The following is a 57,213-nucleotide window of genomic DNA, read 5'->3' as shown; positions in this document are numbered from 1 at the left end:
ACCTATTGCACGTCCAGAAGATAGTATCATCACGCGCTGTGTCCACCCTTCTGGCAAGTATGCGCACACTAGCTATCGAGTCGTTCAGCGTCTAGGGCCAGTCACTTTGGTGGATGTTAGCCTACACACAGGACGCACCCACCAAATTCGTGTGCACTTTTCCCATCTAGGCTTTCCGCTTTTAGGCGATGACCTTTATGGGGGACGAATGGACCTTGGCATCACACGCCAGGCCCTTCATTGTCATCATTTGGACTTTTTTGAGCCCTTTGAGAAACGTTTGTTAACTTGCGACCAGGAAATTCCTCAGGATTTCCAAGCCGTTTTATAACAATTTCACTCATGAAAGGATAATTTATGTCAATTATCGATACACTTGCCCAACAACTGAATGGGACCCAATTAAAAATTGTTTTTCCTGAATCTGAAGATGATCGTATTTTAGAAGCGACTTTGCGTTTGGTTAAAGAACGCCTTGTTCATCCGGTCTTGATCGGAGATGTCAGTCAAGTGACGGCCTACTTCAATGGCAATGGCATCATTGAAGGCTTTACTGTCATTGATCCAAGCACTAGTGACTTGCGTGAGCCATTAAAAGAAGCACTTTTGGACCGTCGCAAGGGGAAAGTCACTGCTGAAGAAGCAGACGATTTGCTCCTACAGCCCAACTATTTTGGGGTGCTCTTGGTATATGCGGGCTATGCTGATGGGATGGTATCCGGAGCTGTCTACACAACGGCCGATACGGTACGTCCTGCCTTACAGCTCATCAAGACGAAACCTGGCATCACGCGCACCTCAGGTGCCTTTCTCATGGAAAAAGCAGAACACCGCATGATTTTTAGTGATTGCGCGGTCAATATCGATCCAGATAGTGAGGCCTTAGCTGGTATCGCAACAGGGGCAGCCGATTTGGCGAAAATGTTCCATATCGACCCTAAAGTGGCGCTCTTAAGCTACTCTAGCAAGGGAAGTGGTTCGGGCCCTGCAGTTGATAAAGTTGCTAAAGCAGCTAGTCTGGCACAGGAAGCTCGTCCAGATTTACTGTTAGATGGGGAATTACAGGTAGACGCCGCTGTTAATCAAGTGGTTGCCATGAAAAAAGTGCCTCAAAGTCCTCTAAAAGGGCAAGCAAACGTGCTCATTTTCCCTAATATTGAAGCTGGAAATATTGGCTATAAATTGGTGCAACGCTTGGGTGGTTATGACGCCATTGGCCCTATCCTAGTAGGTCTCAATAAACCAGTATCTGACTTGTCTCGCGGTTGTAACGCAGACGATGTCTATAAACTGACCGTTATTACAGCTTCACAAGCCCTGGCTGACAAGGCCTGATGAAGTAAACAAGACACAAAAACCCGTCCACTAGTGGACGGGTTTTTTAACTATCCAATTTGATTTAACAGCCCATCGGCGGTCGTATTAGGTAAAATGCGGACGCGTTTGAGGGACATGAGCCCATCACTTGCTGTAGCGACACCTTCATCTGTGGTGACGGCTAGTTTATAGTACTGGCTAGCGATAGAAGTGACAGTATCGTTGTAGCGCCCGGATGGGTAAGCAAGGGCAATGGTGTCTTGGTTGAGTTGGCTGTTTAAGAACTCTTTTGATTGGCTAAATTCGGTTGCCAATTGGCTCGTTTCCGTGGCACTAAGGTCTGGGTGGTTGGCCGTGTGGCTTTGGAAACTCATGCCATTTTCTTTCATCTCAAGCATCTGAGCAACTGTGATATTGGCGGCATTCCCGTTTTCGACATAGTTGGTAATGACATTATTAGTTGCTTTGGCCTGGTAATTTTTCAAAATGGGATAGGCAACCGTGTAAAAATCTAAGTTCCCATCATCGAAGGTTAACCAAACAATCTTTGCGTTATTGTTTGGCAGGACATTTTCCGTGAGCACCTTATAGGCTTCTTCTGGGGAGAGGAAGTAGTAGCCTGCATCTTTGAGCGCTTTGATATGGCTGTCAAAAGTGGTTGGGTCGACAATTAAGTTGGCATTTGCAGCTTCTTCAGCCGCCATGACATGGACCGCATGATACATGAGAATAGGCAGCTTAACTTCGCTATCTTGTTTGACCCAGTTGACCTGTTCGGTTTTGGCAGAGTTGTTTTGGGAGGCACTACTGGAAGAATTAGTCGAGCTAGCTGTCTGTTGGCGTGTGGCTTGTCCCAATCCAGCAACTAGCCAATACCCAAGACCCACAAGGGCAAGAATAAGAAGGAAGAGGGCAGTTTTGCCACGTTTATTGAGACGACGTTTATGGCGATGTTTTCTAGCCTGCATAAATTAGTTTTCTCCTTTTGCGACTGATTTGGTTTGTTTTTGATAAGAGACCCCTAGGGTTTCCATGGCGAATAAGAAAATAGGGATACCGATGATAAGACCCCACACTCCCAGATAGTGTTCTCCTAGGAGTAAAATCAAGAAGACATAAAAAGTGGGTAGCTCTGTCTTATCTGAGTAGAGTTTTGGATTGATGATGTAGGTTTCAAAAGCGTGGACAATGGCTAGCATAATAATGACATAAAAAATGTAATTCATTCCGCCGACGCTATAGGCCACAAAAGCGAGCGGCACAGCGGAAATAATGACACCTGCCACAGGGATGAGACTCAAGATAAAAATCATCAAGGCAAGGGCCATCAGTTGGTGAATCCCCATCAGATACAGACAGAGTGTGGTCAGAATGGTGTTACAAAAGGCGACGACGATCTGTGTTTCCAGGACGACACCAAAAGAGTCGGTAAAAATTTTCCCATAATGCTGAATATCCTTGAATAGCCAGGCATTGGGACCTTTTAAAAACTGTTTAGAAAAAGTCACTAAGTGCTGACGGCTAAAGCTAAAAAGAAAGGACAAAAAGAAAGCTAAAAGGAAGGTTTTCCCTATGTTGGTAGCCGTTGTTAGCGAGGCTAGTAAAATGGAGGCCCCATTCTTTAGTTGGGTTTCCATATTATCCTGGCTAATATAGCGTTTGAGGTAAGACCATACGATTTCAAGGTCTTTAGGGGGGTGGTTGATGTAGGCTAAGAGTTTGTCAATCAAGGAAATGGATTCATTGATAAGAACCGGAAGATAACGGGTAATCCCCAGATACATGAGACCCAGAATGACTGCATAAGTTGCTAAAACAATGATTTTTGAAGGTATCTTAAACCTTTTGTGAATCATTTGCTCCAAACGGTAAACGGCATAAGCGAAGACGAAGATGAGCAAGAAAAGACTGACAAAACTGCGTAAGGCGTAGATAGCTAACAATAGTGCCACCAAGACAACCAAGCGCCGTAAGCGTTGATTCGCCAGAAACTTCTCCCATAACTGTGAGGACATGAGGGCTCCTTTCCGAAAAAATAAAAAAGAATACCTTAATTGTATCATAAAGGATGTGGGTTTAACTGTCCTTGAAAGGATTTTTTTGGTACAATATGAGAAAACACATAAGCTAAGGAGATAGCATGACGATTAAAATTGGATTATTCGGTTTTGGTACAGTTGCCAGCGGCATTCCCTTTTTGTTAACAGAGAACCAAGAAAAGATTACCGCTGCATCTGGTAGCCAGCTGGAAATTGCTAAAGTATTGGTCAAGGATGAAGAGGAAAAAGCACGTCTTTTAGCAGCGGGAAATGACTATAACTTTGTTACCAACGTCGAAGACATTTTAGCAGATGACAGTATTTCTATCGTTGTGGAACTGATGGGACGCATTGAACCGGCTCGCACCTTTATTCGTAAGGCTTTAGAATCTGGTAAAAATGTGGTCACAGCCAACAAGGACTTGATTGCCACCCATGGGGCAGAGTTGATTGATTTGGCGGCTGAAAAGGGCCTTGCGCTCTATTATGAAGCAGCGGTTGCTGGTGGTATTCCGATTTTACGTACGCTGGCTAATTCATTGACTTCTGACAAGATTACCCGTATTTTGGGTGTTTTGAATGGGACATCAAACTTTATGTTAACCAAAATGGTTGAAGAAGGCTGGTCCTATGAGGAAGCTCTTAAGACTGCTCAAGAACTTGGCTATGCGGAAAGTGACCCAACCAACGATGTTGAGGGGATTGATGCTGCCTATAAAGCCGTCATCCTTAGTCAATTTGGTTTTGGTATGACCATTACTTTAGATGATGTGACCCACCAAGGCATTTCTACCATTACGGCAGAAGATGTTGCGCTTGCCCAACAGTTGGGTTATGTCATTAAACTCGTGGGAGATATCCGTGAGACGCCTTCAGGGATTGCTGCCCAAGTTTCACCAACTTTCTTGCCTAAGTCTCACCCACTCGCCAATGTCAATGACGTCATGAATGCGGTCTTTGTCGAGTCTATCGGTGTGGGAGAATCCATGTATTATGGTCCAGGGGCTGGTCAAAAACCAACCGCAGCATCGGTTACAGCTGACATTATCCGTATTGCGCGTCGCATTAAGGAAGGCAATGTTGGCAAAGGTTTCAATGAATTCCATCGTCCAACCCAATTGGCTCGTCCAGAAGATGTGATCAGTCCATATTACTTTGCCTTGGAAACACCTGATCAACAAGGGAAGTTGATTGAGTTAGCTGAAATTTTCAACGCCCAATCTGTCTCCCTGGCACAAGTCATTCAACAGCAATCGGTTGAAGGGAAGGCACGTCTTGTCATTGTGACCCATGCCCTCAACCAAGAGCAATTGCAACATGTCGTATCAGATTTGAACCAAAAAGCTGATGTCCAACTATTGAACTACTTCAAAGTTCTTGAGGGGTAAACTATGAAAATTACGGTACCAGCAACCAGTGCCAACATTGGTCCTGGCTTTGACTCAGTAGGGATTGCTGTTTCCAAATATTTGACCATCACAATCGCTGAAGAAAGTCCTGAATGGTTGGTTGAACACCAATTGGGAGAAGACGTTCCTAGCGATGCGCGTAACCTGCTGATTGCGACAGCCTTAGAAGTGGCACCAGAATTGCAACCTCATCGGATTATCATGACGTCAGATATCCCTCTGGCTCGTGGATTGGGTTCTTCGAGTTCTGTCATCGTGGCCGGCATCGAACTGGCTAATCAATTGGCGCAGCTTCAGCTGTCAGCAAAGGAAAAATTAGCCATTGCAACACGTATCGAGGGGCATCCTGACAATGTTGCACCAGCTATTTATGGCAATTTGGTCGTTGCAGCAAGTCTGGATGACCAAGTCTCTGCTTTGGTAACCCCCGTGGCAGAAGTTGCTTTTCATGCCTTTATTCCAAATTATGAGCTTAAGACCTCTGATAGCCGTAAGGTCTTGCCACAGGAACTGCCCTACAAGGAAGCCGTTACAGCTTCAGCGATTGCCAATCTGGCCGTTGCTGGCATGATTGCAGGTGACTGGGAACTAGCAGGGCAAGCCATTGCCAGAGACCGGTTCCATGAGAAATACCGTCAACCTTTGGTTAAAGAATTTGAGCCGGTTCGTCAAACAGCTAAAGAAATGGGAGCTTATGCGACCTATCTTTCTGGTGCGGGGCCAACCATTATGACCATCATCTCAAAAGATCAGGTCTCAGCTTTTAAGAAGGCGGTCGAAGCCTTGCAACTTGATGGGAGTTGTCATATTTTATCGGTGGATACCAAAGGTATTCGCGTCGAATAAGGAAATATTGTTAGGCAATGAAAACTAGCCGAAATTTTTCGTCGCTAGTTTTTTGCTAGAACAAGGAGATAGCGGTGACGAATAGTTTGACATACGACCAGTCTTTGGACTGGATTCATGCCCAGCTCAAGTTTGGTATCAAACCTGGGATTAAGCGGATGGCTTGGCTTTTAGAACAACTAGGACATCCTGAAAAAAAGGTGACTGGCATCCACATCGTCGGTACAAATGGTAAAGGGTCTACGGTTTCCTACTTGCAGCACATCTATAGACAGGCTGGATACAGTGTCGGTACCTTCACTTCGCCTTTTATCATTGATTTTCGTGAGCGCATCAGTTACAACGGACAGATGATTGCAAAAGAAACACTTGTCCAGCTGGTTGAGCGACTCAAACCCTTGGCAGAACGCCTCCCCAAGGAAACCCAACTGGGTACAGCCACTGAATTTGAGTTGATAACAGCCATGATGTTCTTGTATTTTGGGGAAATGCAGGCTGTCGATATTGTCCTTGTTGAAGCTGGTCTGGGAGGACGCTATGATTCGACCAATGTCTTTTCCCCTCTAGCCTTGCTGTGCCCATCTATCGGCTTAGATCACCAAGATATTCTTGGAGCAACTTATGCTGAAATCGCAGATCAAAAGGTAGGGGCGCTTCATGATAGAGAACCTTTCTTGTATGTTGCTGACCGCCAAGATGTCATCACCGTGTTTGAAGAAACCGCTCAAAAAAAACAGAGCAAAAGTCAACAATTTGGGCGTGATTTTCAGATGAGTAAAGCTTCAGATGGGACTTATACGTTTAAACAGGGGAAAACTGTTCTGACAGGGCTGACACCTGGTATGCCCGGCCAACATCAGGTGAGAAATAGTGCCTTGGCGCTTGCGGCTATTCATCAATTGATGGAAGGCTTTCCTGTGTCTGATGAGGCCATTCGCCGGGGACTTGCTCAAACGCACTGGCAAGGGCGAACCGAGTTTTTGCGTCCCAATCTGATGGTTGATGGGGCTCATAATCGCGAAAGCGTGGCAGCCTTAATAGACGTCCTAAAGACAGAAAATGAGCGCCCCCTTTCCCTTTTATTTGCGGCTATTAATACCAAACCAGTTAGTGATATGCTGAGTGCCTTAAGCGAAATAGGACCGGTAACCGTAACGACTTTCGAGTACCCTAAGGCCTATGCTCTAGCGGATTACCCTGAACTTTACGCGCAGGAAAACAACTGGAAAGCTTGGGTAGATAAGGCTTTAGGAGATACCGGGGAAACACTTTACGTGATTACAGGTTCGTTGTATTTTATCTCACAAGTGCGAGCCTATATTTTAGAAAAGGAAGAAAATAAGGAATCATGAATCTTGAAAAAATGCAAGAAGCGATTTATCTCTTGCTAGAAGCTATGGGAGAAGACCCACAACGCGAGGGACTTTTGGAGACGCCTAAACGGGTGGCTAAGATGTATGCTGAGATGTTTGATGGGCTTCACAAGGACCCTAAAGACGAGTTTACCGCTGTTTTTTCTGAGGGCTACGGTGAGGCTGTTCTAGTCAAGGATATTCCTTTCTATTCCATGTGTGAACACCACCTGGTTCCCTTTTATGGGAAGGCCCATGTGGCCTATGTGCCAAATCAAGGCCGTGTGACGGGATTGAGCAAGTTAGCTCGAGCAGTGGAAGTGGCTAGCAGCCGCCCACAGGTTCAGGAGCGCTTGACCCAACAGGTGGCCCAAGCTGTCGATGAAGCCCTGTCCCCACGAGCGGTCTTTGTCATGGTCGAAGCAGAACATATGTGTATGTCTATGCGGGGAATCAAAAAACCTGGGTCAAAAACCATTACGACAGTTGCTCTGGGTGATTACAAGACTTCTCCAGAAGCGCGTGCTGAGATTTTAAGCCTGATAGAAAAGGACTAAGATGAAGATTGGACCTTACACATTGTCTGGGAACAGCGCCATTATGGGTGTGCTCAATGTTACACCAGACTCTTTTTCGGATGGTGGCAATTATGATAGTGTTGAAACAGCTTTAGCGCAAGTTGAGCAACTCTTAGCAGAAGGGGCAAGTATTATTGATGTCGGCGGAGAGTCTACACGACCAGGTGCTGAGTTTGTCGATGGAGCCACTGAAATTTCTCGGATTGTCCCTGTTATCAAGGCGATTAAGGAGCGCTTTGATTGTCTGGTTTCTATTGATACCTATAAGACAGCGACAGCTCGTGCTGCCTTGGATGCAGGTGCCGATATTTTAAATGATGTTTGGGCAGGGCTCTATGACGGCCAGATGCTGGCTTTAGCTGCTGAGAGGCAAGTGCCCATTATCTTGATGCATAATCAAACTGATGATCGCTATCAAGATGTCACTCAAGAGGTTTGCGACTTTTTAGCAGAAAGGGCCCAAGCTGCTCGTGAAGCCGGTGTTCCAGCAGACTATATCTGGTTGGATCCTGGTTTTGGCTTTGCCAAAAATGTTGAACAAAACAAGGCTCTCTTAAAAGGGTTAGACAAGGTTTGCCAACTGGGCTACCCTGTTTTGTTTGGTATTTCGCGAAAACGGATTGTCGATGCCCTCTTAGGGGGGGATACGAAACCTCTTGAGCGTGATCAGGCAACAGCAGCCTTATCTGCCTGGGCCTTGCAGAAGGGCTGTCGGATTGTTCGTGTGCATAATGTTGCTTGCAACAAAGATGTGGTGACTGTGATTGGAGGCTTGTTGGATTGATGGATGTGATCTTCTTAGAAAAGTGCCGATTTTACGGCTATCATGGTGTTTTACCTGAGGAAACAGTTATTGGGCAAATCTTTGAAGTGACTTGTCGCTTAGAAGTTGACCTGACGGCGGCTAGCCAGTCGGATGACTTGCTGCAGACGGTAAATTATGCGGAAGTTTTTAACCTGCTTAAGACCTACTGTGAAACAAAGCGTTACCAACTGTTAGAAGCCTTGGCAGGGGATATCATTCAAGCGATTTTAGAGGCTTTTCCCACAGTCTCAAGTGTCTGGTTGCGTGTCGGCAAACAGAATCCACCTATTGCAGGTCATTATGACCAAGTCGGAATAGAAATGAGTCGGCGACGTCATGGCTAGAGTGTATTTAGGTTTAGGGTCAAATATGGGAAATCGTTTGGCTACCCTAGAGGGAGCTTACGAAAAATTGGCTAACTTACCACAAACCCAACTGCTGGGGCAATCCTCTTATTATGAAACCAAGGCTTGGGGGATGACTGACCAGGCAGATTTTATTAACGCTGTCTGCTTGTTGGAGACACAACTGACACCTGAACAACTTTTGGAAGCTTGTCAGACCATTGAGGCGGATTTTGGTCGCAAACGCTTGGTCCACTGGGGGCCGAGGACCTTAGATATTGATATCCTTCTTTACGATGACTTAATTCTAGACAAGGAAAGGTTACGCTTGCCTCACCCCTATATTAAGGTGCGTCCTTTTGTTTTAGTTCCTTTGTTGGAACTGGCTCCGGAGCTTATAGACCCACAGACAAGGCTTGCCTATGCCGAGGCCTTGAAAAGCCTTGGGAATGACGATATAAAGCGCTTATAAAAAATATCTTTTTCCGTGGCCTGCCTGTCGTTTTTAGGGTGAAAATTTGTTATAATGGAATCGGCTTTGAGCCGATTTTTTTTAGTAAAGAAAGATAAAAGATGAAACAAGAAATGCAAGCGACGCTCAAAGGGATTGATATCCGTTTTGATGAGCCCTTAAAACAGTATACCTATACACGGGTGGGTGGACCAGCTGATTATTTGGCTTTCCCCCGTAACCGCTATGAATTAAAATACCTCATCAGTTTCGCCAAGGCCCATGATATTCCTTGGATGATTTTGGGCAATGCCTCCAATATTATTGTGCGCGATGGTGGTATCCGTGGCATGGTCATTATGTTTGACCGCCTAAATAGTGTCTCTGTCGACGGCTATGTCATTGAAGCCGAGGCAGGGGCCAATCTGATTGAAACCACAAAAGTAGCGCAATACCACAGTCTCACAGGCTTTGAATTTGCCTGTGGTATTCCTGGTAGCATTGGTGGTGCTGTCTTTATGAATGCAGGTGCCTACGGGGGAGAGATTGCCCATGTGTTAATCTCAGCAACCGTTTTAACCGCCGATGGTGAGATTGTCACCATTGAAAATCGAGATATGGCCTTTGGTTACCGTCATTCTGTCTTACAAGACAATGGGGCTATTGTTATCTCAGCCAAGTTTGGTCTTCAACCAGGTGACTATACGCAAATCACTCAAGAAATGGCGCGTCTGACCCACTTACGCCAACTCAAACAGCCTCTAGAATACCCCTCATGTGGCTCTGTCTTTAAGCGACCTGTTGGACACTTCGCAGGGCAATTGATTACCGAAGCGAACTTAAAAGGACACCGTATTGGTGGGGTTGAAGTCAGTCAGAAACATGCCGGTTTTATGATTAATATTGCCGATGGTTCTGCGGCTGATTATGAGCAACTCATTGCTCACGTCATTGAAGAAGTTAAAGCCATGTCAGGTATTGTCTTAGAACCTGAGGTTCGCCTGATTGGCGAATACCAAACGTCAAAAGACTAGAAGGGGGTCCTCGTGAGCCAACCCATTATTGCCTTTGAACAGGTGTCAAAGGTTTTTGAAGACAACGGTACCGTTGTCCTAAAGGATGTCAGCTTCGAGCTCGAAGAAGGAAAATTTTTATACCCTGCTGGGCGCTTCTGGTAGTGGAAAGTCAACCATTCTCAATCTGATTGCTGGCCTGTTGCAACCTACGAGTGGGCAAATTAAACTCGATGGGAAGGTCATCAATAACCTTCCCATCAACAAACGCGATGTCCATACCGTCTTTCAAAACTACGCGCTTTTTCCTCATATGACGGTTTATGAGAACGTGGCTTTTTCCTTGACCTTGCAAAAACGCCCACGCAAAGAAATCAAAGAACGTGTTCTTGAAGCCTTACGCATGGTAAGGCTTGAGGGGTATGAAAATCGCCCCATTCAAAAACTCTCTGGTGGTCAACGCCAGCGGGTGGCCATTGCTCGGGCTATTATCAATCAGCCACGTGTGATTTTGCTAGATGAGCCTCTATCAGCCCTAGATCTCAAATTGCGAACGGAAATGCAGTATGAACTTCGGGAATTGCAACAACGTTTGGGGATTACCTTTATCTTTGTGACCCATGACCAAGAGGAAGCTCTGGCCATGAGTGACTGGATTTTTGTCATGAACAACGGGGAAATCGTTCAGTCTGGAACGCCTGTAGATATCTACGATGAACCCATTAACCACTTTGTTGCCAATTTCATCGGCGAGTCCAATATCATCCCAGGACGGATGCTTAAAGATTACCTAGTCGCCTTTAATGGCAAGACCTTTGAGGCTGTAGATGGGGGAATGCGTCCGAATGAGGCTGTCGAGGTGGTCATTCGGCCAGAGGACTTAGAATTGACCCTACCAGACGAAGGTAAGCTACAGGTGACCGTTGATACCCAACTCTTTCGTGGCGTACATTATGAGATTATTGCTTATGATGAACTGGGAAATGAGTGGCTCATTCATTCCCGTCACAAAGCTATCGAGGGCGAAGTGGTTGGTCTAAACTTTGCCCCAGAAGACATTCATATCATGCGTCTCAACGAAACCGAAGAAGAATTCGACGCCCGTATCGAAGAATATGTGGACGTGGAAGCACCAGAAGAAGGGCTAATCAATGCCATCGAGGAGGAGCGCCATGACGACATCGGCTAAGCGATTTTTGTTAGTGCCTTACTGGTTGTGGATTTTCTTTTTGTTTTAGCTCCCATGGGGCTTTTGGCGGTCCAGTCTTTCTTTGATACTGCAGGCCATTTTAGTTTGACGAATTACCAGACTTTCTTTCAGTCTGGAACCTATCTGCGTATGGGCTTTAACTCCGTCTTTTATGCCGCAATCGTCACTCTAGTGACCTTGCTTATCAGTTACCCAGCCGCCTATTTGTTAACCCGATTAAAACACAAACAGCTTTGGCTGATGTTGGTGATTTTACCGACTTGGGTTAATCTCTTGTTAAAAGCTTACGCTTTTATGGGGATTTTAGGGCGACATGGGTCCATCAACGCCTTTTTAGGTTTCTTTGGTTTGGCACCCCAGCAGTTGCTTTTTACAGATGCCGCCTTTATTTTTGTGGCTGCATATATCGAACTTCCCTTTATGATGCTCCCCATTTTCAACGTGCTTGATGACATGGACCAAAACCTTATTCATGCCAGTCAGGACTTAGGTGCCAATACTTGGCAGACCTTTCGGCGGGTCATTTTCCCCTTGTCTTTAAATGGTGTTCGCAGTGGCATCCAGTCTGTTTTTATTCCCAGTCTGAGCCTCTTTATGCTGACCCGTCTGATTGGGGGGAACCGTGTCATTACACTAGGAACTGCCATCGAGCAACATTTCTTGGTCACCCAGAATTGGGGAATGGGGGCAACAATCGGTGTTATTCTCATTCTCGCCATGGTGGCGACCACTTGGTTGACAAAGGAGCGCTAAGACATGCAAAAGACATTATCAAGACTTTATCTTGGGCTCGTTTTTATCTTGCTCTATAGTCCGATTGCTTATTTGATCGCTTACTCCTTTAATAGTGGCGATACAATGACGGGCTTTAAGGGGGTTAACCTATCGCATTATCAGGAGTTGTTTTCAGACCAGCGGTTGTTGGTGATTTTGCTCCAGACCTTCTTTCTAGCCTTCTTGAGTAGTCTTTTGGCTACAATCATTGGGGGAATTGCGACCATCAGTATCTACTATGCCAAACGGCGCTATCGGGACGCCCTATTAGCTATCAATAACGTGCTTTTGGTATCACCAGACGTGATGATTGGGGCCAGTTTTCTGATTCTCTTTACCTATTTAGGTTTTCAGCTGGGTTGGCTATCTGTCATCATGAGCCATGTGGCCTTTTCCATACCGATTGTTGTCCTGATGGTTCTTCCTCGTTTACAAGAAATGGAGGACGACATGATTCATGCGGCTTATGACCTGGGGGCCAGCTCTTGGCAGGTCTTGCGTCGCGTCCTCTTGCCATTTTTAACCCCTGCCTTAATTTCAGGTTATTTCATGGCTTTTACCTATTCACTCGATGATTTTGCCGTGACCTTTTTTGTGACGGGAAATGGGTTTTCAACCTTGTCTGTGGAGATTTATTCCAGAGCACGTCAAGGCATTTCCTTGGAGATTAATGCGCTGTCAACCCTAGTCTTTCTCTTTTCCATCCTCTTGGTCATCGGCTACTACCTGATTTCCGGCCGAAAGGAGGAGCACCATGCATAAGTTATCAGCCTTTTTTGGCGGTATTCTAGCCATCTGCGTCCTCCTATTTTGGGGACTATGGTTCATGCAAAACAAGAGTCAAAAACAAAGCGGAGACCAGACCCTGGTGATTTATAATTGGGGGAATTATATCGACCCTAGTTTGCTTAAAAAGTTCACCAAGGAAACCGGCATTGCCGTGGATTATCAGACCTTTGACTCCAACGAAGCCATGTACACCAAAATCAATCAAGGGGGGACTACTTATGACCTCGCGGTTCCAAGTGACTATATGATTGATAAGATGAAGCGGGAAAATCTCTTGCTCAAGCTGGACAAGTCACAAATCAAAGGCTTCGATGCCATTTCTGACACCTTTAAAAATTTATCTTTTGATCCCAACAATGATTATTCTATTCCTTATTTTTGGGGAACATTGGGAATTGTCTACAATGACCAACTGGTCAGAGAAGTCCCCAAAGAATGGTCTGATCTCTGGAAACCGACTTATCGCGACAATATTCTTCTTTATGATGGCGCCCGTGAGGTTCTAGGGCTGTCGCTCAACAGTTTAGGTTATAACGTCAACAGTAAAAATATGGCCCAACTTAAAGAAGCTACTCAGCATCTGGAGGCTTTAACGCCTAATATCAAGGCCATTGTTGGTGACGAAATGAAAAACTATATGATCAATGGTGAAGCCGCAGTCGGGGTAACCTTCTCAGGTGAAGCCAGTGAGATGTTGGATAATAACAGTCATTTGCATTATGTTGTGCCAAGCCAGGGAAGCAACCTCTGGTTTGATAACTTGGTCATCCCTAAAACAGCCAAGCATATCAAGGAAGCTTACCGTTTTATCAACTTCATGCTCGAGCCAGAAAATGCTGCACAAAATGCCAGCTATATCGGCTATGCGACACCTAATGCCAAGGCCAAAGCCCTCTTGCCTGATGCTGTAAAAAATGACCCGGCTTTTTACCCTAATCAAGCCACCATGTCACGCTTACAGGTCTACCAAAATCTAGGTCTCAAGTGGCTTGGCATCTATAACGACCTTTATCTACAATTTAAAATGTACCGAAAATAGGAGACAACCATGAAAATAGAACGGGTTTATAACAATAATGTTGTCTCTGCCTTCCATGATGGAAAAGAATATGTCTACATGGGTAAGGGACTTGGCTTTCAAAAGAAAGCTGGAGACAACTTGGATGAGACAGCGATTGAAAAGCGTTTTGTACTAGATGATGTCAATGGGTCGTCAGAGCTCTCTCGCATCCACGTGACAATAGATAGTGCGACCTTGTCTAGTGTTCTAAAAATTATTGAGATGGCTGAAGAAGAGCTTGGACGTCCCTTTGAAGCCAATTTCTATATAGCGCTAGCTGACCATTTGCAGTTTGCTATCGAGCGTAGCCAAGAAGGTCTTATTATTGAAAACCCGCTAACTTGGGAAGTCCGAAAATTCTACCCGCGAGAGTTCCAATTAGCTCAAAAAGCAGTTGATTTACTCAATCAGGATTTCGGCATTTTGCTCCCCAAGGAAGAAGTGGCCAATATCGCTCTTCATTTTCTCAATGGTCAAAAAGATTTGGGTTTAAATGGCCAAGGGCGAACCCTGCAACGCATTGTGGTTGAGATTATGGATATTGTGCGCTTAGACTTGGGTTTGCCCCTATCTAGCGATGAGGAGAGCTTGGTTTACGATCGCTTTCGCACCCACCTCCATTATTTTGCCCAGCGCGTGATAAAAGGTGGAAATCCTCAGGAGGGAGATAGCTTCCTCTATGAACAAATCGCTCTCAACTACCCGCAAGCTTTTGCGACCACGCAGAAAATTGTTCAATACGTGGACACAAACTTTGCCCAAAAAGTCAGCCGAGACGAGCAAGTCTACCTGACCATCCATATCAACAAACTGCAAGAAAGCATAAAAGAGAAAAAAGGCTAGGGCAAAAACCTAGCCTTTTGTATATCCCAAAGTATATATTTTATCGGAGAAAATTACTTTGATAATGATGGATTGGTGAGGGGCAGTTCCTTTAGGGTAGAAAATTCGGATACCCAAGAAAGTGGTTGGCGTGGGGAAACAGGAGACTTATGATACAGAAAGCGGTCAGGCTAAAGAATAACTGCAGAGACCAGGTGGACCTTATTTTTTGATAGTTAATTTCTGGTGCTATTAACAAAAGAAAAAGGCTAAAAACCTTAATTTTAAGCCTTTATAAGTTTATTAACACTATTCCCATTCGACAGTAGCAGGTGGTTTGCTGGTGATATCGTAGACGATGCGGTTGACGTGGTCAACTTCATTAACGATGCGAACAGAAATTTTTTGGAGGACATCCCATGGTAGACGTGCAAAATCTGCGGTCATGCCATCAATAGAAGTAATGGCACGAATGGCAATGGTGTAGTCATAGGTGCGTCCATCTCCCATAACACCGACGGAGCGAACACCTGTATTAACAGTGAAGTATTGCCAAACATCACGCTCAAGACCTGCTTTGGCGATTTCTTCCCGCAAGATAGCATCGGATTCGCGAACCGTTTCGAGTTTTTCTGGGGTAATCTCACCCATAATACGAATAGCAAGTCCAGGTCCTGGGAAAGGTTGGCGCCAAACGACTTCATCAGGCATGCCAAGTGCAGTTCCTAAGGCACGAACCTCGTCCTTAAAGAGGGTATTGAGAGGCTCGATAAGTTCAAACTGCATGTCCTCAGGCAGACCACCGACATTGTGGTGTGATTTGATAGTTTGTGCTGTCTCTGTTCCTGATTCAATCACGTCGGTATAAAGGGTGCCTTGCGCTAGGAAGTCCACCCCTTTGAGCTTGCTGGCTTCATCATCAAAGACGTAAACAAATTCATTACCGATAATTTTTCGTTTCTTTTCAGGGTCATCAACGCCAGCTAGAAGGTCTAAAAAGCGTTTAGACGCATCCACACGGATGATATTAAGGCCAAACTTGCCTCCCAACATGTTCATGACTTGGTCGCCTTCACCCTTGCGCAAGAGACCATGGTCAACAAAGATACAGGTCAACTGATCGCCAATAGCCTTTTGCAAGAGGACACCAACGACAGAAGAGTCAACACCCCCTGATAGGCCTAGCAAGACCTTACGGTCACCGACTTTTTCACGGATTTCAGCGATTTGCATGTCGATGAAGTTGTCCATAGACCAGTCAGCCTTTGCGCCACAGATAGTGAGGGCAAAGTTCTTAAGAATGTCATTTCCGTAAACAGAGTGACGTACCTCAGGGTGAAATTGGATTCCGTAAATCTGGCGCTCAGCATTTTCGATAGCCGCATAAGGGCAGTCCTCAGAGTCCCCAACTAGTTTGAAGCCAGCTGGAATCTCTGTCACCGCATCCCCGTGGCTCATGAGAACAGTTTGTTCTTCAGGCGTCCCGTCAAAAAGAGCGGACCTTGCTTGCAAACGCAGAGTAGATTGACCGTATTCGCTGTTTCCAGTCTCGCCAGCAGGAACAACCTTACCACCAAGTTTATCGGTAAGAAGTTGCATCCCGTAACAGATACCAAGTATTGGAATACCAAGTTCGAAAATTTCGGGGTCAATGCCAAAAGCGTCTTCTGCATAGACCGAGTTAGGGCCTCCAGAGAGGACGATACCGATGGGGTTGATGGCACGGACTTCGTCGGCCGTGATTTTGTGACTTTTTAGTTCAGAAAAAACTCCAAATTCGCGGATACGGCGAGCAATCAATTGGTTGTATTGGCTACCATAGTCCAGAACGATGATTTTTTCAACAGCTGCAAGCTGAGGGGCATTAGCAGTCATGGCTTTCCTTTCAATTCAAAGAGATACTCTTATTTTAGCATAAAGTTTGCGCTTTTGCCTCACTTTAGCCAAAAAACGCTTCTTGCTTTTCCTAGGGGATAATTTTTGGTAGTATGAAGGGTAGGACAAGGAGGGGTCACATGTTACCAGCCTATATACAGATTCACGACCGCTTGCGTGATGAGATTGATAAGGGGGAGTGGCGTATCGGCTCTCGCCTACCGAGTGAACGAGACTTGGCGGATGATTTTGGGGTTAGTCGGATGACTATGCGCCAAGCAATCGGTCTTTTGGTCGATGAGGGCCTACTAGAGCGCCGTAGGGGGTCTGGGACTTATGTCGTGGGCTCACAGGTTCGTGAGACCATGCGGGTGACAACGTCATTTACGGAGATTGTCAAATCACAGGGGCGGACGCCCTCCAGTCGCCTTATTTCCTACGAGCGGGTCCACCCCAACGAGCAGGAAGTCAAGAACCTAGGCATTACGGCGCATTCTTATATTATTCGGATGGAACGGGTGCGCTATGCCGATCAAATGCCTGTCGTTTTTGAAGTGGCTGCCATCCCCGAAAAATTTATCAAGAATATGGATAAGGAATCGATTACGAGCCACTTTTTTCAGACGCTTGGCGATAATGGCTACCAGATTGGAAAGTCGCAGCAAACCATTTATGCCCAATTAGCTTCCCAACAAGTGGCGGAATACCTTGAGATCCAGCAAGGAGACGCTATTTTAGGCCTTAGGCAAATGACTTATTTCACAGATGGGCAAGCCTTTGAATTTGTAAAAAGTCAATATGTGGCCGACCGGTTTGAGTTTTATTTAGAAAATAATTAACCAACATATATTTATATACGTCACCACGCTTCCGATAACGATCAATTTTTAGAAAAGCCAGTATTGCAATAGTGTTTGCTGGCTTTTTTTGCTATAATATGCCTTATGGAAATTGAAAAAACAAACCGAATGAACGCTCTTTTTGAGTTTTATGCGGCCCTTTTGACGGATAAGCAGATGAATTACATTGAGCTTTACTATGCGGATGATTACAGCTTAGCGGAAATTGCGGAAGAGTTTGGCGTCAGTCGTCAGGCGGTTTACGATAATATCAAACGTACCGAAAAAATTCTTGAAGACTATGAGCGCAAGCTCCATATGTATTCGGATTATATTGTACGGAGTGAGATTTTCGATCAGTTAGCCTTACGCTATCCAGAAGATTCTTTTCTTCAGGAGCAACTGCAAGTATTAAACAGTATTGATAATAAAGATTAGGAGAATAAGATGGCATTTGAAAGTTTAACAGAACGCTTACAAGGTGTTTTCAAAAATATTCGTGGTAAGAAAAAATTATCTGAAAAAGATGTTCAAGAAGTCACTAAGGAAATTCGTCTGGCCTTGCTGGAAGCAGACGTTGCACTTCCAGTCGTAAAGACTTTTATCAAACGGGTTCGTGAACGAGCAGTCGGTCATGAAATTATTGACACCTTGGACCCGACGCAACAAATCGTTAAAATCGTTAATGAAGAATTAACGGAAATCTTGGGTTCTGAGACGGCTGTGATTGAAAAATCACCAAAAATTCCGACCATTATCATGATGGTTGGTTTGCAAGGGGCCGGTAAAACAACCTTTGCAGGGAAGTTAGCCAACAAACTCATCAAGGAAGAAAATGCCCGCCCGCTCATGATTGCAGCTGATATCTATCGGCCAGCAGCCATTGATCAGCTCAAAACACTGGGCCAACAAATCAACGTTCCTGTCTTTGATTTGGGGACTGAGCAACCGGCGACAGAGATTGTCCGCCAGGGTCTCGCTCTTGCAAAAGAACAACACAATGACTATGTCATCATCGATACAGCAGGTCGTTTGCAAATTGATGAAAAACTCATGCAGGAACTGCAAGATGTCAAAGAACTCGCTCAACCAAATGAAATTCTCTTAGTTGTCGATGCCATGATTGGTCAAGAAGCGGCCAATGTGGCTCGCGAATTCAATGCCCAGTTAGAAGTCACAGGTGTTATCTTAACCAAGATTGATGGGGATACCCGTGGTGGGGCGGCCCTATCTGTCCGTGAAATCACTGGAAAACCCATTAAGTTTACCGGTACTGGTGAAAAAATCACCGACATCGAGACCTTCCATCCTGACCGGATGGCCAGTCGTATCCTGGGGATGGGTGACCTCTTAACGCTCATCGAAAAAGCTAGTCAAGAGTACGATGAAAAGCGGTCTGCCGAATTGGCAGAGAAGATGCGGGAAAACACCTTCGATTTCAATGATTTTATTGAGCAATTGGAACAAATGCAGAATATGGGTCCTATGGAAGATATTCTCAAGATGCTACCAGGCATGGCGAGCAATCCAGCGCTTAAAAATCTGAAAATCGACGAAAAAGATATCGCCCGTCGCAAGGCTATTGTCTACTCGATGACCCCAGCTGAAAGGGAAAATCCTGACTTGCTCAATCCTAGCCGTCGCCGTCGGATTGCAGCTGGTTCAGGAAACTCCTTTGTCGAAGTCAATAAGTTTATCAAAGATTTCAATCAAGCCAAGAGCATGATGCAAGGTGTTATGTCTGGTGATATGACTAAAGCCATGCGTCAGATGGGCATTGACCCTAATAATCTTCCGAAAGATATGCCTGGTCTAGACGGCATGGACATGTCCGCTCTTCAAGGTATGGGTGGCAATGGGATGCCTGACCTTTCGGCGCTTGGCGGAGATATGGACTTTAGTCAAATGCTGGGCGGTGGTCTTAAAGGGAAGGTTGGTTCTTTTGCGATGAAGCAAGCCATGAAACGGCAAGCCAACAAAATTAAAAAAGCCAAGAAAAACGTAAAAAATAAGGTAAAAACTGGAGTCATCCAGTTTTTTTGAGTTTAAACTTGGCTGTGACCTTTTCCGTGCTAAGTAACCCATTAAAAGCAGAGTTTCCCTAAGCCTTCTTTAATTTTTTGTGTTAGGCTGATAGAAAATGCTAGGGAGGGCTTGCTGATGACTGTGCAAAAAATTCATCCACTTGACTTCATAGGGACAACCCTCCTCTCTTTTATGCTGTCTTTTTGGGCCTTTAAAACCTTTGTCATCCCCTACATGCGGCATATCAATCACTATGGGCTGGTTTTTACCATGGGACTGCATAGTATCATCGTCTTGATCTTGACCTATACCTTTTATTGTTTTTTCACATTTTGTAGGCGCCGTCAGATAAGTAGTAAGACCGTAGTCAGTCTGTATACCATTTACTTTTTAGGTTTGATTTACGTCTTGTTTTTTAAAAATATTGGTAAACAAGGCTTAAGTTTGGATTTTTTCTCTTTTGTTAGTGATTTTCAGTATAGTGGGCGTTTTGTTCCTGTGATGAATGCCATCATGTTTATCCCATTGGGAGCGATACTGCCCAAGCGTTTATCAACCCTTCCTTTGGCCATAGTGGGAATACTTCTGGTGGAAGGCTGTCAGTATGTTTTCCATTTAGGCGTCTTTGATTTGGGAGACCTTACGCTGAATAGTCTTAGTATCCTGATAGGGATGGGACTTGCCTTGACACCTCTGGCCCAAAAAGTAAAATCTATCATCCGGTAAAAAGCCAGACTTTTCTGGCTTTTTTCGTTTGAAAATTTGCTATAATGAAAGCACTATGTCTAAGAAAGAGGACCTTATGACCAAAGATTTTATTACCGTCATCGGAGCTGGTCTCGCTGGAAGCGAAGCGGCTTATCAGATTGCCAAAAGAGGGATTCCGGTCAAACTCTATGAGATGCGTGGTGTCAAGCCAACCCCTCAACATAAGACCGATAAATTTGCGGAATTGGTTTGCTCAAATTCCCTTCGAGGTGATAGTTTGACAAATGCTGTCGGTTTGCTCAAAGAGGAGATGCGCCGACTGGACTCTGTTATCATGCGGGCAGCAGAAGCCACGCGCGTACCAGCAGGCGGTGCTCTAGCAGTAGACCGTGACGGCTTTTCTGACACAGTGACCCAAGAAGTAAGCCATCACCCGCTCATTGAAGTCATCCGTGCAGAAGTGACAGATATTCCCTTGGATGGTATTGTCGTGATTGCCTCAGGTCCTTTGACTTCAGATGCCTTGGCAGAGAAAATCCATGCCCTAAATGGTGGTGACGGCTTTTACTTTTACGATGCTGCAGCCCCGATTATTGACAAAGCCTCTATCGATATGGATAAGGTTTATCTCAAATCGCGCTATGATAAGGGAGAAGCAGCCTATCTCAACTGCCCCATGACCAAGCAAGAATTTATGGCTTTTCATGAAGCATTAACAACCGCCGAAGAAGCGCCACTTAACAGCTTTGAGAAAGAAAAATATTTTGAAGGCTGTATGCCCATTGAAGTCATGGCTAAACGTGGTATAAAAACCATGCTCTATGGCCCGATGAAGCCCGTCGGTCTCGAATACCCAGAAGATTATAAAGGTCCGCGCGATGGAGACTTCAAAACGCCTTACGCAGTGGTCCAACTCCGTCAGGACAATGCTGCTGGCAGTCTTTACAATATCGTCGGTTTTCAAACCCATCTCAAATGGGGGGAACAAAAGCGAGTCTTCTCTATGATTCCTGGCCTGGAAAAGGCTGAGTTTGTTCGTTATGGGGTGATGCACCGCAATTCTTATATGGATTCGCCTAATCTCTTGCAGCCAACCTTTGCGACCAAAAAGAATCCCCAACTCTTTTTTGCAGGCCAAATGACTGGTGTGGAGGGCTATGTTGAATCAGCAGCCTCAGGGTTAGTGGCTGGTATCAATGCTGCAAACCTTTTTAAAGGAGAAAAAGCGCTTGTCTTTCCTGAGACGACGGCTATTGGGGCTCTTCCTCACTATATCACCCACACAGAAAGCAAACATTTCCAACCGATGAATGTCAATTTTGGGATTATTAAGGAGTTGGAAGGGCCAAGAATTCGTGATAAAAAAGAGCGTTATGAAAAAATCGCCCAGCGGGCCTTGTCGGATTTGACGGCATTTCAGCAACAAAATGCACAATCCTTCGAATGAAAGCGTTAAACAGACTAAAAAAGTTAGGGAATCCCTAACTTTTTTGCTTATCTTATGATAAAATAGTTTTAAAATAGAGAGGAAAGCGAACGGATGAACACATCTTATTTTTATTTGGAGATGAAGACGCATGAGCTTGAGGTGCCTTACACAGGGCAACCTCGTCGTGTCCGTGTTCTCCTTCCCAAAAACTACAACCGGGATACGGACAGGCATTATCCTGTGGTGTATTTCCACGATGGTCAAAATGTCCTGTATAGTAAAGAAGCTTTTTCTGGGCATTCTTGGAAAGTGATTCCGACGATTAAGCGTAATCCCGATATTGACCGCATGATTGTGGTGGTTATCGATAACGATGGCTTTGCAAGGATGAATGAGTACTCAGCTTGGAAGTACAAGGAGACAGCCATCCCAGGTGCAGAGCTAGGAGGCAAGGGGATCGAATATGCGGAATTTGTCATGGATGTGGTTAAACCCTTTATTGATGAAACCTATCGGACCTTGTCAGATAAAGCCCACACGGCTATGATTGGGTCTTCGCTCGGTGGTAATATCACCCAGTTTATGGGGTTAGCTTATCAGGAGCAGATTGGTTGTCTTGGTGTTTTCTCAACAGCAACCTGGTTACATCAGCAAGCTTTCGACCGCTACATTGCCCGTCAGGACTTGGATCCTGAGCAAAGGGTCTTTATCTATGTCGGAACTGAAGAAGCTGATGACACCGATAAGACCTTGATGGCTGGTAATATCAAACAGGCTTACATTGATTCGAGCCTGACTTATTACCGACAATTGTTGGCAGGTGGCATTCCCTTGGAAAATACCAAGATTGAGATTATCTCTGGAGCTATTCACAACGAGATGGCTTGGGCAGAATATCTGCCAGAATGTTTTAGATTTTTTAGTGAGAAATGGTAGGAATTTATAATGCACGTTGAATTTTTAAGCCACTGGTCAGGTAATCTTGGCCGTGAAATGAATGTGAACCGCTATGGTCATGCTGGTTTGCCTATTGTTGTTTTTGCCTCATCCGGCGGATCTTTCTCAGAGTATGCTGACTTTGGTATGATAGAAGCCTGCCGTGACAGCATTGAGAGTGGTCGGGTACAATTTTTCACCCTGACCAGCGTCGACAAGGAAAGTTGGTTGGCAGACTACAAGTCTATGCATGATCGGGCTCAGGCTCACCGAGCATATGAGCATTATGTCATTGACGAAGCCATTCCTTTTATCAAGCATTTGACGGGTTGGTATGACGGGATGATGGTGACGGGCTGTTCTATGGGAGCTTATCACGCCGTCAATTTCTTCTTACAGCACCCAGATGTGTTTACTAAAGTAATCGCCTTGTCCGGTATTTATGATGCGCGTTTCTTTGATCAAGGCAATGATTATGGTGGCGATGAAGCCGTCTACCAAAACTCACCAGCAGACTACCTTTGGAACCAAAATGACGGTTGGTTTATCGACCGTTACCGCCAGGCTGATATTATCGTCTGCACCGGTTTGGGGGATTGGGAACAAGATGGTCTACCATCTTTTAATACCCTACGGGAGGCTTTTGAAAGCAAACAAATCCCAGCTTGGTTTGATGTTTGGGGGCAAGATGTTGCCCACGACTGGATCTGGTGGCGCAAGCAAATGCCTTATTACCTGAAAACACTTGGTTACTAAAAGGAGTCTTCATTTATGAATGTTATCGTCATTTCCCCTTACTATCCTGAAAATTTCCAACCTTTCACGCTTGAACTGGCTAAAAAAGGGATTACCGTTCTGGGTATTGGTCAGGAGCCTTACGAACAACTTGGTAGCGAACTTCAGGGTGCTTTAACCGAGTATTTTAAGGTCAATAATTTGGAAGACCTAGAAGAAGTTAAAAAAGCAGTGGCTTTCTTGTTCTATAAGCATGGCCCTATCGACCGTATCGAATCCCATAACGAATACTGGTTGGAGCAGGATGCAGCCTTACGGGAACAATTTAACATCTTTGGGGCTAAACCACGGGATTTGAAAAAAACAAAATTCAAATCTGAAATGAAGAAGATGTTTAAAAAAGCAGGGGTCCCTGTCGTACCTGGACAGGTAGTAAAAACCTTACAGGCTGTCGATATGGCTGTTAAAAAAATTGGTTTGCCCATGATTGCAAAACCCGATAACGGGGTTGGTGCGGCGGCAACCTACAAACTTGAAACAGCTGAAGATGTGGAACGTTTTAAAGCGGACTGGGATAAGACGACAGTTTACTTCTTTGAGCAATTTGTCAATAGTGGTAAAATCTGTACTTTTGATGGTTTGCTGGACCATGAGGGAAATATCGTCTTTGAGACCAGTTTTGATTACAAGTATACCCCTTTGGAGCTCATCACAGAGAAAAAGGAAAATTCCTACTACGTGCTTAAGGAAATTGATCCTAAATTAAAAGAATATGGACATGCCATTATCAAAGCTTTTGGGATGAAAGAACGTTTCTTCCATATTGAATTTTTCCGTGATGGTGATGACTTTATCGCCTTAGAGTACAATAACCGTCCAGCTGGTGGTTTTACCATCGATGTCTATAATTATGCCCATTCCATTGATCTTTACCGGGATTATGCGGATGTGGTCGCTGGAAACCCTGTGGCTGAGAGAGCATTTGAACCACAGTATTGCTTGGCCACCGCTCGCCGTGATAGTAAAAACTACCTTCATAGCCAAGAAGAAGTTAAGCAACATTACGGTAAGGCACTCAAGAAAATCGAACGGATGCCACGCGCTTTTTCAGAGTTGCAAGGAGATGACCTCTACATTCTGACTGCACAAACACAAGAAGCTGTCGATGACATGATCGACTACATTCATGCCAGTGTTTAACGGCTAAGCAATTAGCGAAAGGTTCTTATCGCATAAGCCTTGCGACAGGACCTTTTTTTGTTTGTCTTACAAGATTGTAAGACAGCCAGCTAAGCCTGTAAGACAGACCCTTTCATTTTAGGTTATAATAACAGTGCAGTGAGGGAAATGAGCCTCAGCATAAAAAGACATATCTAAAAATATGTCAAAAAGGAGAAGGATATGTTATTAGAAGTTCATCACTTAGAAAAAACCTTTCGCACGCGCTACTCCAGAAAAGAAACTCAAGCCTTGAGAGATGTTGACTTTCAGGTTGATACTGGTGAATTCATAGCCATCATGGGGGAATCCGGTTCAGGTAAAACAACTTTACTGAACATTTTAGCCACACTGGAAAAACCAAGTAAAGGCTATGTGGCTCTAGATGGTCAGGATTTATCAAGCATTAAAGACAGTCAACTTGCTGCCTATCGCCTCGAAAATCTAGGCTTTGTTTTTCAAGAATTTAATCTGGTTGATAGTCTATCAGTCAAGGACAATATCTTTTTACCCATGGTATTGCGTCGGCAGCCGTATGAGCAAATGACCAAGCGTTTGGATGAGATGTTACCTTTATTGGCCATCGATGATCTCTTAGAGAAGCGCCCTTTTGAATTGTCCGGTGGGCAAAAGCAGCGGGTTGCTATTGCCCGTAGTCTCATGAATAAGCCAAAACTTATTCTTGCAGATGAACCGACAGCTGCCTTAGATTATAAGAATTCAGAACGCGTCTTAGACTTGTTTGAAAGGCTCAACCAAGAAGGGCAAACACTTTTGATGGTAACCCATTCCGCTAATGCGGCCAGCCATGCCAACCGTGTTTTATTTATCAAGGATGGTCGTATCTTCCATCAGATGTACCGCGCAGACAAATCCTTATCTGAATTCAATCGGGATATTTCTCTGGCCATGAGTGCCTTGTTGGGAGGTGACTAGTATGCTTTATCTTAAGCTCGCCTTTAACAATATCAAAAATGCGCTACAGCAGTTCGGTCCCTTTTTACTAGCCAGTACGGTATTGTTTGTCCTTTGGAGCACGACCAGTCTCATCATATTTAGTTCCATGACTAGCCACATGCGGTTTGGGGCATCCTTGTTGTTTTTAGCCTTAGTGATACTGACAATCTTTGCGGTTATCATGGAAATCTATAGTTATCACGTTTTACTCAAACAAAGGAGTCAAACTTTTGGTCTCTATCATATCTTGGGCATGACAAAATGGCAGGTAGCAGCTGTTGCCACCTGGGAATTACTCCTAAGTGCTTTGATGGTTATCCTCCTAGGGTCTCTTTTGTCCTTGATTTTGTCTCAACTTTTTTACCTTTTCTTTGTCAATCTCGTCCACTACAAGCAGTTAATCCTGGATGTCAACCCTTTGGCTCTCTTGCTGTCAAGTCTGGTTTTCGGAGCTATTTTCCTGCTTTTAGAAATTGTTGGGCTTGTGACAATCAGCCGCCAATCTGCTTTAGGACTTTTCGGACAAAGTAAGCAAGGAGAAAGTGAGGCCAAGGGCAATACCCTCTTAGCAATACTGGCTATCCTCTTGTTAGGAATAGGCTATTATCTTGCCCTCTCTTCCAATAATCTCAGCGCTTTAGCCGCCCTTTACCGATTTTTTGCTGCCGTTCTTTTAGTGATTACAGGAACCTATTTGTTTTACATTTCCTTTGTCGCTCGCTATCTGAAATGGCGCAGGGGCAATAAACGGTACTATTACCAGCCCAAACATTTCATCACGGTCTCTCAAATGCTTTTTCGCATGAAGCAAAATGCCGTTGGCATGGCTAGTATTACACTACTATCTTGTATGTCTTTTGTTGCCATTGCCACAACAACAGCCCTTTATACTAATATCGAGGGACAAAGTCAAAGTCTTTTTCCGAGAACTGTTTCTCTTACCTTCAATATGGCTAACCAGACTCCTCAAGACCTGAAAGCCCTATCTAGACAGTGGTTAGAAGCCAAAGGGGTAGCCACGACAAATAGCCTCAGCTATGACACATACGTAGTTGGTATTCCAGTACCAGACCAAAGAAAGACCGTCATTGGGCCGCAGGATATTTCACATCCTGATTTTAATAAACTGGGCTACACCTATATTGTGACGCAAAGTGATTTTCGAGAGCTTGGTAACGACTTGCCAGACTTAAAAGAAAATGAGTCTGCTCTGGTCCTTCCAAATAGAAACCAGGAGGTCAAAGACATTAATCTTTTAGGCCATCAGTTAACCAATGTTAAAACCTTTTCACGCGCCAATTTCCCAGACTTAGCCAACACCTACAACGGCAACCTCTTAGTTGTTAGCAATGAATCTGTCCAGCAAGCTCTTGTATCAGCCGTTCAAGCGTATTATCCAGATCCCTTACCACACTTGTATCGTTTTTTTGTCAATCTTCCAGACAAGCAGGCCAAAAAACTTGGCGACAGTCAGGGAAATCTCTTAAATGATGAGGGACAAGAGATTGGAAGCCTCGACCTCAAAGATGATTTTCGGAATGCTACCTATCAAATTTATGGCGGTTTTGTCTTTACAGGCTTTATGCTAGGCATTAGCTTTATGCTGGGGGCCGCATTGATTATTTATTACAAGCAATACTCTGAAGGCCAAGAGGATCGACGCTCCTACCAAATTCTGCAAGAAGTAGGGATGAGCTCACAGTCTATCAAGAAAGCCATTAGTGCCCAAACCTTATTTGTCTTTTTTGGCCCTCTGACAATGGCTATTCTGCATTTCTTGGCTGCACTCGTCTTGATTAAGCAAGTCCTCTTGTTATTTGGGGTCATGGACTCGCAAATGGTCTACTGGGTGAGTGGTCTGACCATCCTCTTAATCGGAACACTCTATTACCTCATTTATCGCTTTACGAGCCGTACCTATTACCGTATTATTGCGCGCTAATAGCTCTAGTTTTTAAGGCATTTCTTACCTAAAGAACCCGAGAAGCAAGATCAGTTCGCTTTTCAGGTTTTTTTAGTGGCATGCGCTAGGCTGGCTAGTATGATATAATAAGCGAAATACTAGTGAAAAGGGAAATTTATCATGTCGCAACCAAGCCTATTTATCATTGAAGACGATGCCACAATTGTAAGCTTGCTAAAAAAGGCCTTGTCAGAACGCTATACTGTCACAACTGTTAAGAACTACCGTGACATTTTAAGAGAAGTAGTTGAGGCACAACCCGATTTGATATTGATGGATATTACCCTGCCTTATTTTAACGGCTTTTATTGGACGACAGAAATCCGGCAACAGATGACGACACCTATTATTTTCATTTCAAGCAGTGATGATGAGATGAATATGGTTATGGCTTTGGATATGGGAGCGGATGATTACATCGCAAAACCCTTTAACCTAGCTGTTTTGGAAGCCAAAATCAGCGCCTTTTTACGGCGCAGTCAGCAGTTTAACCAAGCCAAACGGTTTTTATATCAGGACTATGAACTGACCCGAGACGGTCTCGTGAGGAAGGCTGATGGCCAAGAGGTAGCCCTAAGCCCGACAGAAAGCAAAATTTTCCAATTACTGATCGAAAACCAAGGGCAGGTTGTCACAAAGGAAGATTTGTTAAACCGCTTGTGGGAGAGTGAAAATTTTATCGATCACAATACCTTGAGTGTCAACATGACCAGGTTAAGAAAAAAATTGTCTTCTATCGGCTGCGTGGCCATTCATACCATTAGGGGTGTCGGGTATAGTTTGATATGATTTTAGCTTTTTTACGCGAAAAACGGCAACTTTTCTTCCTCTACGCCGGCATACTGGCTGTGTTTTTTAGTTGTTCCATACTCTATCATTTACCCTTAGTCTATTTTGGGATGATGGTGCTCTTTTCATTCTTATTTCTGCTGGGGGTCTTAGCTTTTTCTGCCTATCGTTTTTACCAGCAGATGCGTCAACTTGATGACATCCGTTTGATAGACGAAGACGCCTTTTCCTTACCAACACAAGAAGCTTTTCTAAAGCTTTTAGACAGGCAAGCACAAGACTACCGAAAAGAAATCCATGAACTGAGTAAAACGTTGTCAGAGACACAACACATGGTTCAACTCTGGGCGCATCAATTAAAGGTTCCTTTGGCTGCCCTATCTTTGATGCAACAAACGGACCAACTCAATAAGGAAGATGTTGGTATTCAACTACTAGAACTCGAAAATAATGTCGCTAATCTCTTGAATTTTATGAAATTTACGGGACATGCTAGCGATTTTCGCTTTGAAGTGATAGCCCTAGAAACACTCGTCAAAAACATCATCAAGTCCTATCGCTTGGTCTTTATTCAAAAACACATCAGTTTCTCTTTAAAAGGTCAGGCTCAAGTGCTTACAGATGCCAAATGGCTACAATTCGCCTTAACACAAATTATAGATAATGCTCTAAAATATAGTCCACCAGGGGCTGAGCTGACTATCCTGATTACCGAGGAAAGTATTGTGATAACAGATCAGGGCATCGGCATTCAAGAAGAGGATTTGCCACGTCTTTTTGACCATGGCTTTACGGGCTTTAACGGCCGTCGTTACCGTAAGGCTACTGGTTTGGGACTTTACATGACAAAAACAGTCTTAGACCAGCTAGGGATTGTTATTTTAGTAGAAAGTCAAGTAGAAGTAGGGACAAGAGTGACGCTAAAGTGGTCGCAAAGAGGCCCTGTTAAAGACTAGTAGAAAACGCTAAAACAAAAAAAGTGTGTCTATCTTGCCGTAACTCGAAGAGCTAGGGCTGACAGGCACACTTTTTGTCTTAAGTTGGTGTGATGTCATTGGTGATGACAACCTTGAGAGCCTGATGTTGGTCTGCGTGTTTGAAGACATCATAGGCGGCCTCGACATCTGAGAGATTGAAGTGGTGTGTAACGAGTTGACTGGCATCAATTTTTCCAGATTTGAGAACATTCAGGAGCATGTCAGTGGTGTTGGCATTGACCAGCCCTGTATTTAGGGTAATATTTTTTATCCAAAGGTCATCCAAGTTAAAGCTAACTGGTTTGCCATGGACGCCGACATTGGAGATGTGACCACCAATAGCCACTACATTTTGGCAAATATCAAAGGTTTGTGGGTAGCCAACACATTCCATGACAATGTCAACGCCACGTCCATTGGTGACTTCATCGATAAAGGCTTTAATCTCAGTGACATCGCCAGACGCAATGGTATGGGTTGCTCCGAACCGTTTGGCTGCTTTTAGTCTTTGGGCTGACAAGTCCACCATGATGATGGTGGCAGGTGAATAGAATTGAACAGTCAAGAGAGCAGCCAGACCGATAGGGCCTGAGCCCACGATACAAACGGTATCGCCGGGTTTGACATGAGAAGGAAGAACACCTATCTCGTATGAGGTTGGTAAAATATCAGACAACATCAAAAGCGCCTCGTCGTCCACACTTTCAGGAGCGTGGTAGAGACTGCCATCAGCATGCGGAATGTGAACATATTCTGCTTGGGTGCCTTCGATCAAGTGGCCTAAAATCCAGCCACCGGTTTGGCAGTGAGATGGAAGTCCTTTTTTACAGTAGTAGCAGGTGTTACAGGCTGTCACACAAGAAATAATGACCTTATCCCCCACCTTAAAGTTAGTAACAGCATCGCCAACGGCTTCAACAATACCGATTCCTTCATGCCCCAGAGTGGTTCCAGGCTTGCAGGCAGGGACATCACCTCCCAAGATATGTAAATCCGTTCCACAGATAGTGGTCTTAAGCAAACGCACAACGGCATCTGTGCCTTGGAGAATTTTTGGTTTTTCTTTATCTGTCAGGTGTAATTCGCCGGCAGAAACGTAGGTTGCAGCTTTCATAACAAAACCTCTTTTCCTTTTTGTTTCTATACATCTATTTTACTGCTAAAAGAAAACGGTTTCAACAAAAAGTTGCATTTTCGCGCAAAAGATAGCAAAATAATGCTTTACTAGCTCCTTTTCAAAAAATATGCTAGTATGAAAAGCATTAGAGCTTGGATGCTTTCAAAAAAGCTAGAGAGAGAGGAGAGGTGAACCTATGGCGCGTGTCTATGTCGCAGATGATGAACGCAATATCCGAGAATTGATTGGTTCCTTTTTGGAAAAAGAAGGGATGACGGTCAGTTTATTTGAGACGGGTGACCAATTATTGGTCGCATTTTTAAAAGAGCCTGCTGACGTTGTGGTCTTAGATGTTATGATGCCAGGGACGGATGGTTTTGGCATCGCCAAGGAAATCCGTTCTATCTCTGAAGTGCCTATTATTTTACTGACGGCTAGAGACAGCGACCTTGATTTTGTTCAAGGTTTTGAAACTGGGGCGGATGATTACTTCACAAAACCTTTTTCAGCCGTCAAATTAACCTTACGCATCAAGGCCATTATTCAAAGGCAAGCCCTAGACCGACCTGAGAAAAAGGACTTGGGTCCCTTGTCATATGGTGGTTTGCACTTGTCTGCTGAAAAACGGCAGGCCTTTTATCAGGACCAGCCAATCAAGCTAACAAATACAGAATACGATCTTCTGCAGATGCTCATGCAACATCAAGGAGCAGCCGTGTCCCGCGATGAGCTCTTAGAAGCTATCTGGGGCTATGCCAGCGATGTTGAAACGCGCGTGACGGATGATACCATCAAGCGCCTGCGAAAAAAATTACGGATGGTAGAAAGTCATGTCATTATTGAAACAGTATGGGGCTATGGGTTTAAATTGGTTACGAAATCTTTGGACTAGGTTGAAATCACTAAAAAGAACAAGTGGCAATCGCAGGCTCAGAACGACCCTCTTTTTGCAACCGCTGTCTGTGATTTTTCTGGCTTTTTTGGGGATCTTTCTTGCCTTTAATTTAGCAATTCGCTACTTTATGGCTGAACAAACCGAGCAAGCCTTAGCCGATCAGTTTTCCCGTTTTGATGCGCTCTATCAAGGACAAACGACCGCTAATCAACAAACCACTCAGACCATCTTTACGACGCTCTATGTCATCGCAGATAGTCAGGGCAAGGTTCAGTATGCCTCCGGCAATGATGATGCTTTTTCGGATGATACCCTTAGTGATGATTTGACCGATCAACTTTACGAGGACAGTCACCAATGGAATGACTTACCAGAGGTGCCAGATAGTCCAGATGACTTGCCTGAGGGAAATGTTTTTGAGCCCCCAAAAGCGAGAACCATCAGCCGTAATGGCGAAAACTATGCCGTGGCGGTCCGTTCCTATCAGGGAAAACTCATGGGCAATTACATCGCTGCTTCGGATAATGATAGTCAGACCTACTATGTTTTTGTTTATTTTTCAGTAGCCCCCATCACTAGCCTCACCAAAGCCATTAATACCTACTTGGCCTTGCTCATGTTAGCCATTGGAACCTTGGCCGCTCTGCGTATTTTTCTAACGTCACGTAAGCTTAATGCTAGTTTTCAGTCTTTAAAAACCTATATTATCCAAGTTGGTAAACGGCAAAAGACGGAAAATACCAGTCATTTAGCCTATCGCGAATTCACTGAAGTTCGTGAAAGTATTGAACAGATGGATCACATGATTGCGCAGAATCAAACCAGTCAACAGATTTTTTTCCAAAATGCTTCCCATGAACTACGCACGCCTCTGATGTCTATCCAGGGGTATGCTGAAGGGATTTCTGAAGGTGTCTTATCGGATACGCAGGCAGCTGCTCAGGTTATTTTAGATGAAAGCCAGAAAATGAAACTGTTGGTAGACGACATCTTAACCTTGTCACGTTTAGAAACCATTCAGACGGCCTTAAACAAAGAAAGCCTTGACTTGGTCGACTTGATTTATGATGTGACCTGGCAACTACAGCAACAAGCACAAGACAAGGGGGTTCGTTTTCATCATGATTTTGCCCAGGCCCATGTGGACATTAGGGCCGATGAGTCGCTGTTATCCCGTGCTTTAACCAACATTTTGACGAATGCTGTCCGCTATGCCAAAACAGGTATCTGGCTAAAAACTAAAGTCCAAGATGACCGTCTTTTGTTAGCCATCAGTAACGATGGGCCCAGCATCCCTGACCAAGACCTGCCTCACCTTTTTGAGCGCTTTTATAAGGGGCAAGAGGGCAATTTCGGGATTGGTCTGGCCATGGCGCGAGACATTATACGTCAGCACGGCGGAGATGTCTCGGTTATCTCAACTGCTCAAGAGACTGTTTTTACGATTGAATTACCCGTCAACTAAACAATGCTATAACAGTCTTCCAAGACGTTTGAGGAGCTAAACCTCAAACGTTTTATTTTGTAAAAAAATAATTGCCACAGTTTTGCCACACTTTTTCCGCAAAACCACCGAACTTTAAGGCAAGCATTGGTTTATACTAAAGTCATCACTAAAACAAATGAGGTAAAACCATGACTTTAAAAGACAAACTTTCTACATTTTCCCAACAAGCTAAAACTCACTGGAAAAAGACAGCACTCATCAGTGTTGCTGTCCTAGGTGTTGGTACTGCAGGTGGTGCCATCGGCTATGCGGTCGCCAATCACGGTGGGCCAGAGATGGAACAGTTCCAAAGCCAAGCAGGCTTCGGCGGCGAGCAAGGAGAAATGGACTTTGAGGGGGAAGACTTCTCATCACAAGAGGATTTTGAGGGCAATAGCAGTCAAACCTTAACCTACGACCAATGGACATCAGCGGTCAATAAGTCCGACCTTTCCAGCGCAGACAAAAAAACCTTCTTAGCTGCTTTAGAAAAGAGCAAAACTAACATCGACAAGGCTAGCAGTCTGTCTGATCAACTGGACAAATTGTATAGCGATAACCTGTCCTCTTTGGATACTGAATTTGATAGCCTGATGTCGAAAAACTCCAGCCTTTGGGAAAAATTGGACGATGCTTGGTTGCCACAATCCTTACGTGACCTAAGCACGGACGATTTGACTGACCTGGCTGCCAGCATTAAAGCCAGTGATAGTTTATCAGATAGTGAAAAGAGCACCTTACAAGCTGATGTGGCTTCCCTAAAATCCCTTAAAGAAAAATGGTCAACAGCCTACGCTAGTTATACAGAAAAAGCTGCTGATTTGGAAAGTCAGCTGGAAACCGCTGAAAATGCTGTCACGACCAGCCTTAAAGACAACAAGGTAACGGATGACATGTTAGCTAGCGTCACTGGCGACGAGGAAGGCCCTAACGGTAATGCTGATGCTGGAAAAGCTCCTGGAAAAGCTCCTGCAAAAGACAAGGCCAAAGGAAAAACGGACAAGTCCTCTTCATCTAGCAAAAAATCAGCTACAAAATAGGTCGTCCCGTAAGCCTGCCTTGCCAAACACACTCAATTTTGATAAGATATAAGACAAGAAACGATGTTTGGGAAAAGCCATCGCTAAAAAAAACCTTATGTTTTTTGGCGCTCTTCCTAAGGGAGAGCGTTTTTTAGCGGGCTAAAGGAGTAACACATATGAAACGTCAATCAGCCTTGGTCGTCTTTTCAGGCGGTCAAGATTCTACCACCTGCCTGTTTTGGGCCTTGAAGCATTATGACCATGTGGAAACAGTCACCTTTGCTTACGGCCAGCGCCACAGCCAGGAAATCCAAGTCGCTCAAGCCATTGCCAAGGAACAAGGAGTGAAAAACCACCTCTTAGACATGTCTTTACTGGGGCAACTTACTGCCAATGCTTTGACGCGCGACCTTGCTATAGAGGGTGAAGAAGGAGAAGTGCCCAATACCTTTGTCGATGGACGCAACCACCTTTTTCTATCTTTTGCCGCTGTTTTAGCTAAACAAACTGGGATTACCGATATCATCACAGGGGTCTGTGAAACTGACTTTTCGGGTTATCCTGATTGCCGTGATAGCTTTGTCAAATCGCTCAATGTCACGTTAAATCTTGCCATGGATTACCCCTTTGTCATTCAGACGCCTTTGATGTGGTTAGACAAGGCTGAAACTTGGGAAATGGCAGATAATTTGGGGCAGTTTGATTATGTGCGCGAGAAAACATTGACCTGCTACAATGGGATTGTCGGTTCTGGATGCGGTCAATGCCCTGCCTGTCATCTGCGTCAACGCGGTTTAGAAACCTATTTGGAAAGACGAGGTCACTAATGTATCAATTACCTGAACAACTGGTTCAAGAAACAGGCGACAGTCTCGTCTACTGTCCTAAGCGTGTCTTAGTCTCCAAAGAATTCACCTTTGATGCCGCTCACCACCTGTTTGCTTATGATGGCAAATGTCAGGCCTTACACGGACATACCTATCGCTTACAGATTGCTGTCACGGGTTTCTTAGACCAACGCGGCCTATCCGTGGATTTTGGTGACCTAAAAGCGATTTATCAAGCGCATTTGGAACCTCTACTGGACCATCGCTACCTCAATGAGATGTTACCATATATGAATCCAACAGCTGAAAATATGGTTTACTGGCTATACAAGACCGTGGAAGCGCATCTGCCTAAAAACGACCAAAAATTTGAAATGGCCTTTGTACGACTGTACGAAACGCCAACAGCCTATGCTGAGTTCCGAAAGGAGTGGGACTGATGGCGCGCCAACGTGTGCTCAAATTGCCGGTTCTTGAGATTTTTGGCCCTACCTTTCAAGGGGAAGGACGTGCCATCGGTCAAAAGACGCATTTTATCCGGACGGGTGGCTGTGATTACCATTGTGATTGGTGTGATTCAGCCTTTACTTGGGATGGGTCTGAAAAGGCAAATCTGATGACGACTGATGCTATCATAGAAGCCTTAGACCAACTAGGTTCTTATGATTATGTGACACTTTCTGGCGGAAATCCCTGTCTCCTATCAGCAAATATGGCCGAACTGGTCCAAAAACTCAAGGCCAAGGGCGTACGTCTAGCCGTTGAAACACAAGGGTCTCGTTGGCAGGAATGGTTGCGGGATATTGATGACGTTACCATTAGCCCTAAGCCACCTTCTAGTAAAATGACCATAAATTATGAAACATTGGACTTTATCATTTCCCGGTTAGATAAGGAACAACTCACCCTTAAAATTCCCGTTTTTGATGATGCCGACCTTGCCTTTGCAAAAACTATCCAAGAGCGCTACCAGCCAGATGTCCTTTATTTATCAGCGGGAAACCCTGAACCCAAAAAAGAAGGCTCCATCGTCGCTGACCAATTAGCCCGTCTCAATCAACTCTGGGATAAGGTTGCCCAGGACCCAGACTGGCATTCTGTCCGTGTTTTGCCACAATTGCACACCTTGGTTTATGACAATGACCGTGGCGTCTAGAAAGGAACTCCCATGACACCTGATACCAAAGATTTAACTCTCTTAGGAAACCAAAACACCCCTTACATTTTTGAGTACACCCCAGAAATTCTCGAACGCTTTGATAATCGTCATCAGGCAAACGATTATTTCATCAAATTTAATTGCCCCGAGTTTACATCGCTTTGCCCCATAACAGGCCAGCCTGATTTTGCGACTATCTATCTGTCTTATATTCCCGATAAGTACTGTGTGGAGTCCAAATCTTTAAAACTTTACCTCTTTAGTTACCGTAACCATGGCGATTTCCATGAAAACTGTATCAATACCATTGGTAAGGATTTGGTGAAATTGTTAGAGCCCCGTTACCTTGAAGTTTGGGGCAAGTTTACCCCAAGAGGTGGCCTGTCTATTGACCCTTATTATAACTATGGCAAGCCAGGGACTGATTTTGAGGAAATGGCACGCTATCGTCTGATGAATCACGACTTGAACCCTGAAACCATTGATAATCGCTAACACAAAAGGTCTGAAACAGCTGTTTCAGACCTTTTCCTATTTGACCTTGCTAGTGAATAAACAAAAGAAGTAGAGTACCAAGGTGTAACATAACTTTATTTACGTCTCTTTGCAAGCTTGTTTCAAAACATATATAAATATACGTTCCATCACAGCTTATCTAGGGCGTTTTTCTGTTCGTCGTTGACGATGTGGGTATAAAGGTCAGTGACTTGAGTGCTCGCATGGCCAAGTTGGTGACTGACTAAGACCTGAGATTTGGTGGCATCGTATAAGCGTGTCGCCAGGGTGTGACGGAGTTTGTGTGGTGTCACTCTAATTTTAAAGTCCTCTGAATACTTCCCAACCATTTTTTCGATACTAGAAGCGTCCATACGGTTGGCCACTCCCCTATACAGACTTAGGAAAAAAGCAGTATCAGTTTTTTCGGCATGGTAGCGGTGGGAGCGGATAGCCAGATAGTTTTCTAAGTAAGGTTTTGCGAAAGCAGCGACATTTACAGAATCACGCTTGCCCCCTTTACGGGTCACTTCGATGACCATCATGTTGAGATTGACGTCTTTAAGATCTAGATTAACAGCTTCTGACAGACGGACCCCCGAAGCCAACAGCAGGGCAATAATTGCCAAATCTCTTTCCTTGTTTTTGTAAAAGGAGGACTTGGCGCGGTTAGAGAGCTTGACTTCGTATTCATTAGCAACATAATCCAGAAAAGCCATGGTTTCATCGCCTAAAAAGAGCTTTTGTTTGATGTTTTCAGCCCGTGCAGCAAGCGTTTCCTTTTCTTTTTGGTAGCAACTTTTTTCATCACATTACGGTAAAAATAAGGTTCGCCTTGCTCGTTTTCAACCTCCTCCGTTAAGTATTTAAATAAGCTAGCTAAGGCAGATAAGGTCCGGTTAATGGTCGTCTGGGAAACACCTTGTTGGGTGGTATTGGCATTGAGCAAAGGACGTTCGCGTAAATAGAGAATAAAAGCTTCCATATCCTTTTTAGAGAGATTTTCAAGCGTTTCCAAGGAAATATCAGCAATTGATGGCGCCGAACTGATACCAGAATCCATCAACCAATCAAAAAAACGTTTGTATTCTTTAAGGTATTCATATAAGGTTGTAAAACTGTAAGGCACACTCAGTTTAGATTGGTAATAGTCTAAAACATACCAAGGCATCAGGGCCTTGTATTCATCAATTTTTTCGAGTAAACGGTCACGTTTCATAATTTGTCTCCTGATAAGATGCTAAGACTAGTATAGCAGACCCTTATCTGTTTTTCAAGAAAATTACAGTTTTTCGGAAAGATGTAATAAGGAAAATGAGAAACCCAGCTAATCGACTAAATAACCTGTTTTGACTTAATAGGTGCTTTCTCATTGTTCTTAGGGCTAATTAGGCTTTTGTGCGTTTCGAAATTCTGTAAAAAGTAAATACGCTGTCCTTGCTTTTGACAATGTCTGCCTATGGTCTTCTTTCTTATGGTTAGATTGGTCAAAGGATGAAATGACAAGCCTTGCTGAGCTCTCCTCTAGAGGAAAGGCGTTTCTCCTGCCTCTTTTTAGCTTTTTTTATGTTACAATAGAGGAAATCCTTTTACATTTTGCATGAATTAAGGAGTCCATTGAACATGAAAATTTTAATCACATCTGGCGGTACGTCTCAACCTATCGATAGCGTGCGCTCAGTGACCAATCGCTCGACAGGTCAACTGGGGACTTTTGTGGCGCGACAATTTCTAAAGAACGGTCACGAGGTGACCTTGGTGACAACCCAGACAGCCATCAAGCCAGAAGATCACCCTGCCTTAACATTGGTTTTAGTAGAAACTGTTTCAGATGTCCAAGAAATCCTAGAACGTCTGGTTCCCGTGCATGACGCTTTGATTCACGCTATGGCAATTTCAGATTATGACCCCATCCGGATGGTGCCTTTTGCTGAAGTTGCTCAGGCGGATGATTTGACACCTTTTTTGGAAAAAGAAGACCAAATTCAGAAGATTTCTTCCAAATCCGATGTTCAGGTTCTCTTTTTACAAAAACACCTAAAATCATTTCCTTGGTCAAGACCTGGAACCCTGATATTTTGCTGATCGGTTTTAAACTCTTGGTAGCAACCTCACAGGAAGAATTGCTCAACGTGGCTAGAGAGTCTTTGGTCAGCAACCAGGCGGATATGATTGTGGCAAATGACTTACAAGACATTAAAGGCAAACAAACTCATATTGCCTATCTGGTCACTGAAGAAGCCTACCCTGTCTATCACAATAAAGCTGAAATTGCTCAGGCTATCTATGATTTTGTGAAGGAAAAAAGAGGTTAAGGTTATGGCGAATATTTTACTTGCTGTCTCAGGTTCTATCTCGGCCTATAAGGCAGCAGATTTAACCAGTCAACTGCGTAAAAGAGGCCATGCGGTACAGGTGATAATGACCAAAGGAGCTCAGGCTTTTATCACACCTTTGACTTTACAAACCTTGTCTAAGCGCCCTGTTCTTACAGATGTCATGGTAGAGGAAAACCCAACAGAAATCGCCCACATTGATACAGGCAAGTGGGCTGATCTCTTCATTCTAGCCCCAGCCTCGGCTAATAGCTTGGCTAAACTGGCCCATGGTTTTGCGGATGACATGCTATCAGCGACAGCCTTAGCTCTGGATCCAAAAACACCTAAGCTTATCGCACCAGCCATGAATACCAAGATGTACCAAAACCCAGCGACACAGGCCAATTTGGCAACCTTGGAAGCTTATGGCTACCATCAAATCTTCCCCAAAGAATCCCTTTTGGCTTGTGGAGACTATGGACCCGGCGCTCTAGCAGACCTCTCTGTTATTCTTTTAGAAATCGAGGAAACCCTATCCAATGAAAACTAATCAGCGTTCCCGTCAAGTAGCGATTGTTGCTATTTTAATTGCTTTAGCAACTATTATCCAATATTTTAGCACGGTCTTGTATGGTCTTTTTCCCCTACCTATCAAACCAACGCTTATGCCCATCGTCGTTATCCTAGCTAGCGTGTGTTATGGGCCGAAAATTGGGGCCATTCTGGGTACCTATATGGGGCTTTACAGTGTCGTCTATAACACAGTGGTCTATAATGTTGCAGCTAGCTTCCTTTTTTCACCATTTGTGCCAAACGGAAACCTCTTTAGTTTCCTCATTGCACTGGTTCCGCGCATTTTAATCGGGGTTGTTCCTTACTACATATATAAATTATGGCAAACTAAAGGCGGACTCTTCTTGGCTGGTGCCATGGGAGCCCTTACTAACACAGTTTTTGTCTTATCTGGTATTTTCATTTTCTTTCAAACTGTTTACCAAGGAGATGTCATGGCGCTTCTAGGGGCTGTTTTTGCCTCCAACTCCATCATAGAACTTCTTGTCTATGCTTTTGTGACCATGTTGGTTGCGCCACGTGTACTAAAAGCGACAAAATAAGACGATTTTTATCACGGGAAGCCGTGATTTTTTTATAGAATCGTGCTATAATGGAAATGTAAGCGATTAACTTTTTCATACGGAGGTTTCAAATGACATATCAAGACACCTATAATACTTGGCTTCAGGAACCTAGCTTGCCAGCCTACTTGACTCAAGAGCTGCAGACTATGGACGAAAAAACAAAAGAAGATGCCTTTTACACAAATCTAGAATTTGGTACAGCAGGTATGCGGGGGCTTATCGGTGCTGGTACCAACCGCATCAATATTTATGTGGTGCGCCAAGCCACAGAAGGCCTAGCACAGTTGATTCTCTCTAAAGGCGAAGAAACTGCTAAACGTGGCGTAGCGATTGCTTATGACTCTCGCCACTTCTCCTACGAATTTGCCTTTGAATCTGCACAGGTTCTGGCTCACCACGGGATTCCAAGTTTTGTATTTGAATCTCTACGGCCAACACCAGAGTTATCTTTTGCCGTTCGTCATTTGCACACATTTGCGGGTATTATGGTAACTGCTAGCCACAACCCAGCCCCATTTAACGGCTATAAGGTCTATGGTGAAGACGGTGGTCAAATGCCTCCTGCTGATGCCGCAGCCTTGACAGATTACATTCGTGCCATTGAGGACCCATTTACTATTCCTTTAGCTGACCTGGACCAAGCTAAAGCATCTGGTTTGATTACCGTTATCGGCGAAGCGGTAGATGCAGAATACCTCAAAGAAGTCAAAGACGTTAACATCAATCAGGCCTTGATTGACCAATATGGTCGAGACATGAAAATTGTCTACACCCCCTTGCATGGTACAGGAGAAATGTTGGCCCGTCGTGCCTTAGCGCAAGCTGGTTTTGACCAAGTCCAAGTGGTGGAGGCTCAATGCAAGCCAGACCCAGACTTTTCAACAGTTGCTTCTCCAAACCCTGAAAGCCAAGCTGCCTTTGCTTTGGCTGAAGAGTTGGGACGGCAAGTGGATGCAGATGTCTTGGTAGCAACTGACCCAGATGCTGACCGTCTAGGGGTTGAAATTCGCCAACCTGATGGCTCTTATAAAAACCTCTCTGGTAACCAAATTGGTGCGCTTATTGCTAAATACATCCTTGAAGCGCACAAAACAGCAGGGACTCTTCCGCAAAATGCCGCTTTGGCAAAATCCATTGTTTCAACCGAATTAGTGACGAAGATTGCACAAAGCTATGGTGCTACCATGTTTAATGTCTTGACTGGTTTCAAATTCATTGGAGAAAAAATCCAAGAGTTTGAAGATACAGGCAACTACACCTACATGTTTGGTTTTGAAGAAAGCTTTGGTTATCTGATTAAACCATTTGTTCGAGACAAGGATGCTATCCAAGCTGTTCTGATTGTGGCTGAAATTGCTGCCTACTACCGCTCTCGTGGCCTGACCTTAGCCGATGGGATTGAAGAAATCTATAAAGAGTACGGTTACTTTGCAGAAAAGACTATTTCTCTCACCCTATCAGGGGTCGATGGTACGACACAAATCAAGGCCATCATGGAAAAATTCCGCAATGCTGGCCCATCCTCTTATGCTGGTTTGACTATCGACTTGTCTGAGGACTTTGAAAAACAAACAGCTACTAGCAAAGATGGTACTGTTAGTGAGCTGACAACACCACCTAGCAATGTCTTGAAGTACATTTTAGAAGATGGTTCCTGGTTTGCTGTACGTCCTTCAGGTACAGAACCAAAAATCAAATTCTATGTTGCCACTGTTGGCGATACCGCTAAAGAGGCTCAAGATAAGCTTGAAGCGATTGAAAATCAAATCAATGCCTTCGTGAGCTAAAAGCCTCATTATCAGATAGATCCAAAAAAGCGTTGAACTTTTCTTCAACGCTTTTTTCTTTTTTATGAAAGCTGTTCTTGGGCTGTCTGCATGTCAAAGTAGACACCCTTTTGTGCCATCAACTGGCTATGATTGCCGTGCTCGACAATATTACCAGCTACCATAACCAAAATAATATCGGCATTTTGGATGGTAGATAAGCGATGGGCAATGATAAAGCTTGTACGACCTGCCATCAACTTTTCAAAGGCTTCTTGGATAAGCACCTCAGTCCGTGTGTCAATAGAGGAGGTAGCTTCGTCTAAAATGAGGATTTCAGGTACTTTGACAAACAGTCTTGCGATTGCTAATAATTGCCGTTGGCCTTGAGACAAGGAAGCGCCCGCATCTGCTAAAAAGGTATCGTAACCTTGAGGCAGTTGGCGAATAAAAAAGTCTGCCTTGGCCGCCTTGGCTGCAGCAATAACCTCTGCACGACTAGCTGTTGGGTGCCCATAGGCGATGTTGTCTGCCACCGTCGCTGTTTCTAGCCAAGTTTCCTGCAAGACCATGCCTATTTGGCTCCGGAGCGATTCGCGAGTATAGTCTGTGACTGGCACACCATCAATCAAAATCTGCCCCTGATTGACCTCGTAAAAACGCATGAGCAGATTAATCAGGGTCGATTTTCCGGCACCTGTCGGGCCGACAATGGCTACCTTACTGCCAGCAGGGATAGCAATGCTGATATCCTCTAAAAGCGTTTGCTCTGGAACATAGCCAAATGAGACATGCTCAAAGGTTACAGCTCCTTGATTTTGCGCAATGGTCAGTGTCTCTTGCCCTGTTTCTGTCAGACTTTCCTGGGCGAGGACCATATAGAGGCGATCGCCACAAGCCAGGGCGCTTTGGAGTTCCGCAAAAACAGCAGAGATGTCATTGAAAGGCTTGGTGTACTGGGTAACATAGTTTAAAAAGGCCGTCAAAGCCCCAACACTAAAATTGCCTGACATGATACGCATGGCACCAATACCAACCAAGAGCGCATATATGAGCGCATTGATCAGACGTGTCGCTGGATTGACTGTGGAGGAATAAAAGATGGCATCTTGAGAATAATCCGCATAGCGGCCATTGACCTCATTAAAGGCTTGAATCATCTGTTCTTGAGCATTGAAAGCTTGCACCACTTCTTCTTGTTGGATAAGCTCTTCAACCATCTGGGTCTGTTGCCCACGGCTTTTCGTTTGTTCTTGATAGAGATGATAGGATTTGTTAGCGATAAATCGTGCCAGGATAATTGATAATGGCGTCAAACAAACAGTAACCAGCATCATGACCAGGTCTAATTTTGCCATGGCAATAACGGTGAAAAGGAGCGTCAAGACCCCAACAAGAAATTGATTGAAGACCATTAATAAGCCATTAGACAGTTGTTCTGTATCAGCTGTGACACGCGCAACCAGGTCGCCGACACTGTGCCGGTCGAGGTAGGCTAGGGGTAATTGGTGCAATTTGGCAATGGTACGCTGGCGCAAACGGGCTGTATAGCGGTAGACCAAACGGTTGTATAGTAGCGGATTCAACCATTGGATGAGGGTATTGATTAAAATCACCCAAGCCATCCGTAGCAAAATTGGAAATAGTGACTGCCAAGGGTGGCTGGAGACGACAGCGTTTACGGCATCACCAATCAGCAGGGGAAGATAGGCAGTCAAAGCCACCTGCACAATGGTCCCTAAAAGCGCAAAAAGCAATAAAGACTTTTGAGGAAGAAAATCTGAGCCGATTTCAGCAATAACTTGCCGACTATTGCGTGCTTTCATCACTGCTCCTTTCTTCGGGGTGCTGAGAATAGTGAATTTCTTGGTAAATGGGATTGCTGGCTAAAAGGGCTTCATGCTGCCCTAAACCAACTTGCTGACCATTTTCTAGGACGAGTATATTATCCGCCGCCTTTAGACTGCTCGTTCGTTGTGAAATAAGGAGCAAGGTTAGCTCTGTCTTTGCCATAAGTGTCTTGAGCAAACGAGCTTCGGTCAAGTAATCCAAGGCAGAGGTGGCATCGTCTAGCAGTAAAATAGGGGCCTGTCTCAGGAGCGCGCGAGCGATGGTCAAGCGCTGTCTTTGGCCACCAGAAAAATTTCGGCCAAAGGCTTCCACAGGTTCATCCAGTTGTAGCGATTTTTCTCGAACAAAGTCGCTGGCTTGCGCCTGGTCTAAGGCTGCCCAGAGCTGCTTATCAGAAACATCACCCTCTAGCCCCAGGGTTAAATTGCTCCGAATGGTGCCCTTAAACAGTTGGGCGTTTTGGGGAACCCAGGCGATATTTTGCCGCCACTGTAAGAGATTGGCTGGCGACTGTCCCTGATGAAATTGAGCAATCGCCCCCTTTTGGGCTTGGTAGAGGCGTAAGAGGAGTTGACTCAGCGTTGATTTCCCAGAACCCGTACTTCCGATAATGCCAAAAAATTGCCCTTCTTTGATAGTGAGGTTAATGTGCGAGAGGGCTGCTTCTTGTGCTTTGGGGTAGCGAAACTCAAGATTTGAGACCGCAAGGACTGTCTGGTCAGAGGGGCTTTCAGCAGGGGCTAAAGCTGCGGTAACATTTTCGTCTTCTTGCTCAAAAATAGCTGTCACCCGACCAGCAGCAATGTAGGCTTGATTGAGCGAACTCACCAGCATGGTCACCTTGAGTAATTCAACTAAAATATTGGTCAAATAGTTTATCAAGGCGACGAGAGACCCTTGTGCCAGAAGATTGCCTTGAATTTGTAGGTTTCCTTGCCAGATGACGCCAACTAAGGCCGTATTGACAATGAGGAAGGTCAATGGAGACAATAAAACGGCCCAGCGGCCAACTGTAATCTGTGTGCTCTGGTAGCTGTCATTGGTTTCTTCAAAACGCTCTTCTTCCCGTTTGTCTTGCCCGAAAGCACGGATAACCCGCATTCCTTCGACTTGTTGTGAGGTTAAAAGCACAATAGTATCCGTCAATTGGCGGATTTTTCGATAGAAGGGATTGGTCAGACGAGTGATGAGGTAAATAACCACCGTCAACGCCCCAATCATGCCGATAAACCACCAGGTGATGACAGGGCTTAAAGCAAAGGCCATGAGACAGGAGCCCATCACGATAATAGGAGCTCGCAGAAAAAGACGGAGAAATTGATTGATGGCCGTTTGGATGAGGTAAGTATCACTGGTTATCCGCGTCACCAAAGAGGAGGCCGATAGGGCATCCCGCTCTGGCTTTGGCAGACGCATAATCTTTGCAAAGAGGTCTTGGCTCAGTTTTTGCGTGTAGCGAACAGCTGATTTTGCGGAAAAATATTGTGCTGTGATAGAGACCGTCACGCCTAATAGGGCTAAAAGCAATAAAAGACCAATCATCTCATAGAGATGGGTCTTGTCACGATGGGGAATCACTTGGTCAATGATGACAGCAACCACCATAGGAACGAGGAGCTCAAAACTAGCTTCTAGCAGTTTGAAAAGAGGACCTAAGATGGTTTCTTTCAAATAACCTTTAAAATAAATCAGTAAATTTTTCATGTTTAAAAAAGTGTCATCAGTTTGATGAGGTGGTAGTTAAATTGCACCTGTCTTGAATAGTAAATGTTGCCACCATTTTCATAGAGTTCGCCTCCTCCATAAAATAGGGCAATCGGATGCAGGTAAAAATAGGTCTTACCCGTGGTGTTTCCCAAAGACGGGGCTACCACATTTTTAGAGTAGCGCTTGGCTAGGGCAATCGTATTTTTGCCACCATTTTCAGCGACATAGTTTATATAATTCATTCCAAAATTATAGGCTTGAACTGCTGTCCAGGCATCGACATGCTTGTCTTGTGCCTGATCAAGGTTTTCACCTAATACTGTTATCCCCTGCTGGATGGAGGTTTTAGAATCTGTAATACTATTGGTTGTGCCTGAACTACTCTCACTCGATTGCATAAGGTCCTGAGAATTTCCCTTGGTTTCCGTATAAATGACGGCTAAAACCAGATCTTCATTAACCTTGGAATCATTGTCTTTTAGGACTTTACGGACTGTCGCTCGGTATTGTAGCACAGTCTTAATGGCTTCGTGCGTTCGATAGAGCCAAAAAGCACACAGGCAGACGCCAATCACTAAAAGTGATAGCATTAAGCGTTTGAAAAATTTCTTCATAGCAGCTACTTGTTTTGAATATCTTCAATATTTTTGATGAGGATGGAATAAGTTCCATTTGGATTTTGGATAAATTCAACACTATCAGCGTCTTCATAGACCGCATTAGGCACCAATAGTTCAATCCCATTGGACAAAGATAGCTTTTGATTTTCAAATTTCTTAAGTTGTCGACTGGAATCAATATCATTGATAGGGACTGCATCTGGAACGGTGTCCTTTAGCTTGTCCACGAAGGTGAGACGGGCTGTCAGATTGTCTTCAAACAGCTGGTTAGCCAGATTTTCAGCCGATAAGACCGCTTCTTCTTCCATGTTTTGGTGGATGGCCGATTTAATCTTGGAATCAAATTGAAAATCATGTCGATTGAAATCATCCGCTACCTTTTTGGCAACTTGCTCAATCGATTTAATAGCCTTTTTCACGGATGGTTGGGCCTGCGTCTGGATGAAATCCTCTGTAAAGTAGTTGAGAAAGCCTCCATTGCTCTTAATCCGCTTTTCGATAATAAAATAGCGCCCTGTTTCAAGGTTTAAAACTAGGGCCTCGTCAGGTGTTTGTGCCGCAGATGGAAAAACATTTTGTGTCAGTTGCAATGGTTTTTGGCTATCACCAGCATGAACCAGACTTTCCTTTAGCGCCATGCGCAGAAAAGCGATATAAGCCTGACCATCTTTTTCAAAGCGTAAAAAGACCAGGTCATTGGTTTTCTGATTTTCACTCACTTTAAAAGCTTCCAACCAAGCTTGTGTCAATGCTTGGGAAGTTCCTCGGTTATCGTCAGAAATGTAATCCCAAAAAGGGTGGTCCTGCTCGAGCTGACCACGTTTGGCGTCATCGGAAAAAACCTTGGCGAGTTTTTTAGAAAAATAGCTATCTAAGGCTGGCGTGACTGCCAGTGGCTCTTCCATCCATTGGATTTCCGTGTCATCCGGCCGAAATTGATGAATGAAGAGCGTTTTGAGGTAAAAATCCATGCTCATTGGATAGCCTCATAAAGAGGGAATGCATCTGTAAGCGTTTTGACCTCCTGACGGACACTGTCTAAAACAGCTGGATTTGAAGCATTTTCTAAAGCTTTGATAATCAATTTTGCGACTTGTTGGCTTTCTGCGATACCAAAGCCACGGGCCGTAATAGCTGAACTACCGATACGAATACCAGATGTTTTAAAAGGTGACAGTTTTTCGTAAGGAATACTATTTTTATTGAGCGTGATGTTGACTTCATCCAAGACGTTTTGAGCAATCTTACCGTTTTCCACCAGATTAGTCACATCGACTAAGAAGAGGTGATTGTCAGTGCCACCTGAAATCACACGTAATTTATCATGAGCTTCAAAGATTTCAGCCATGGCTTTGGCATTATCTAAAACAGCTTGGGCATAGTCCTTGAAGGCAGGGTCCAAGACCTCTTTAAAAGCGACAGCCTTAGCGGCAATCACGTGTTCTAACGGTCCCCCTTGAATACCTGGAAAGACAGCTGAGTTGATTTTTTTGGCTAGATTTTCATCATTGGTCAAAATCAGACCGCCACGTGGACCACGCAGGGTTTTATGAGTGGTTGTTGTTGTGATGTCTGCATAAGGGACTGGACTTGGGTGCAGACCAGCAGCTACAAGGCCTGCAATATGAGCCATATCAACTAACAATTTTGCCCCAACAGCATCAGCAATTGCTCTAAATTTTGCAAAATCAATCTGGCGAGAATAAGCTGACGCACCTGCGACAATCAGTTTAGGACGAACGGCTTGGGCTTGTTCCAAAATAGCATCAAAGTCCAAAAGGCCTGTCTCAGCTGAAACATTATAAGGTACGAAATGGTAGGTCTGTCCTGAAAAACTAACCGCTGCTCCGTGGGTCAAGTGCCCACCAGCAGCCAAATCCATCCCCATTACGGTATCACCTGGTTCAATCAAGGCCATGTAGGCTGCACAGTTGGCTTGGCTACCAGAGTGGGCTTGCACATTGGCGTATTTGGCTCCGAAAATTTCTTTGGCCCGCTCGATGGCTAGCCCCTCAACAATATCAACGACATCCGTTCCCCCATAGTAACGTTTACCTGGGTAGCCTTCAGCGTATTTATTGGTCAAAACGCTGCCTTGCGCTGCCATAACGGCTTGAGAGACCACATTTTCTGAGGCGATGAGTTCGATGGTATTTTGCTGCCGTTCTTCTTCTTTTGCAATGGCATCCCAAAGCTCTTGGTCATACTGGCGATAATCTGTTTTATCAAAAATCATAGGAGTCTCCTTCTAGTCTTCAAATCTTAACTCAGGGATGGCAGCTTGTAAGTCTGCTTGTGTAATGCTACCTTGTCGTAGAATTTTTGCTTTTTCACCCGATAAATCAACAATAGTCGAGTCCTGGCCTGTCAAAAAGGCATCATCTGCAAGCCCCAAGAGCGGTTGCTGAAAGGCTTGCTGAATAGCCTCATACTGTCGGCCACTGCTGTGTCCTGACAGATTAGCAGATGGCCCAACCAGAGGGCCGAAGTCTTTGATATAGGCTAAGGTTTTGGGATGACTAGGCATACGAAAACCAACTGTAGCCAACCCGGCATTGACCCAAACAGGCACCTGGTCATTGGCAGGGAGGATAATCGTCAAAGGACCGGGTAAAAAATGATCTACGAGTCTCTTTAAGTAAGGTGGTTGGTGGGTGGAATAGGTATAAATATCGGCCAAACTAGCAACATTGAGGTTAAGGGCCTTTTCCTTTGGACGGCCTTTAAGGGCGTAAAGCTTGGCGACAGCTTCTTTATCTAATGCGCGAGCAAAAAGGCCGTAAACCGTTTCGGTCGGTAAAATCACAGCCTGTCCTGCTTTAAGGGCTTGACCAATCTTATCATGCTTTGTCACTGGTGCTCACCATCCGATCTTGTCCAAATTGGTCCTTACGAAGGGAAATCATCTTGTCAGGAAAGGCTTTTTTTAATAACTGTGAAACGGCATTTCCTTGCCGATAGCCAATCTCAAAAAAGACGTTTCCCTTTGAGGTAAGGTATTGTGGTGCCTGTTCGCTAATTTTTCGATAGATTGCCAAGCCCTCTTCATCGGCAAAAAGAGCCAACTGAGGTTCGCTAGCAAGAACGTTAGCCCCCACTTCTGCCACATCTTTTCTGGCAATATAAGGCGGATTAGAAACAATAAGATCAAATTGTCCACTGATATTTTCAAAGACATCAGATAAGACAAAGTCAAGCTTAGCTCCTAAAGCCTCCGCATTCAGTCGGGCAACTTCAAGAGCCTGTGGACTGATATCACTAGCAGTCACTTTCCAATGAGGCCGAGCAAGCGCCAAACTGATGGCAATCGCACCACTCCCTGTTCCAATATCTAATAGCCGAAGAGGCTTGTCTGGATAAGTTGCCAAAATCCAATCCACCAACTCTTCTGTTTCAGGCCTAGGAATCAAAACACGCTTATCGACCTTAAAAGAACGCCCTTTAAAGTCAGCATGACCTAGTAAGTATTGGACAGGCTGATGGTCGGCTAGCGCCTGATAGAGTTGCGCTAGCAAAGCCTCATCATCTGCTTGAACTTCTTGTGTCATCAGCAGAAAAAACTCACTCACGGTTAAGTGTTTTATCTCTTGAAAGGCCAAATGCAAGGCCTGAGCTTCTTCTCCGACTGCTTCTAGTTTTTGCCCATAATGGGCAAATAATTGGCCATAGGTCATTCGTTAGCCAACGCTTCTAGTTTTTGGGTTTGATCATAAAGAACCAAGGCGTCAATGACTTCATCCATTTTCCCAGATAAAATGGTATCTAATTTTTGCAGGGTCAAGCCAATCCGGTGATCCGTGACGCGATTTTGTGGGAAATTATAAGTCCGAATGCGTTCCGAACGGTCCCCTGTCCCAATAGTTGATTTTCGCTCGGCATCTTGCTCATCTTGGGCGATTTGGGCAAAATGGTCCGCCACACGAGCCCGGATGACTTTGATGGCCTTGTCGCGGTTCTTTTGTTGCGTCCGTTCTTCCTGCATTTCAACCTTGATACCTGTTGGCAAATGGACCATCCGCACGGCTGTAGCAACTTTATTGACGTTTTGTCCACCCGCGCCAGATGCATGGTAGATATCCACCCGCAGATCCTTAGGGTCAATGTCATATTCAACATCTTCCACTTCAGGCATGACGAGGACAGTGGCTGTCGACGTGTGCACACGCCCTTGACTTTCCGTCACAGGGACCCGTTGAACGCGATGGGCACCAGATTCGTACTTCAATTTGGAGTAAACCGATTCCCCTGAGACCATGACGACAACTTCTTTATAGCCACCGACACCATTTAATGACGCCTCCATGACTTCAAACTTCCAGCCTTGGCTTTCCGCATAGCGTTGATACATATTGAGCAGATCGCCTGCAAAGAGCGAGGCCTCGTCACCACCTGCTGCACCACGGATTTCCAAGATGATGTTTTTGTCATCATTTGGGTCTTTAGGAAGAAGAAGGATTTTTAAGCGCTCTTCCAAGTCTTCTTTTTCAAGCTTGGCTTGCTTAAGCTCCTCTTTTGCCATGGCTTCTAGTTCTGCATCTCCAGCAGCGTCTCGAATCATTTCTTCCGAATCGGTAATGGCTTGCAGGACCTTTTTGTAGGTACGGTATACATCAACCGTTTCGCGCGTGTTGGCTTCCTCACGTGACAGTTGCATAAACCGCTTCGTGTCTGACACAACATCTGGGTCGCTGAGTAATTCTCCCAACTCTTCGTAGCGGTCTTCTACCGCCTGTAGCTGGTCATAAATATTCATTTTAAATCTCCTTTGTCTCCTGTTTGGGGTTAAAATAATGTCTGCGGCAAACTGGGATGTAGGTTTCGTTTCCACCAATCTGAATTTGCGGGCCATCATAGACGGCTTGTCCATTTTGTGTGCGTAAAATCATGGTTGCCTTCCGCGAACAAAAATGGCAAATGGTCTTGATTTCTTCAATCTTATCCGCTAAGAGCAGTAATTGCTCAGACCCTTCAAAAAGGGCATTGCGAAAGTCATTCTTTAGACCAAAAGCCATTACTGGGATAGCCTTTTCATCTACCAATCTAGCTAGCTGATAGACATGTGCTTTGGTCAGAAATTGACTTTCATCCACCAAAACGCAATAAGGCCTATAAGACAACTGACTGATTAACTCAAAGATATTGGTTTCAGTCTCAATGGCAATTGCCTCACGTTTTAGACCAATCCGACTCGCAATCACACCACGGCCATCACGGGTGTCCAAGGCTGATGTCAATAAGACGACAGGCTTCCCTTGTTCCTCGTAATTATGCGCAACTTTTAAAATTTCGATGGTCTTACCAGAATTCATGGTACCATACTTAAAATACAATTGAGCCACAGTATCCTCCACAAGTCTAACGCCTTTATTTTATCATATTTTAAAGGCTAAAAAAAGCATGGAAATGTCAGGCTAGAGAACTTTAGCTTAAGTCTCGCAATTTTTTTCAGGGTGTGGTATGCTGAAACTATAAAATTAGGAGGTTAGCCAATATGCCATTTGTCAAAATCGATCTTTTTGAAGGACGCTCTGATGCCCAAAAAGAAGAACTTGCGCGTGAGGTCACCGAAGTCGTGTCTCGCATTGCCAAAGCACCTAAAGAAGCCATCCATGTTTTCATCAACGATATGCCTGAGGGAACCTATTTCCCACATGGTGAAAAGAAAACCAAAGCCTAAGAAAAATGCGACTAAAGCTAGTGCTCTAGTCGCATTTTTAATTGATTTCATCAGAATCGGTGGCAGCTACCGATGGCCCTGAGGTCGTATCCGAAAGGCTAACTAAGCCTTGATAGGTTTCCTCAAGATACCAGTAAATCAGTGGCAAAATGTCTTCCGTGCTTTCCACAACCCCACGCCATTGACCGCTGGCATCCCTAAGTCCCTGATAACGGTGAACCCAAAAACTCTCTTTGTCTGCTAGGGGAATTGCCTCCAGCAATTGGTCCTTGCTTGACCTCTGGATTTGCTCCAGCATCAAAGGGTCAAGCTGGTAATCTAGATTGAGGTGACTTGGAAAATCAAATGGGTCACTTGGTCGACCATTGCTGTACACCAGGTGATTGTCCGCATCAGTCACACGGTACAAGCTTGGCCAGTCGGCTAGCCAGTCCTTCTGCCAGGCAAATAGGCGTTTGTTGAGCTCCAAAATAGCAGAGGCATCTTGACAGAACCCTGTTAAAGACCTCACAAACAAGGTATTGTCGGTTGAATCTTTTGGATCGCCTTCTTGGATGAACAAGGCCTTTTCACCCGGAATGTATTGGCAGTAGCCTAATACTAAATGTTTTGAAGCCCCCTTCTCCCAGCTTACGAGCCCCTTATAAGCCTCTTTGAGTTGCTCAGCTAAAGGTTTAAGAGCTTCCTCTTCATAATAAAGGTTCAGATACACGGTAATCTCCTTTTCCTTCTGCCATTCTATGACAAAATAAAAGAGACAGCAAGTCAAGTGCTTGCTGCCTTTTTATTAATCTAAAACATCGTCTTGTTTGGGTTTGCCATTCAAGATTAAATTTAAGACAACTGAGAATAGTGTAGCAATCACAATACCATTGGTCAAAAACATCTGAACGGTGCTTGGTAGGCTTGCAAAGAGGTTTGTGCCATTAAAACCGACACCACAAGCCACAGAAACAGCGACAATAATAAAATTATGTTCATTGTGCTCGAAATCAACCTGACGGAACATCTGCATCCCTTGAACAGCTACCATACCAAAGAGGACAATCATAGCGCCTCCTAAAACAGGACTAGGAATTAATTGGGCCAAGGCTCCAAATTTAGGAACAAGACCAAGCAGTACCAAAAAGAGAGCGGTATAGTAGATCGGACGGCGGGTTTTGATGCCAGAAATACGGACAAGACCGACATTTTGTGAGAATCCTGTATAAGGGAAGGTATTAAAAATACCACCCAACAATACGGCCAAACCTTCAGAACGGTAACCGTTACGGAGGCGTTGGCTATCTAATTTGTCATCTGTTAAATCGGCTAAGGCAAGATACACCCCAGTAGATTCGACCATGGAGACTGTCGCAATGATACACATCATCACAATGGAGGTGATTTCAAATTGAGGCATACCAAAATAGAAGGGTTGAGGCACATGAATAAGAGGTGCCGCTGCCACGGCTGAGACATCCACCAAGCCCATAAAGGCTGCAATGACGGTTCCTGCAATCAAACCAATCAGGATTGCAATAGACTTGATAAAGCCTTTGGCAAAAACGTTGACAGCTATCACAATAGCGATGGTGATCAGTGAAAGAATCATGGACTGACTCGTTGGTTTTTCAACATTATTGCCCATATTACCAATGGCTACTGAAATCAAAGTTAAACCAATGGTTGTGATAACAGACCCCGTTACGACTGGTGGGAAATAATTGGCTACTTTAGAGAAGACGCCAGCAACAAGGACGACGTAGATACCAGAAGCAATTAAAGCCCCAAACATGTAACCCGAACCTTGCTGGGCCCCGATAATGGACAGGGGTGCGACAGATTGAAAGGCACAGCCTAAAACAACTGGTAGCCCAATACCAAAATGCTTGCGTAACTGCAGTTGCAAGAAAGTCGCCACACCACACATGAAAATATCAGTTGAGATGAGGTAGGTTAGTTGTTCTTGTGAATAACCCAAAGCTCCTGCAATCATAATAGGGACTAAAATAGAGCCCGCATACATGGCAAGAAGGTGTTGCAAGCCGAGAACGGCTGCTTGAGGATGATTTTGTTCCTTAGTTTGCATCTTAAATATCTGCCTCCGCAAAAATAACTTGGCCTTCTTGGAAGGCTTGGATTCGAGCCAACGAGGTAACAGGGACCCCTGCTTCTTCTAATAACTGACGACCAGGTTGAAAGGCCTTTTCAATCACAATCCCAATCCCCGCAACGCTGGCTCCGGCCTGACCAATGATATCTAGAAGCCCTTTAGCTGCTTGTCCGTTGGCTAAAAAGTCATCGATAATCAAGACACGGTCTTCTTGAGACAAAAATTTGCTAGCGATGGAGACGGTACTGGTTACCTTTTTAGTGAAAGAGTAGACTTCCGTCGTCAAAATGCCCTCATTCATGGTGACATTTTTTGCTTTTTTGGCAAAAATCATTGGAACATCCAAGGCCTGGGCCGTGTAGAGAGCAGGGGCAATCCCGGATGCTTCAATGGTCACCACCTTTGTAATTCCTGCTTGGGCATAGGCTTTGGCGAAAACTTGTCCAATAGCCTGCATGAGAGCATAATCGACTTGATGGGTCAAAAAACTGTCAACTTTGAGAATATCAGTTCCCAGCACTTGCCCATCTTGACGAATGCGTTCTTCCAGTAACTTCATGACTGTCCTTTCTTCAAACAAAAAGAGGTGACCAACTGTCATAAGTTTGGTACACCTCTAGCGCGGCCAAGGGCCTCACGTCCAATAAATCTAGTAATCAACTAGTCACTTATTGTTAGACATTCCGGTGTCTTGTAGAAACACTGGGCCAATTCCCAGCATAAATAAGCTCTAACAGCCCTTATTGTATCAAAAAGTGAGAAAACTGACAAGCAAGCAACCCAAAAAGGCTAGCGGAAAAAAGGTCTTGTTATCAAAAAAACTGATAACCGGTTATCAGAAATGCATAGTAGTCAAATACTTAAAGAAACATTAAACTAAACTTATCTTTGATAGAGGAGGCAGGACATGGATTGGTCCATCATCAGTCAATATTATCCCTTGTACGAGACGGCCTTTTGGCTGACCTTAAGGATTGCTTTTTTGGGGATTCTAGGGGCGCTCTTTATTGGTTTTATCGTGAGTTTGATTCGCTATTTTAAGATTCCTGGTCTAAAACAACTTGCGACAGCTTATATAGAAATCTCACGCAATACCCCCTTACTGATTCAGTTATTTTTCCTGTATTTTGGGCTCCCTCGTATCGGACTCGTCTTATCTTCAGAATTCTGTGCTATTTTTGGACTCATCTTCCTCGGAGGTTCCTACATGGCTGAATCCTTTCGGAGTGGCTTCGAGGCTTTGTCAAAAAGTCAGGAAGAATCTGCTTTGGCCATTGGACTGTCTCCCTTTCAGATTTTCTATTATGTTCTTTTGCCACAAGCCTTAGCTGTTTCCATGCCTTCCTTTAGTGCCAATGTCATTTTTCTGATCAAGGAAACTTCCGTTGTTTCAGCCGTTGCTTTGGCGGATTTAATGTATGTCGCTAAGGATTTGATTGGTCTTTACTATGAAACAGATATAGCACTTTTACTTTTGGTAATTGCCTACTTACTCATGCTACTGCCCATATCACTGCTGTTTTCTTGGTTAGAAAGGAGGCTTCGCTATGCAGGACACGGGACTTCGGGTACTCTTTGAGGGAAACAATCTTTGGCGTATTTTTCAAGGCTTAGGCGTCACCATTGGACTGTCTTTAGTGGCTGTTGTCTTGTCTCTCTTTCTTGGAATCATATTTGGGCTCATCATGACTGCCAAGTCACGGCTTATTCGTTTTTTGAGTCGTTGTTACCTAGAGATTGTTCGCATCATGCCTCAGCTAGTGCTTCTATTTATCGTCTATTTTGGCTTTGCTCGGTCATTTGATATCAATATCTCTGGGGAGCTGTCTGCAATCATTGTATTCACTTTTTGGGGAACAGCCGAAATGGGGGACTTGGTCCGTGGCGCAATCACAGCTTTACCCAAGCACCAAATTGAGAGTGCGCAAGCCTTAGGCCTAGGTCCTTTGCAAATTTACCGATTTATTATCATTCCGCAAATTATCCGTCAACTGCTCCCTCAATCCATTAACCTCGTGACACGTATGATAAAAACAACGTCCTTGGTTGTCTTTATCGGGGTCGTCGAGGTCATAAAGGTAGGTCAACAAATCATTGATAGCAATCGCTTGACCATCCCAACGGCTTCCTTTTGGATTTACGGTTTTATTTTTATTCTTTATTTTGCGGTCTGTTTTCCAATTTCCAAGTATGCCAGTTTTCTGGAAAAACACTGGAGCAAAATTTAGAAAGGAAAGGTCATGTCAGATACTATTTTAGATATCCAACACCTCACGAAAACATTTGGCTCGCAAACGATTTTAAATGATCTCAGTTTTTCGGTCAAAAAAGGGGAGGTCGTGGTCATTTTGGGGGCTTCTGGGAGCGGAAAAAGCACCCTCCTGCGGACGATAAATGGTTTAGAAACTATTCAAAGTGGAGAGATTTTCTTAGAAGGAAAGCCCGCTTTAGGGAAAGAATCCTTGTCACAACTTCGTCAGCAAGTGGGAATGGTTTTTCAAAGTTACGACTTATTTCCCCATTTAGATGTGCTGGGCAATCTTTTGCTGGGGCCGACCAAGGTCCAAAAACGCTCCAAAGCGAGCGTCACCAAGGAGGCTCAGGACCTCTTAGACCGTGTAGGGCTTTTAGACAAAGAACATGCCTTTTCACGCCAATTGTCTGGAGGACAAAAACAACGGGTGGCAATCATCCGTGCTTTACTCATGCAGCCTGATGTCTTACTATTTGATGAGGTGACAGCGTCACTCGACCCCGAAATGGTGCGAGAAGTCTTATCCCTCATCAATGATTTGGCTCAGGAAGGGCGAACCATGATTATCGTAACGCATGAGTTGCAATTCGCTCAGGCTGTCGCTGACCGCATTCTCTTTCTTGATGGTGGAAAGATTATCGAAGAAAGTTCAGCTCAGGAGTTCTTCCACCATCCCAAAACACAAAGGGCTCAAGAATTTTTAAATGTCTTTGATTTCAGCCATTTTGGCAGTTACCTCTAATACTCAAAGGAGATTATTATGAAAAAACTAACGCTTATTTTTACCTCACTTCTTCTCTTTTTAGGCCTTATCGGTTTAGCCGCCTGCTCTTCTGGCAAACAGGCTTCATCAGCTAAACCACGTTCTATCGCTGAGATTAAAAAAAGCGGGGAATTACGGATTGCCGTTTTTAGCGATAAAAAACCTTTTGGTTATGTGGATGATAAGGGCCAATACCAAGGCTACGATATCGTTCTTGGCAACCGCTTAGCCAAAGATTTAGGCGTGAAAGCCAAATACGTTCCTGTTGACGCTGCCAATCGTGCTGAATACCTGAAATCCAACAAGGTTGATATCACCCTTGCCAACTTTACTGTAACTCCTGAACGCAAAAAACAAGTTGATTTTGCCCTTCCTTACATGAAAGTTTCTATCGGTGTGGTGTCTCCTAAGGATGCCCTCATCACAAAACCCGAGCAACTAGAAGGCAAAACCCTCATCGTCACCAAAGGAACGACAGCTGAAACCTTTTTTGAAAAAAATTATCCAAAAATTAAACTGCAAAAATACGACCAATACAGCGATGCCTACCAAGCCCTTTTAGATGGTCGCGGGGAGGCCTTCTCGACAGATAATACGGAAGTGTTGGCTTGGGCCTTGGAAAATAAAGGTTATGAAGTTGGTATTTCTTCTTTAGGAACACCTGACACCATTGCCCCTGCTGTCCAAAAGGGCAATAAGGAACTCCTGGACTACATCAACAAAGAAATTAAAAAACTTGGCCAAGAAAACTTCTTCCATAAA

General features: G+C 44.4%; 56 protein-coding genes, 4 pseudogenes and 1 riboswitch (1 of these 61 only partly in view). Of the genes and pseudogenes, 43 read left to right on the top strand and 17 right to left on the bottom strand.

The genetic code is table 11. From position 1 onward, the window contains the following. Both STRDD12_RS02220 and pta read left to right on the top strand, forming a co-directional pair. A protein-coding gene (locus tag STRDD12_RS02220) for an RluA family pseudouridine synthase (RefSeq protein WP_066914747.1) crosses the window boundary here: on the top strand, nt 1–331 show its 3' end. Its footprint begins 542 nt before the window's first position; 331 of the gene's 873 nt are visible here — the last part of the coding sequence; its start codon lies off the left edge, out of view; its stop codon occupies nt 329–331. 26 nt (nt 332–357) lie between these two features. After that, the gene (gene pta / locus STRDD12_RS02215; protein WP_066914744.1) at nt 358–1,335 is read left to right on the top strand and encodes a phosphate acetyltransferase; all 978 of its coding nucleotides are present in this window, start codon (nt 358–360) and stop codon (nt 1,333–1,335) included. 50 nt (nt 1,336–1,385) lie between these two features. On the opposite strand, the gene STRDD12_RS02210 is transcribed toward pta, so the two are convergent. Further along, nucleotides 1,386–2,285 (bottom strand): polysaccharide deacetylase family protein, encoded by a 900-nt coding sequence (locus STRDD12_RS02210; RefSeq protein ID WP_066914742.1) that lies wholly within the window; start codon nt 2,283–2,285, stop codon nt 1,386–1,388. A gap of 3 nt (nt 2,286–2,288) precedes the next feature. After that, entirely contained in the window at nt 2,289–3,332 is a 1,044-nt protein-coding gene (locus STRDD12_RS02205; protein ID WP_066914739.1) for an AI-2E family transporter, read from the bottom strand. Nucleotides 3,333–3,457: 125 nt separating this feature from the next. On the opposite strand from STRDD12_RS02205, the gene STRDD12_RS02200 reads away from it, so the two are divergent. From STRDD12_RS02200 to STRDD12_RS02140, 13 genes and pseudogenes are all read left to right on the top strand, one after another. Beyond that, nucleotides 3,458–4,744: a homoserine dehydrogenase gene (locus STRDD12_RS02200; protein WP_066914737.1), complete on the top strand. Its 1,287-nt coding sequence runs from the start codon at nt 3,458–3,460 to the stop codon at nt 4,742–4,744. A gap of 3 nt (nt 4,745–4,747) precedes the next feature. Then, entirely contained in the window at nt 4,748–5,611 is an 864-nt protein-coding gene (thrB, locus tag STRDD12_RS02195; RefSeq protein WP_066914735.1) for a homoserine kinase, read from the top strand. A gap of 86 nt (nt 5,612–5,697) precedes the next feature. Further along, entirely contained in the window at nt 5,698–6,963 is a 1,266-nt protein-coding gene (locus STRDD12_RS02190) for a bifunctional folylpolyglutamate synthase/dihydrofolate synthase (RefSeq protein ID WP_066916184.1), read from the top strand. Continuing rightward, nucleotides 6,957–7,520, top strand: a complete 564-nt coding sequence (folE, locus tag STRDD12_RS02185) for a GTP cyclohydrolase I FolE (RefSeq protein WP_066914733.1) — start codon at nt 6,957–6,959, stop codon at nt 7,518–7,520. The genes STRDD12_RS02190 and folE overlap by 7 nt, the downstream gene beginning before the upstream one ends. Before the next feature lies 1 nt (nt 7,521). Beyond that, a complete protein-coding gene (gene folP / locus STRDD12_RS02180; protein ID WP_066914731.1) occupies nt 7,522–8,325 on the top strand; it encodes a dihydropteroate synthase in 804 nt (267 codons plus the stop codon). After that, nucleotides 8,325–8,690, top strand: coding sequence for a dihydroneopterin aldolase (gene folB, locus STRDD12_RS02175; RefSeq protein ID WP_066914522.1), 366 nt, complete (start codon nt 8,325–8,327; stop codon nt 8,688–8,690). The genes folP and folB overlap by 1 nt, the downstream gene beginning before the upstream one ends. Then, the gene (gene folK / locus STRDD12_RS02170) at nt 8,683–9,162 is read left to right on the top strand and encodes a 2-amino-4-hydroxy-6-hydroxymethyldihydropteridine diphosphokinase (protein ID WP_066914520.1); all 480 of its coding nucleotides are present in this window, start codon (nt 8,683–8,685) and stop codon (nt 9,160–9,162) included. The genes folB and folK overlap by 8 nt, the downstream gene beginning before the upstream one ends. A gap of 101 nt (nt 9,163–9,263) precedes the next feature. After that, nucleotides 9,264–10,175 carry a UDP-N-acetylmuramate dehydrogenase gene (murB, locus tag STRDD12_RS02165; RefSeq protein ID WP_066914518.1) on the top strand — a complete coding sequence of 304 codons (912 nt, stop codon included), beginning with the start codon at nt 9,264–9,266 and terminating at the stop codon, nt 10,173–10,175. Nucleotides 10,176–10,187: 12 nt separating this feature from the next. Next, a pseudogene (locus STRDD12_RS02160) lies at nt 10,188–11,343 on the top strand (ABC transporter ATP-binding protein). After that, a pseudogene (locus tag STRDD12_RS02155) lies at nt 11,327–12,117 on the top strand (ABC transporter permease). Before STRDD12_RS02160 ends, STRDD12_RS02155 begins: the two co-directional pseudogenes overlap by 17 nt. Before the next feature lie 3 nt (nt 12,118–12,120). Beyond that, nucleotides 12,121–12,900 (top strand): ABC transporter permease, encoded by a 780-nt coding sequence (locus STRDD12_RS02150; protein ID WP_066914516.1) that lies wholly within the window; start codon nt 12,121–12,123, stop codon nt 12,898–12,900. Continuing rightward, nucleotides 12,893–13,966 (top strand): ABC transporter substrate-binding protein, encoded by a 1,074-nt coding sequence (locus STRDD12_RS02145; protein WP_066914513.1) that lies wholly within the window; start codon nt 12,893–12,895, stop codon nt 13,964–13,966. Before STRDD12_RS02150 ends, STRDD12_RS02145 begins: the two co-directional genes overlap by 8 nt. Before the next feature lie 9 nt (nt 13,967–13,975). Next, complete coding sequence (locus tag STRDD12_RS02140) at nt 13,976–14,830, top strand: PRD domain-containing protein (protein WP_066914512.1); 855 nt, start codon at nt 13,976–13,978, stop codon at nt 14,828–14,830. 288 nt (nt 14,831–15,118) lie between these two features. Here the strand turns inward: STRDD12_RS02140 and guaA are convergent, their stop codons facing one another. Next, the gene (gene guaA / locus STRDD12_RS02135) at nt 15,119–16,684 is read right to left on the bottom strand and encodes a glutamine-hydrolyzing GMP synthase (RefSeq protein WP_066914510.1); all 1,566 of its coding nucleotides are present in this window, start codon (nt 16,682–16,684) and stop codon (nt 15,119–15,121) included. A gap of 140 nt (nt 16,685–16,824) precedes the next feature. Between guaA and STRDD12_RS02130 the strand changes: the two genes are divergently transcribed. From STRDD12_RS02130 to STRDD12_RS02075, 12 genes are all read left to right on the top strand, one after another. Further along, nucleotides 16,825–17,523, top strand: coding sequence for a GntR family transcriptional regulator (locus tag STRDD12_RS02130; protein ID WP_066914508.1), 699 nt, complete (start codon nt 16,825–16,827; stop codon nt 17,521–17,523). A 105-nt stretch (nt 17,524–17,628) separates the two neighbouring features. Next, on the top strand, nt 17,629–17,961 hold the full coding sequence (locus tag STRDD12_RS02125) for a putative DNA-binding protein (protein WP_066914506.1): 333 nt from the start codon (nt 17,629–17,631) through the stop codon (nt 17,959–17,961). A 9-nt stretch (nt 17,962–17,970) separates the two neighbouring features. Continuing rightward, nucleotides 17,971–19,566, top strand: coding sequence for a signal recognition particle protein (ffh, locus tag STRDD12_RS02120; protein ID WP_066914504.1), 1,596 nt, complete (start codon nt 17,971–17,973; stop codon nt 19,564–19,566). A gap of 117 nt (nt 19,567–19,683) precedes the next feature. Beyond that, complete coding sequence (locus STRDD12_RS02115; RefSeq protein ID WP_066914502.1) at nt 19,684–20,274, top strand: VanZ family protein; 591 nt, start codon at nt 19,684–19,686, stop codon at nt 20,272–20,274. A gap of 76 nt (nt 20,275–20,350) precedes the next feature. Next, entirely contained in the window at nt 20,351–21,703 is a 1,353-nt protein-coding gene (trmFO, locus tag STRDD12_RS02110; protein WP_066914497.1) for a methylenetetrahydrofolate--tRNA-(uracil(54)-C(5))-methyltransferase (FADH(2)-oxidizing) TrmFO, read from the top strand. Between the two features lie 93 nt (nt 21,704–21,796). Continuing rightward, complete coding sequence (locus STRDD12_RS02105) at nt 21,797–22,621, top strand: alpha/beta hydrolase (RefSeq protein WP_066914495.1); 825 nt, start codon at nt 21,797–21,799, stop codon at nt 22,619–22,621. Between the two features lie 9 nt (nt 22,622–22,630). Then, entirely contained in the window at nt 22,631–23,377 is a 747-nt protein-coding gene (locus tag STRDD12_RS02100) for an esterase family protein (protein ID WP_066914493.1), read from the top strand. Nucleotides 23,378–23,392: 15 nt separating this feature from the next. Continuing rightward, nucleotides 23,393–24,556, top strand: a complete 1,164-nt coding sequence (locus STRDD12_RS02095; protein WP_066914491.1) for an ATP-grasp domain-containing protein — start codon at nt 23,393–23,395, stop codon at nt 24,554–24,556. A gap of 201 nt (nt 24,557–24,757) precedes the next feature. Then, nucleotides 24,758–25,510 (top strand): ABC transporter ATP-binding protein, encoded by a 753-nt coding sequence (locus tag STRDD12_RS02090; protein WP_066914489.1) that lies wholly within the window; start codon nt 24,758–24,760, stop codon nt 25,508–25,510. A gap of 1 nt (nt 25,511) precedes the next feature. Continuing rightward, nucleotides 25,512–27,473, top strand: a complete 1,962-nt coding sequence (locus STRDD12_RS02085) for an FtsX-like permease family protein (RefSeq protein ID WP_066914487.1) — start codon at nt 25,512–25,514, stop codon at nt 27,471–27,473. Between the two features lie 138 nt (nt 27,474–27,611). Then, entirely contained in the window at nt 27,612–28,283 is a 672-nt protein-coding gene (locus tag STRDD12_RS02080; protein WP_197456659.1) for a response regulator transcription factor, read from the top strand. Next, nucleotides 28,280–29,239 carry a sensor histidine kinase gene (locus STRDD12_RS02075; protein WP_066914483.1) on the top strand — a complete coding sequence of 320 codons (960 nt, stop codon included), beginning with the start codon at nt 28,280–28,282 and terminating at the stop codon, nt 29,237–29,239. Before STRDD12_RS02080 ends, STRDD12_RS02075 begins: the two co-directional genes overlap by 4 nt. A 79-nt stretch (nt 29,240–29,318) precedes the next feature. On the opposite strand, the gene STRDD12_RS02070 is transcribed toward STRDD12_RS02075, so the two are convergent. Beyond that, nucleotides 29,319–30,374 carry a zinc-dependent alcohol dehydrogenase family protein gene (locus STRDD12_RS02070; RefSeq protein ID WP_066914481.1) on the bottom strand — a complete coding sequence of 352 codons (1,056 nt, stop codon included), beginning with the start codon at nt 30,372–30,374 and terminating at the stop codon, nt 29,319–29,321. A gap of 199 nt (nt 30,375–30,573) precedes the next feature. Here STRDD12_RS02070 and STRDD12_RS02065 point away from each other — a divergent pair, with 199 nt between their 5' ends. The 7 genes from STRDD12_RS02065 (at nt 30,574) to queF (ending at nt 36,261) form a co-directional block, all read left to right on the top strand. Then, the gene (locus STRDD12_RS02065; RefSeq protein ID WP_066914477.1) at nt 30,574–31,269 is read left to right on the top strand and encodes a response regulator transcription factor; all 696 of its coding nucleotides are present in this window, start codon (nt 30,574–30,576) and stop codon (nt 31,267–31,269) included. A 130-nt stretch (nt 31,270–31,399) separates the two neighbouring features. After that, nucleotides 31,400–32,737: a sensor histidine kinase gene (locus tag STRDD12_RS02060; protein WP_231853437.1), complete on the top strand. Its 1,338-nt coding sequence runs from the start codon at nt 31,400–31,402 to the stop codon at nt 32,735–32,737. Between the two features lie 170 nt (nt 32,738–32,907). After that, the gene (locus STRDD12_RS02055; RefSeq protein ID WP_066914472.1) at nt 32,908–33,798 is read left to right on the top strand and encodes a hypothetical protein; all 891 of its coding nucleotides are present in this window, start codon (nt 32,908–32,910) and stop codon (nt 33,796–33,798) included. Between the two features lie 158 nt (nt 33,799–33,956). After that, a complete protein-coding gene (gene queC, locus STRDD12_RS02050) occupies nt 33,957–34,607 on the top strand; it encodes a 7-cyano-7-deazaguanine synthase QueC (protein ID WP_066914471.1) in 651 nt (216 codons plus the stop codon). Continuing rightward, a complete protein-coding gene (gene queD / locus STRDD12_RS02045) occupies nt 34,607–35,047 on the top strand; it encodes a 6-carboxytetrahydropterin synthase QueD (protein WP_066914469.1) in 441 nt (146 codons plus the stop codon). The genes queC and queD overlap by 1 nt, the downstream gene beginning before the upstream one ends. Continuing rightward, a complete protein-coding gene (queE, locus tag STRDD12_RS08305) occupies nt 35,047–35,763 on the top strand; it encodes a 7-carboxy-7-deazaguanine synthase QueE (RefSeq protein ID WP_066914464.1) in 717 nt (238 codons plus the stop codon). Before queD ends, queE begins: the two co-directional genes overlap by 1 nt. A gap of 12 nt (nt 35,764–35,775) precedes the next feature. Further along, a complete protein-coding gene (gene queF, locus STRDD12_RS08300; protein ID WP_066914462.1) occupies nt 35,776–36,261 on the top strand; it encodes a preQ(1) synthase in 486 nt (161 codons plus the stop codon). Between the two features lie 149 nt (nt 36,262–36,410). Here queF and xerS read toward each other — a convergent pair. After that, nucleotides 36,411–37,480 (bottom strand): annotated as a pseudogene (xerS, locus tag STRDD12_RS02030) (tyrosine recombinase XerS). Nucleotides 37,481–37,884: 404 nt separating this feature from the next. Here xerS and STRDD12_RS02025 point away from each other — a divergent pair. The 4 genes and pseudogenes from STRDD12_RS02025 to STRDD12_RS02010 all read left to right on the top strand — a co-directional run bounded on the left by STRDD12_RS02025 (nt 37,885) and on the right by STRDD12_RS02010 (nt 41,505). Beyond that, nucleotides 37,885–38,576, top strand: a pseudogene (locus STRDD12_RS02025) (phosphopantothenate--cysteine ligase). 4 nt (nt 38,577–38,580) lie between these two features. Beyond that, nucleotides 38,581–39,129, top strand: coding sequence for a phosphopantothenoylcysteine decarboxylase (gene coaC, locus STRDD12_RS02020; protein ID WP_066914460.1), 549 nt, complete (start codon nt 38,581–38,583; stop codon nt 39,127–39,129). Next, entirely contained in the window at nt 39,119–39,694 is a 576-nt protein-coding gene (locus STRDD12_RS02015) for an ECF transporter S component (protein ID WP_066914453.1), read from the top strand. The genes coaC and STRDD12_RS02015 overlap by 11 nt, the downstream gene beginning before the upstream one ends. Before the next feature lie 92 nt (nt 39,695–39,786). Then, nucleotides 39,787–41,505 carry a phospho-sugar mutase gene (locus STRDD12_RS02010; protein ID WP_066914450.1) on the top strand — a complete coding sequence of 573 codons (1,719 nt, stop codon included), beginning with the start codon at nt 39,787–39,789 and terminating at the stop codon, nt 41,503–41,505. 62 nt (nt 41,506–41,567) lie between these two features. On the opposite strand, the gene STRDD12_RS02005 is transcribed toward STRDD12_RS02010, so the two are convergent. Genes STRDD12_RS02005 through STRDD12_RS01965 form a run of 9 tightly spaced genes read right to left on the bottom strand, consistent with a single transcriptional unit; the run spans nt 41,568 to nt 51,001 of the window. Next, the gene (locus STRDD12_RS02005) at nt 41,568–43,310 is read right to left on the bottom strand and encodes an ABC transporter ATP-binding protein (RefSeq protein ID WP_066914448.1); all 1,743 of its coding nucleotides are present in this window, start codon (nt 43,308–43,310) and stop codon (nt 41,568–41,570) included. Continuing rightward, entirely contained in the window at nt 43,294–45,039 is a 1,746-nt protein-coding gene (locus STRDD12_RS02000) for an ABC transporter ATP-binding protein (RefSeq protein WP_066914446.1), read from the bottom strand. Before STRDD12_RS02000 ends, STRDD12_RS02005 begins: the two co-directional genes overlap by 17 nt. Nucleotides 45,040–45,041: 2 nt before the next feature. Further along, on the bottom strand, nt 45,042–45,656 hold the full coding sequence (locus tag STRDD12_RS01995) for a lysozyme family protein (RefSeq protein ID WP_066914444.1): 615 nt from the start codon (nt 45,654–45,656) through the stop codon (nt 45,042–45,044). A gap of 5 nt (nt 45,657–45,661) precedes the next feature. Beyond that, a complete protein-coding gene (locus tag STRDD12_RS01990) occupies nt 45,662–46,633 on the bottom strand; it encodes a nucleoid-associated protein (RefSeq protein ID WP_082753041.1) in 972 nt (323 codons plus the stop codon). A gap of 2 nt (nt 46,634–46,635) precedes the next feature. Then, entirely contained in the window at nt 46,636–47,898 is a 1,263-nt protein-coding gene (gene glyA / locus STRDD12_RS01985; RefSeq protein ID WP_066914440.1) for a serine hydroxymethyltransferase, read from the bottom strand. A gap of 12 nt (nt 47,899–47,910) precedes the next feature. Then, on the bottom strand, nt 47,911–48,516 hold the full coding sequence (locus tag STRDD12_RS01980) for an L-threonylcarbamoyladenylate synthase (RefSeq protein WP_066914436.1): 606 nt from the start codon (nt 48,514–48,516) through the stop codon (nt 47,911–47,913). Then, nucleotides 48,503–49,336: a peptide chain release factor N(5)-glutamine methyltransferase gene (gene prmC, locus STRDD12_RS01975; protein WP_066914435.1), complete on the bottom strand. Its 834-nt coding sequence runs from the start codon at nt 49,334–49,336 to the stop codon at nt 48,503–48,505. Before prmC ends, STRDD12_RS01980 begins: the two co-directional genes overlap by 14 nt. Next, nucleotides 49,333–50,415, bottom strand: a complete 1,083-nt coding sequence (prfA, locus tag STRDD12_RS01970) for a peptide chain release factor 1 (protein WP_066914434.1) — start codon at nt 50,413–50,415, stop codon at nt 49,333–49,335. The genes prmC and prfA overlap by 4 nt, the downstream gene beginning before the upstream one ends. A gap of 1 nt (nt 50,416) precedes the next feature. Next, a complete protein-coding gene (locus STRDD12_RS01965) occupies nt 50,417–51,001 on the bottom strand; it encodes a thymidine kinase (protein WP_066916182.1) in 585 nt (194 codons plus the stop codon). Nucleotides 51,002–51,153: 152 nt separating this feature from the next. On the opposite strand from STRDD12_RS01965, the gene STRDD12_RS01960 reads away from it, so the two are divergent. After that, nucleotides 51,154–51,339, top strand: coding sequence for a 4-oxalocrotonate tautomerase (locus tag STRDD12_RS01960; RefSeq protein ID WP_066914431.1), 186 nt, complete (start codon nt 51,154–51,156; stop codon nt 51,337–51,339). 37 nt (nt 51,340–51,376) lie between these two features. On the opposite strand, the gene STRDD12_RS01955 is transcribed toward STRDD12_RS01960, so the two are convergent. The 3 genes from STRDD12_RS01955 to STRDD12_RS01945 all read right to left on the bottom strand — a co-directional run bounded on the left by STRDD12_RS01955 (nt 51,377) and on the right by STRDD12_RS01945 (nt 53,993). Continuing rightward, nucleotides 51,377–52,051 carry a hypothetical protein gene (locus tag STRDD12_RS01955; protein ID WP_066914429.1) on the bottom strand — a complete coding sequence of 225 codons (675 nt, stop codon included), beginning with the start codon at nt 52,049–52,051 and terminating at the stop codon, nt 51,377–51,379. Between the two features lie 75 nt (nt 52,052–52,126). Beyond that, on the bottom strand, nt 52,127–53,410 hold the full coding sequence (locus STRDD12_RS01950) for a nucleobase:cation symporter-2 family protein (RefSeq protein WP_066914427.1): 1,284 nt from the start codon (nt 53,408–53,410) through the stop codon (nt 52,127–52,129). Nucleotide 53,411: 1 nt separating this feature from the next. Next, nucleotides 53,412–53,993, bottom strand: a complete 582-nt coding sequence (locus tag STRDD12_RS01945) for a xanthine phosphoribosyltransferase (protein WP_066916180.1) — start codon at nt 53,991–53,993, stop codon at nt 53,412–53,414. Nucleotides 53,994–54,085: 92 nt separating this feature from the next. Further along, nucleotides 54,086–54,181, bottom strand: a riboswitch (purine riboswitch). A gap of 160 nt (nt 54,182–54,341) precedes the next feature. Between STRDD12_RS01945 and STRDD12_RS01940 the strand changes: the two genes are divergently transcribed. The 4 genes from STRDD12_RS01940 to STRDD12_RS01925 form a co-directional block, all read left to right on the top strand. Next, nucleotides 54,342–55,013, top strand: coding sequence for an amino acid ABC transporter permease (locus STRDD12_RS01940; protein ID WP_066914425.1), 672 nt, complete (start codon nt 54,342–54,344; stop codon nt 55,011–55,013). After that, the gene (locus STRDD12_RS01935) at nt 54,982–55,662 is read left to right on the top strand and encodes an amino acid ABC transporter permease (protein WP_066914423.1); all 681 of its coding nucleotides are present in this window, start codon (nt 54,982–54,984) and stop codon (nt 55,660–55,662) included. The genes STRDD12_RS01940 and STRDD12_RS01935 overlap by 32 nt, the downstream gene beginning before the upstream one ends. Before the next feature lie 12 nt (nt 55,663–55,674). Continuing rightward, nucleotides 55,675–56,430, top strand: a complete 756-nt coding sequence (locus STRDD12_RS01930; protein WP_066914421.1) for an amino acid ABC transporter ATP-binding protein — start codon at nt 55,675–55,677, stop codon at nt 56,428–56,430. 18 nt (nt 56,431–56,448) lie between these two features. Then, on the top strand, nt 56,449–57,213 hold a 765-nt coding region (locus STRDD12_RS01925), incomplete at its 3' end, for a cysteine ABC transporter substrate-binding protein (RefSeq protein ID WP_066914419.1).

Source organism: Streptococcus sp. DD12 (assembly GCF_001578885.1).
Taxonomy (GTDB): domain Bacteria; phylum Bacillota; class Bacilli; order Lactobacillales; family Streptococcaceae; genus Streptococcus.
Note: the sequence above shows the minus strand (reverse complement) of the source record. Positions and strands in the feature narration are given on the sequence as shown.

Excerpts from the sequence above, each read along its gene's own strand:
- STRDD12_RS02130 (WP_066914508.1), top strand. The coding sequence starts at position 16,825 with ATGTTACCAGCCTATATACAGATTCACGACCGCTTGCGTGATGAGATT.
- STRDD12_RS01930 (WP_066914421.1), top strand. The coding sequence starts at position 55,675 with ATGTCAGATACTATTTTAGATATCCAACACCTCACGAAAACATTTGGC.
- prmC (WP_066914435.1), bottom strand. The coding sequence starts at position 49,336 with ATGACCTATGGCCAATTATTTGCCCATTATGGGCAAAAACTAGAAGCA.
- queE (WP_066914464.1), top strand. The coding sequence starts at position 35,047 with ATGGCGCGCCAACGTGTGCTCAAATTGCCGGTTCTTGAGATTTTTGGC.
- STRDD12_RS02205 (WP_066914739.1), bottom strand. The coding sequence starts at position 3,332 with ATGTCCTCACAGTTATGGGAGAAGTTTCTGGCGAATCAACGCTTACGG.
- STRDD12_RS02200 (WP_066914737.1), top strand. The coding sequence starts at position 3,458 with ATGACGATTAAAATTGGATTATTCGGTTTTGGTACAGTTGCCAGCGGC.
- STRDD12_RS02005 (WP_066914448.1), bottom strand. The coding sequence starts at position 43,310 with ATGAAAGCACGCAATAGTCGGCAAGTTATTGCTGAAATCGGCTCAGAT.
- STRDD12_RS02000 (WP_066914446.1), bottom strand. The coding sequence starts at position 45,039 with ATGAAAAATTTACTGATTTATTTTAAAGGTTATTTGAAAGAAACCATC.
- folP (WP_066914731.1), top strand. The coding sequence starts at position 7,522 with ATGAAGATTGGACCTTACACATTGTCTGGGAACAGCGCCATTATGGGT.
- guaA (WP_066914510.1), bottom strand. The coding sequence starts at position 16,684 with ATGACTGCTAATGCCCCTCAGCTTGCAGCTGTTGAAAAAATCATCGTT.
- pta (WP_066914744.1), top strand. The coding sequence starts at position 358 with ATGTCAATTATCGATACACTTGCCCAACAACTGAATGGGACCCAATTA.
- folB (WP_066914522.1), top strand. The coding sequence starts at position 8,325 with ATGGATGTGATCTTCTTAGAAAAGTGCCGATTTTACGGCTATCATGGT.
- STRDD12_RS01935 (WP_066914423.1), top strand. The coding sequence starts at position 54,982 with ATGCAGGACACGGGACTTCGGGTACTCTTTGAGGGAAACAATCTTTGG.
- STRDD12_RS02140 (WP_066914512.1), top strand. The coding sequence starts at position 13,976 with ATGAAAATAGAACGGGTTTATAACAATAATGTTGTCTCTGCCTTCCAT.
- STRDD12_RS02090 (WP_066914489.1), top strand. The coding sequence starts at position 24,758 with ATGTTATTAGAAGTTCATCACTTAGAAAAAACCTTTCGCACGCGCTAC.
- STRDD12_RS02145 (WP_066914513.1), top strand. The coding sequence starts at position 12,893 with ATGCATAAGTTATCAGCCTTTTTTGGCGGTATTCTAGCCATCTGCGTC.
- prfA (WP_066914434.1), bottom strand. The coding sequence starts at position 50,415 with ATGAATATTTATGACCAGCTACAGGCGGTAGAAGACCGCTACGAAGAG.
- ffh (WP_066914504.1), top strand. The coding sequence starts at position 17,971 with ATGGCATTTGAAAGTTTAACAGAACGCTTACAAGGTGTTTTCAAAAAT.
- queF (WP_066914462.1), top strand. The coding sequence starts at position 35,776 with ATGACACCTGATACCAAAGATTTAACTCTCTTAGGAAACCAAAACACC.
- trmFO (WP_066914497.1), top strand. The coding sequence starts at position 20,351 with ATGACCAAAGATTTTATTACCGTCATCGGAGCTGGTCTCGCTGGAAGC.
- STRDD12_RS02115 (WP_066914502.1), top strand. The coding sequence starts at position 19,684 with ATGACTGTGCAAAAAATTCATCCACTTGACTTCATAGGGACAACCCTC.
- STRDD12_RS02095 (WP_066914491.1), top strand. The coding sequence starts at position 23,393 with ATGAATGTTATCGTCATTTCCCCTTACTATCCTGAAAATTTCCAACCT.
- STRDD12_RS02010 (WP_066914450.1), top strand. The coding sequence starts at position 39,787 with ATGACATATCAAGACACCTATAATACTTGGCTTCAGGAACCTAGCTTG.
- STRDD12_RS02125 (WP_066914506.1), top strand. The coding sequence starts at position 17,629 with ATGGAAATTGAAAAAACAAACCGAATGAACGCTCTTTTTGAGTTTTAT.
- STRDD12_RS02100 (WP_066914493.1), top strand. The coding sequence starts at position 22,631 with ATGCACGTTGAATTTTTAAGCCACTGGTCAGGTAATCTTGGCCGTGAA.
- STRDD12_RS01950 (WP_066914427.1), bottom strand. The coding sequence starts at position 53,410 with ATGCAAACTAAGGAACAAAATCATCCTCAAGCAGCCGTTCTCGGCTTG.
- queD (WP_066914469.1), top strand. The coding sequence starts at position 34,607 with ATGTATCAATTACCTGAACAACTGGTTCAAGAAACAGGCGACAGTCTC.
- STRDD12_RS02070 (WP_066914481.1), bottom strand. The coding sequence starts at position 30,374 with ATGAAAGCTGCAACCTACGTTTCTGCCGGCGAATTACACCTGACAGAT.
- STRDD12_RS02210 (WP_066914742.1), bottom strand. The coding sequence starts at position 2,285 with ATGCAGGCTAGAAAACATCGCCATAAACGTCGTCTCAATAAACGTGGC.
- STRDD12_RS02015 (WP_066914453.1), top strand. The coding sequence starts at position 39,119 with ATGAAAACTAATCAGCGTTCCCGTCAAGTAGCGATTGTTGCTATTTTA.
- STRDD12_RS01995 (WP_066914444.1), bottom strand. The coding sequence starts at position 45,656 with ATGAAGAAATTTTTCAAACGCTTAATGCTATCACTTTTAGTGATTGGC.
- queC (WP_066914471.1), top strand. The coding sequence starts at position 33,957 with ATGAAACGTCAATCAGCCTTGGTCGTCTTTTCAGGCGGTCAAGATTCT.
- STRDD12_RS01960 (WP_066914431.1), top strand. The coding sequence starts at position 51,154 with ATGCCATTTGTCAAAATCGATCTTTTTGAAGGACGCTCTGATGCCCAA.
- STRDD12_RS02055 (WP_066914472.1), top strand. The coding sequence starts at position 32,908 with ATGACTTTAAAAGACAAACTTTCTACATTTTCCCAACAAGCTAAAACT.
- murB (WP_066914518.1), top strand. The coding sequence starts at position 9,264 with ATGAAACAAGAAATGCAAGCGACGCTCAAAGGGATTGATATCCGTTTT.
- thrB (WP_066914735.1), top strand. The coding sequence starts at position 4,748 with ATGAAAATTACGGTACCAGCAACCAGTGCCAACATTGGTCCTGGCTTT.
- STRDD12_RS01940 (WP_066914425.1), top strand. The coding sequence starts at position 54,342 with ATGGATTGGTCCATCATCAGTCAATATTATCCCTTGTACGAGACGGCC.
- STRDD12_RS01945 (WP_066916180.1), bottom strand. The coding sequence starts at position 53,993 with ATGAAGTTACTGGAAGAACGCATTCGTCAAGATGGGCAAGTGCTGGGA.
- STRDD12_RS02150 (WP_066914516.1), top strand. The coding sequence starts at position 12,121 with ATGCAAAAGACATTATCAAGACTTTATCTTGGGCTCGTTTTTATCTTG.
- coaC (WP_066914460.1), top strand. The coding sequence starts at position 38,581 with ATGGCGAATATTTTACTTGCTGTCTCAGGTTCTATCTCGGCCTATAAG.
- glyA (WP_066914440.1), bottom strand. The coding sequence starts at position 47,898 with ATGATTTTTGATAAAACAGATTATCGCCAGTATGACCAAGAGCTTTGG.
- STRDD12_RS02065 (WP_066914477.1), top strand. The coding sequence starts at position 30,574 with ATGGCGCGTGTCTATGTCGCAGATGATGAACGCAATATCCGAGAATTG.
- folK (WP_066914520.1), top strand. The coding sequence starts at position 8,683 with ATGGCTAGAGTGTATTTAGGTTTAGGGTCAAATATGGGAAATCGTTTG.
- STRDD12_RS02105 (WP_066914495.1), top strand. The coding sequence starts at position 21,797 with ATGAACACATCTTATTTTTATTTGGAGATGAAGACGCATGAGCTTGAG.
- STRDD12_RS02085 (WP_066914487.1), top strand. The coding sequence starts at position 25,512 with ATGCTTTATCTTAAGCTCGCCTTTAACAATATCAAAAATGCGCTACAG.
- STRDD12_RS02060 (WP_231853437.1), top strand. The coding sequence starts at position 31,400 with ATGGCTGAACAAACCGAGCAAGCCTTAGCCGATCAGTTTTCCCGTTTT.
- STRDD12_RS01990 (WP_082753041.1), bottom strand. The coding sequence starts at position 46,633 with ATGGATTTTTACCTCAAAACGCTCTTCATTCATCAATTTCGGCCGGAT.
- STRDD12_RS02075 (WP_066914483.1), top strand. The coding sequence starts at position 28,280 with ATGATTTTAGCTTTTTTACGCGAAAAACGGCAACTTTTCTTCCTCTAC.